This window comes from uncultured Lactobacillus sp., assembly GCF_948948975.1.
Classification (GTDB): Bacteria; Bacillota; Bacilli; order Lactobacillales; family Lactobacillaceae; genus Lactobacillus.
In genome coordinates this window covers 1-42,936 of the sequence record NZ_CARBVX010000017.1, presented here as the reverse complement: position 1 = coordinate 42,936, position 42,936 = coordinate 1, and the positions used below count along the sequence as shown (strand labels likewise).

33 protein-coding genes, 2 tRNA genes and 2 pseudogenes are annotated in these 42,936 nt (G+C 36.0%); 23 read left to right on the top strand and 14 right to left on the bottom strand.

From position 1 onward, the window contains the following. Positions 1 to 307, bottom strand: a pseudogene (locus tag Q9R40_RS07440) (ABC transporter ATP-binding protein); the annotation flags it as partial. Positions 308 to 702: 395 nt separating this feature from the next. Here Q9R40_RS07440 and Q9R40_RS07435 point away from each other — a divergent pair. Next, positions 703 to 2,565: a DNA mismatch repair protein MutS gene (locus Q9R40_RS07435; RefSeq protein WP_304677083.1), complete on the top strand. Its 1,863-nt coding sequence runs from the start codon at positions 703 to 705 to the stop codon at positions 2,563 to 2,565. An 85-nt stretch (positions 2,566 to 2,650) separates the two neighbouring features. Here Q9R40_RS07435 and Q9R40_RS07430 read toward each other — a convergent pair whose 3' ends face one another. The 8 genes from Q9R40_RS07430 to rpmH form a co-directional block, all read right to left on the bottom strand. Further along, positions 2,651 to 4,204: a ClC family H(+)/Cl(-) exchange transporter gene (locus Q9R40_RS07430; RefSeq protein WP_297940065.1), complete on the bottom strand. Its 1,554-nt coding sequence runs from the start codon at positions 4,202 to 4,204 to the stop codon at positions 2,651 to 2,653. Positions 4,205 to 4,303: 99 nt separating this feature from the next. Beyond that, on the bottom strand, positions 4,304 to 5,692 hold the full coding sequence (gndA, locus tag Q9R40_RS07425; protein ID WP_297940068.1) for an NADP-dependent phosphogluconate dehydrogenase: 1,389 nt from the start codon (positions 5,690 to 5,692) through the stop codon (positions 4,304 to 4,306). 145 nt (positions 5,693 to 5,837) lie between these two features. Continuing rightward, a complete protein-coding gene (spxB, locus tag Q9R40_RS07420; RefSeq protein ID WP_304677080.1) occupies positions 5,838 to 7,646 on the bottom strand; it encodes a pyruvate oxidase in 1,809 nt (602 codons plus the stop codon). Between the two features lie 244 nt (positions 7,647 to 7,890). After that, positions 7,891 to 9,789 (bottom strand): tRNA uridine-5-carboxymethylaminomethyl(34) synthesis enzyme MnmG, encoded by a 1,899-nt coding sequence (mnmG, locus tag Q9R40_RS07415; protein WP_297940072.1) that lies wholly within the window; start codon positions 9,787 to 9,789, stop codon positions 7,891 to 7,893. A gap of 7 nt (positions 9,790 to 9,796) precedes the next feature. Next, on the bottom strand, positions 9,797 to 11,182 hold the full coding sequence (gene mnmE, locus Q9R40_RS07410; protein ID WP_304677078.1) for a tRNA uridine-5-carboxymethylaminomethyl(34) synthesis GTPase MnmE: 1,386 nt from the start codon (positions 11,180 to 11,182) through the stop codon (positions 9,797 to 9,799). Between the two features lie 109 nt (positions 11,183 to 11,291). Next, complete coding sequence (locus Q9R40_RS07405; RefSeq protein ID WP_297940077.1) at positions 11,292 to 12,167, bottom strand: membrane protein insertase YidC; 876 nt, start codon at positions 12,165 to 12,167, stop codon at positions 11,292 to 11,294. A 1-nt stretch (position 12,168) separates the two neighbouring features. After that, positions 12,169 to 12,537, bottom strand: a complete 369-nt coding sequence (rnpA, locus tag Q9R40_RS07400; protein ID WP_260317151.1) for a ribonuclease P protein component — start codon at positions 12,535 to 12,537, stop codon at positions 12,169 to 12,171. 48 nt (positions 12,538 to 12,585) lie between these two features. Further along, a complete protein-coding gene (rpmH, locus tag Q9R40_RS07395) occupies positions 12,586 to 12,726 on the bottom strand; it encodes a 50S ribosomal protein L34 (RefSeq protein WP_003648141.1) in 141 nt (46 codons plus the stop codon). Positions 12,727 to 13,210: 484 nt separating this feature from the next. Between rpmH and dnaA the strand changes: the two genes are divergently transcribed. The 14 genes from dnaA (at position 13,211) to Q9R40_RS07325 (ending at position 29,160) form a co-directional block, all read left to right on the top strand. Then, a complete protein-coding gene (gene dnaA / locus Q9R40_RS07390; RefSeq protein ID WP_004898273.1) occupies positions 13,211 to 14,575 on the top strand; it encodes a chromosomal replication initiator protein DnaA in 1,365 nt (454 codons plus the stop codon). Between the two features lie 180 nt (positions 14,576 to 14,755). Further along, positions 14,756 to 15,886, top strand: a complete 1,131-nt coding sequence (gene dnaN, locus Q9R40_RS07385; RefSeq protein ID WP_094497959.1) for a DNA polymerase III subunit beta — start codon at positions 14,756 to 14,758, stop codon at positions 15,884 to 15,886. Positions 15,887 to 16,097: 211 nt separating this feature from the next. Next, on the top strand, positions 16,098 to 16,313 hold the full coding sequence (gene yaaA / locus Q9R40_RS07380) for a S4 domain-containing protein YaaA (RefSeq protein WP_304677085.1): 216 nt from the start codon (positions 16,098 to 16,100) through the stop codon (positions 16,311 to 16,313). A gap of 3 nt (positions 16,314 to 16,316) precedes the next feature. Further along, positions 16,317 to 17,441: a DNA replication/repair protein RecF gene (gene recF, locus Q9R40_RS07375; RefSeq protein ID WP_094497957.1), complete on the top strand. Its 1,125-nt coding sequence runs from the start codon at positions 16,317 to 16,319 to the stop codon at positions 17,439 to 17,441. After that, the gene (gene gyrB, locus Q9R40_RS07370) at positions 17,442 to 19,409 is read left to right on the top strand and encodes a DNA topoisomerase (ATP-hydrolyzing) subunit B (RefSeq protein ID WP_304677069.1); all 1,968 of its coding nucleotides are present in this window, start codon (positions 17,442 to 17,444) and stop codon (positions 19,407 to 19,409) included. A gap of 10 nt (positions 19,410 to 19,419) precedes the next feature. Then, positions 19,420 to 21,903 (top strand): DNA gyrase subunit A, encoded by a 2,484-nt coding sequence (gyrA, locus tag Q9R40_RS07365; protein ID WP_304677067.1) that lies wholly within the window; start codon positions 19,420 to 19,422, stop codon positions 21,901 to 21,903. A gap of 186 nt (positions 21,904 to 22,089) precedes the next feature. Next, positions 22,090 to 22,386, top strand: coding sequence for a 30S ribosomal protein S6 (gene rpsF, locus Q9R40_RS07360; RefSeq protein WP_004896331.1), 297 nt, complete (start codon positions 22,090 to 22,092; stop codon positions 22,384 to 22,386). A gap of 33 nt (positions 22,387 to 22,419) precedes the next feature. Beyond that, entirely contained in the window at positions 22,420 to 22,938 is a 519-nt protein-coding gene (gene ssb / locus Q9R40_RS07355; protein WP_011161251.1) for a single-stranded DNA-binding protein, read from the top strand. A 24-nt stretch (positions 22,939 to 22,962) separates the two neighbouring features. After that, the gene (rpsR, locus tag Q9R40_RS07350) at positions 22,963 to 23,199 is read left to right on the top strand and encodes a 30S ribosomal protein S18 (RefSeq protein ID WP_003649728.1); all 237 of its coding nucleotides are present in this window, start codon (positions 22,963 to 22,965) and stop codon (positions 23,197 to 23,199) included. Positions 23,200 to 23,292: 93 nt separating this feature from the next. After that, positions 23,293 to 24,210, top strand: coding sequence for a magnesium transporter CorA family protein (locus Q9R40_RS07345; protein ID WP_011161252.1), 918 nt, complete (start codon positions 23,293 to 23,295; stop codon positions 24,208 to 24,210). Between the two features lie 107 nt (positions 24,211 to 24,317). Next, a complete protein-coding gene (locus Q9R40_RS07340; protein WP_300722519.1) occupies positions 24,318 to 26,336 on the top strand; it encodes a DHH family phosphoesterase in 2,019 nt (672 codons plus the stop codon). A gap of 11 nt (positions 26,337 to 26,347) precedes the next feature. After that, on the top strand, positions 26,348 to 26,803 hold the full coding sequence (gene rplI, locus Q9R40_RS07335; RefSeq protein ID WP_304677061.1) for a 50S ribosomal protein L9: 456 nt from the start codon (positions 26,348 to 26,350) through the stop codon (positions 26,801 to 26,803). 2 nt (positions 26,804 to 26,805) lie between these two features. Further along, positions 26,806 to 28,179 (top strand): replicative DNA helicase, encoded by a 1,374-nt coding sequence (gene dnaB / locus Q9R40_RS07330; RefSeq protein ID WP_004896324.1) that lies wholly within the window; start codon positions 26,806 to 26,808, stop codon positions 28,177 to 28,179. Between the two features lie 96 nt (positions 28,180 to 28,275). Continuing rightward, positions 28,276 to 29,160 carry an ROK family protein gene (locus tag Q9R40_RS07325; protein WP_297940262.1) on the top strand — a complete coding sequence of 295 codons (885 nt, stop codon included), beginning with the start codon at positions 28,276 to 28,278 and terminating at the stop codon, positions 29,158 to 29,160. 64 nt (positions 29,161 to 29,224) lie between these two features. Here Q9R40_RS07325 and Q9R40_RS07320 read toward each other — a convergent pair whose 3' ends face one another. After that, positions 29,225 to 30,367, bottom strand: a complete 1,143-nt coding sequence (locus tag Q9R40_RS07320) for an Mbeg1-like protein (protein ID WP_304677058.1) — start codon at positions 30,365 to 30,367, stop codon at positions 29,225 to 29,227. Between the two features lie 116 nt (positions 30,368 to 30,483). Continuing rightward, the gene (locus Q9R40_RS07315) at positions 30,484 to 32,502 is read right to left on the bottom strand and encodes a hypothetical protein (protein ID WP_304677056.1); all 2,019 of its coding nucleotides are present in this window, start codon (positions 32,500 to 32,502) and stop codon (positions 30,484 to 30,486) included. Between the two features lie 207 nt (positions 32,503 to 32,709). Here Q9R40_RS07315 and Q9R40_RS07310 point away from each other — a divergent pair. Continuing rightward, positions 32,710 to 32,782 (top strand) — tRNA-Thr (locus tag Q9R40_RS07310). 138 nt (positions 32,783 to 32,920) lie between these two features. On the opposite strand, the gene Q9R40_RS07305 is transcribed toward Q9R40_RS07310, so the two are convergent. Further along, positions 32,921 to 34,198 (bottom strand): ISL3 family transposase, encoded by a 1,278-nt coding sequence (locus Q9R40_RS07305; RefSeq protein WP_304677054.1) that lies wholly within the window; start codon positions 34,196 to 34,198, stop codon positions 32,921 to 32,923. A gap of 172 nt (positions 34,199 to 34,370) precedes the next feature. Between Q9R40_RS07305 and Q9R40_RS07300 the strand changes: the two genes are divergently transcribed. The 4 genes from Q9R40_RS07300 to Q9R40_RS07285 all read left to right on the top strand — a co-directional run bounded on the left by Q9R40_RS07300 (position 34,371) and on the right by Q9R40_RS07285 (position 37,353). Then, complete coding sequence (locus Q9R40_RS07300; protein WP_304677052.1) at positions 34,371 to 35,183, top strand: helix-turn-helix domain-containing protein; 813 nt, start codon at positions 34,371 to 34,373, stop codon at positions 35,181 to 35,183. Positions 35,184 to 35,503: 320 nt separating this feature from the next. Then, positions 35,504 to 36,541: an IS30 family transposase gene (locus Q9R40_RS07295; RefSeq protein ID WP_304677051.1), complete on the top strand. Its 1,038-nt coding sequence runs from the start codon at positions 35,504 to 35,506 to the stop codon at positions 36,539 to 36,541. A 97-nt stretch (positions 36,542 to 36,638) separates the two neighbouring features. Continuing rightward, positions 36,639 to 36,711 (top strand) — tRNA-Thr (locus tag Q9R40_RS07290). A 390-nt stretch (positions 36,712 to 37,101) separates the two neighbouring features. Continuing rightward, positions 37,102 to 37,353 (top strand): hypothetical protein, encoded by a 252-nt coding sequence (locus Q9R40_RS07285; protein WP_304677049.1) that lies wholly within the window; start codon positions 37,102 to 37,104, stop codon positions 37,351 to 37,353. Positions 37,354 to 37,537: 184 nt separating this feature from the next. Here the strand turns inward: Q9R40_RS07285 and Q9R40_RS07280 are convergent, their stop codons facing one another. Then, a complete protein-coding gene (locus tag Q9R40_RS07280) occupies positions 37,538 to 38,398 on the bottom strand; it encodes a 1-acyl-sn-glycerol-3-phosphate acyltransferase (protein ID WP_304677047.1) in 861 nt (286 codons plus the stop codon). A gap of 139 nt (positions 38,399 to 38,537) precedes the next feature. Between Q9R40_RS07280 and Q9R40_RS07275 the strand changes: the two genes are divergently transcribed. Next, on the top strand, positions 38,538 to 39,185 hold the full coding sequence (locus Q9R40_RS07275; RefSeq protein WP_053106947.1) for an NAD(P)-dependent oxidoreductase: 648 nt from the start codon (positions 38,538 to 38,540) through the stop codon (positions 39,183 to 39,185). 194 nt (positions 39,186 to 39,379) lie between these two features. After that, positions 39,380 to 39,493: a type I toxin-antitoxin system Fst family toxin gene (locus tag Q9R40_RS07270; RefSeq protein ID WP_148421549.1), complete on the top strand. Its 114-nt coding sequence runs from the start codon at positions 39,380 to 39,382 to the stop codon at positions 39,491 to 39,493. A gap of 220 nt (positions 39,494 to 39,713) precedes the next feature. Here Q9R40_RS07270 and Q9R40_RS07265 read toward each other — a convergent pair. Continuing rightward, positions 39,714 to 40,226: pseudogene (locus Q9R40_RS07265) on the bottom strand (DUF975 family protein); the annotation flags it as partial. Between the two features lie 661 nt (positions 40,227 to 40,887). On the opposite strand from Q9R40_RS07265, the gene tet(W) reads away from it, so the two are divergent. Beyond that, positions 40,888 to 42,807 carry a tetracycline resistance ribosomal protection protein Tet(W) gene (gene tet(W) / locus Q9R40_RS07260; protein WP_000691721.1) on the top strand — a complete coding sequence of 640 codons (1,920 nt, stop codon included), beginning with the start codon at positions 40,888 to 40,890 and terminating at the stop codon, positions 42,805 to 42,807. The last annotated feature ends 129 nt before the right edge of the window (positions 42,808 to 42,936 follow it).

Sequence of the window (42,936 nt, the reverse complement as noted above, 5' to 3'; positions counted from 1 at the left end):
AACTAAAAAATAAAGTCAAACATCCTATTGTGCTTGACTTTACGTAGAAAAAAGCTCTTCTATAATCAAGTATTTGAACTTTATTTGTAAAAAAGGATAGGATAAGTTTTAAAATTCCTAGAAAAACAAGGAGACATAGTATTTTAAAAAAATTTCCTCTATCTTTACTATAAACTAAAGAATTTAGTAACTGTCCCTCTAAAAAAATATTTCCAATCATTGCTATCGTATTTACCATACTTGCAAGTTGTAGCAATAATATCTTATATTTATTTCTTTTTATAATGCTTTTTACAATTATTTTCATAATTTCTACATTTTCTTTAACTATCCTTACTTTGCTTCCTATTGAAAGAAACTCCTAATTGAGAACTAAGGTAGTCTGATATCTAACCATATGAGACTTTTTTCATTTAAAGTTGAATAAAATTATAATTTATCTTATTATTATTTTCAATATTTTTTAATGTAGTTTTATTTTTAATATAAAAAATACCTCATTACATTTTTAAGTAATTTTAGAAAGTTGAGTGTAATATATCTTTGATTAATCTTAAAAATGTTATATCATTAGAATCAATAATTTAGAAAAGGACATATTGCTATATGATGCTAATTGTATTTTAGTCTCAAGGGACTAATCTACCTTCCCTTGAGAAAAAACAAATTTAAATTCTATTTTCTTAAGGAGAAAAATAAAAATTGAATAATACTGACGAAATCGAATTTTCACGTGTACGTAAACTTGTAGCTGGCTATGCCGTTTCACCAGAAGCTAAGGAGAAAATTTTAGCTCAACCACTTGCAAACAAGTTAGTCAAAGCAAATGCGTTATTAGATGAAACGGAAGAAATGTTCTGGATTTTAGATCACGGTCTACACATCCCTTTTATTAATTCAGATGCTTTTACGCCAATCATAAATAAGGTGAAAAAGGGATATATCTTAAATCCCCGAGAACTAGAACAAGTTGCTGACTTTATTAGGGTTACTCGCTTATTAGTACGCTTTTTTGATAAACAAAGACTTAAGGCTCCAATTGTGGCCAGCTATTGTGATACGTTAACTATTCTAGATAGACTAGAAGAATTAATTTATCAAGATATTGAGCGCGGAGAGGTTTCAGATCGAGCAGATAAAGAGCTGACTAAACTACGCCAAAGAAGTAGTAACTTAAATACAACTATCAAAGAAACTCTACAGAAATACTTGCAGACAAAAAAGTACCAATCAATGTTGCAAGATTTTCAGATTATTCAAAAAGATACTCACTATACGCTTCCTGTTAAGGCAAGCTTTAAGCATAGTTTTGGTGGAAATATTATTGATCAATCTAATAATGGGACCACTGTTTTCATTGAGCCAACCAAGATAGTTCATCTTACTCAAGAAAAAACTACAGTCGAAAATCAGATTTACTTAATTGAATCTCAAATTTTGGGAAATTTAACGGCAAAAATCTATAATGAGCTAGCTCATTTTGAAGCCAATCTTAATGTTATTGTTGATCTAGATTGTATCTTAGCACGTGCAAAATATTCGCATACTACTGATGGCAAACGCCCAATTTTAAATGAACAAAATGAGCTTCAATTGAACGGAATGAAGCATCCCTTGTTAAGTAATCCCGTTCCTCTATCCCTTAAGTTAGATCCAACTAAACATGGCTTAATTATTACTGGACCAAATGCAGGTGGGAAAACTGTTACACTCAAAACTGTTGGTCTAGCCACAGCAATGAGTGAATTTGGTCTCTTCTTACCTAGTACATCACCATGCTCAATTCCGGTTATGACAGAAATCTCTACTTCAATTGGTGATCATCAAGACTTAGATAACTCTCTCTCAACATTTTCTGCTGAAATGAAAAAGATGGCAGAGATTGTTCAAAAGGCCACTCCAAGCAGTCTGATTTTGTTAGATGAACTAGGTAGTGGAACAGATCCCAATGAAGGTGCAGCTCTTGCCATTGCTATCCTGCAAACCCTGCAACTAAAAGGTTGCGTCATCTTAGCAACCACCCACTATAGCGCTATAAAAGATTATTCGACTAAAAATCCTGCTTTTATTACGGCAGCAATGGATTTTGACTTACAAACTCTACATCCCACCTATAAACTACTTTTAAATCAAGTAGGCGCCAGTCGTGCTCTCTGGATTGCAGAAAAAAGTGGTATGCCCGACAACGTACTGTCAGAAGCTAAAGATTTCTTAAATACTGGAAGCTTTCCTTTAAAGCAGGCAAATCTTAAATTTAAAAATAAGCCGAAAAAAGTTAAATCTCTACCTTCTTTTAAAAAAGGTGATCGAATCAAAGTACCAAAATATCACCAAGAGGTCCTCTTTTATGAGAACGCTGATATAGCTAATCAGATTGTAATTTTTGTTAATAAAGCTTTTGAGACTGTCCCTATAAAGGGAGCAAAATTAGTTCGAAAAGCTGAAGAACTTTATCCTACAGGGTATAATCTCGATTTATTATTTATTCAAGATTGGCAAGAATACAAATTCAATAAGGATTTAGATCGCGGTTCCAAAAAGGCCTGGAAGAAGTCGAAAAAGTAACAACACAACTATTTAAATCCTTATAAAAATAAGCTCTCCAGCTTACTTTAAGCTAGAGGGCTTATTTGTGTTTATTCAGCTATCTTTATCCATCAAGTTCTACGCCCTGCAATTCTTTCATTGCATCATATGCCGCTGGACGGTTATTATGGTCAACTCCAAGAATTAATAAGTCTCCTGCTACAATTACGGTATCACCATGAGGAATTATTTCTCGGCTTCCCCTTCTAATCGTTCTAACAAGCACATTATCGGGCCAGTTAATATCCTTGATTTCCTGATCTACTAACTTACTATTTTCATACACAGGGATATCTAATTCATCTTCTTCACCCGATATTGGTTGTAAACGTGTTTTTGGCATCATAGCGGCTGCCAAGCTGTCATAGATTGGCTTGCCACCAAGAATTTGATCGATTAAAAGTGCAATAAATGCCACAACAGCCAGTGGCATTAAGTGAAGAAGCGATCCGACCATTTCAGTAATCAAAATAATTGCTGTAAATGGTGCGCGAATTATCGCCGCAAAATAACCTGCCATTGAAAAAATTATTAAGTTAATAACTAAGTGTGCAGGCATTAAGCCAAGTTGTACCATTAATGTACCATAGGTTGCTCCAATTAGAGCGCCCATAGTTAAAATTGGCAAAAATATACCACTAGGTAAACCTGAATCATAAGAAATAATTGAAAATGCAATTCGCAGCACATAGTAAAATGCTAAAATTCCAACTAATGTCCATCCACCTTGAGTGAGCATTTTCTGTAAAGATAAAATCAAACGATTACCTGGTCCAGTAATTAACGGCCAATAATACATAATTGGAATTAAAATTGTTAATGGAATTAAACCATGTAGCCAACGTGGTAACCAGGTGATTTTTAAATAGACTTTTTTTAATCCAAATAAACCTTTTTTATATAAATGGCCTAATAGTCCCAGGATAATCCCTAAAATCACCAAATGCCAGTACAAATAAATTGGAAATGAATGATCATATGGCATCCCTAAAGCATGGTGTAAGCCAAAAAAGTAGGACACCATAAAATTAGCGGCAATTGCTCCTACCAAGGAATTCATCCAAACTCGCGGAGAGAAATTATGAAAAATTTCTTCTAAAACAAATAGTGCTCCACTCAATGGTGCTCCAAATGCAGCTGATAAACCACTGGCAGCTCCCGTTGCAAGTAATACCCTTTGATTGTATTTACTTTGTTTTAGCTTCTCACCCACTCCCTGGCCAATGGATGAACCAAGTTGAAGGGATGGTCCCTCAGGTCCTAGAAACAAGCCCGTTCCAATTACTAAGATTCCCCCGATGAGCTTTCTCCACAAAATCTGCCACCATTTAAGTTGGAGCTTACCTTGAAGCTGTAATTTAACTTCCGGAATACCGGATCCTCCAACGTGTGGATATTGTTTAACAAAATATCCCGCTATGATCCCTACTGCGGCTAACCCAAGAACAATTGCAACAAACCAAACTGGATTATTATGGGCCTCTTTAAAAAGATAGAGCCAAAAAGCAGACGTCTTTTCAATTCCAAATCTAAATAGTCCAACTACAGCCCCTGCAATTAGTCCTACAATTAATGCCTGCAGCATCAATTTTAGATTATCTTTTTCTTCTTTCCTCATTCTTACTTACCTACATCCCTATTTATTAGATACTGCTTTATTTTAACGCAAAAAGTCACTACATCTGTAGTGACTTTTTTAGTTTCATGTGAAACATTGTTATTTTTCTTCGTACCATTCAGTATGGAAAGTACCTGGACGATCATTTCTTTGGTAAGTGTGTGCGCCAAAGTAATCACGTTGACCTTGAATAATATTTTGAGGTAAGCGTGGGTTAAAAATAGATTCTAAGTAATTTAAAGCCGCACTAAGAGTTGGGGTTGGTACACCAGCATCAGCAGCAATCTTAACCACATCTCTAAGAGCACCAATATTTTCTTTTTTCACCTTATCAAAGAATGGGGCCTTAAATAAGTTAGGTAAGTCTTTATCAGCATTATAAGCAAACTTAATATCATGAAGCATTTGTGAGCGAATAATACATCCAGCTTCCCAGTTTTGGGCAATAGTTGAATAGTGCAAACGCCAGTTGTAAGCTTTTGCGGCCATAGTTAATTGTTCAAATCCTTGACCATATGAAACAGCCATAGCTAAGTAAAGTGCCTTTGCGAGTTGATCAACTAAGTCTTTTGGAGCCTTTTCTGGATCAATCTTTGGTTCAGGATCATTTCTTAAAGTTGCTTTTGACATAAAGCGAGCAAGAACAGCTTCTGCAATTACAGTAATTGGTGCACCTAGACGAATTGCATCTTCAAGCATCCAGTTACCTGTTCCCTTATAAGAAGCTTCATTTAAAATATGATCAATAATATGATCATCAGTCAAATCATCTTTTTGCTTTAAGACTTTTGAAGTGATTTCAATTAGGTAAGCTTGTAAAGCACCCTTATTCCACTCTTTGAAAATTTCACTCATTTCATCATTTGAATAATGACCAACGGTGCGTAAAACATCATATACTTCAGAAATAATCTGCATAATGCCATATTCAATACCATTGTGAACCATCTTCACATAGTGACCACTACCTGCTGGCCCAATATAACCAACACATGGTTGACCAGTTGGAGTCTTGGCTGCCATAGCTTCAAGAATTGGTGCTACTTCTTCATAAGCCTTTTCGTCACCACCTGGCATTAAGGCAGGACCGTTCAAAGCTCCCTCTTCACCGCCAGAAACACCCATACCAATGAAGTGAATACCGTGCTTTTCCATTTCCTTGTAGCGACGATTAGTATCGTGGAAATTAGAATTACCACCGTCAATTAAAATATCGCCCTTATCTAAAAGAGGCAATAATTTTTGTAAAGTTTCATCAACTGGTTTACCAGCCATGATTTGAATCAAGATTTTTCGTGGCTTTTCTAGTGAATTAACAAATTCTTCCCAAGTATAAGTTGGCTTTAAATTTTCATCTTCATATTTTGCTAAAGCGTCAACCTCTGGCTTATCAATTGAAAATCCAGAGACAGAGTAGCCATGATTTTTAACGTTTAAGGCAAGGTTTTTCCCCATAACGGACAAGCCAATAACCCCAAATTGTTGCATATTTTTGCCTCCACATATTTAATAAAATTCGTTCATCTACTAGTATACTTTTTTATTATGAATTTCGCACAACTTTGCTTACTTTTTATTAAAAAAATAAAGAGTTCAGCTATGCGAACTCTTTATTTACTTATTTCCTAGGAAATTAATGGCGTGATGCGCCTGATGAAGCATCTTCTTTAGCTTCAACTGGCTCTGCTTCAGTATGTTCAGATGCACCAGATGCAGCATCTGCCTCAACTCCATACTTACCAGCGAAGTAACTAAATGGCTTCAAAGCTTGAGCATCATATTTAGCAACGAAAGCTGGATCATCTAAAGTATTTAATTCAGTTGAATATGGCATATCGTGAGTAATCTTACAGTCGATTAAAACTGGTCCTTCCATTTGTTGAGCAGCAGCTACTGCATCTTCAAATTCTCTCTTGGTACGAACAGTAAAGCCTTTTACATTCATACCTTCAGCAGTCATAGCCCAATCATTGTCAGGAAGCTTTACACCAGATAATGGTTGGTGAGATTCATCAACCTGTTCAGCTTCAATATAGCCCAAAGTTTCATTAGTGAAGACCACATTAATGACATGCATATTGTAGCGAGCTTGGGTTAAAAGTTCTTGATTCATCATGGCAAAACCACCATCACCAGCTAGATTCCATACTTCACGGTCTGGATAAATAGTTGCGGCAGCCAAAGCAGCTGGAGCACCATAGCCCATAGTTGCATATAACCCTGATGTAGTCCACTTTTGATCATCATGTAAATGCATCAAACGATCAAAATTAATATTTACATTACCTACATCTACTGCAAATACTGCATCGTTGGCAGCCCTCTTATTGATTATATCAAAAATTGGCTCCACTCTCATTGGCATTTCATTAGAATCATTAAAACTTTCAAGCCAAGCTTCCCAGTTTTCACGATCAGCAAGAGCAGCCTTGTATAATGGGGATTCTGTGCGACTTTCACCAGTTTCAATTAAAGCACGTAAAGTTTTCTTAGAATCAGCTAACATTGGAACAGTTACAGCATGACGCTTACCCAGTCTTTCTGAATTAATATCAATTTGGATTACTTTTGCCTTAGGATTGAAGAAGAAGACAGAGAATGGTGAATTGTTACCAACCCAAACTACTAAATCGGCATGAGTTTGAATATCATTACTTGGCTTAGCACCAACACGACCAATTGAGCCCATGTATGCTGGAAACTCATCCTCAACAATTCCTTTTCCTAAAACTGATGAAACTAGTGGCATCTTAAATTTATCAGAAAATTCCTTTAATTCTGCACTAGCATCTTGAGCACCATGACCAAAGTAAACAATTGGATTTTTAGCTTCTTTAATTAATTCAAGAGCTTTATCAATTTGCTCCTTACGAGGTGCCGGGAAATTAGGAACAACTTTATGTGCTGCTGCGTTATTACGGAAGTTATCTTCGATCTTATTCCAACCAAAGTCCTTTGGTAAAATCAAAACAGCTGGGCCCTTCTTTTGATAAGCTTGACGAATTGCCTCATCCATTAAAACCGGGATAGATTCAGCAGTTTTTGCTTGATGATTCCAGACTGCAACTGGATCAAACCATGGCTTTTCATCAAAAGCTTGGAAGAAATCAATATCTTGACGACTGGTTGGAACATTAGCAACAATTGCAACCATTGGTGTCTTATCATATTTTGCATCATATAGTCCGTTCATTAAGTGAACGGCACCCGGACCAGCAGAACCAAAACAAACTCCTACTTTCCCACTAATTTTATATTCAGCAGAAGCTGCTAAGGCACCAGCTTCTTCATGTCTTACTTCAATAAACTTTATCTTATCTTTCCAGTTATGAATTGCATTCATTGTTGAGTCAAATGATCCACCTGGAAAACCGTATATATGATCAATACCCCAATCATACAAGACTTGGAACATTGCATCTGAGCCGCTAATCTTTGTCATAGTCTACAAGCATCTCCTTAATGTTTTTTTCTTACACTTTGATTAAAACACATTTGTAACATAATTGAAAGCGGTTCCTAACATTGATAGACCAGTATTTTATCATTATCAAAAATAATTAATTCACAAACTATTTACTCTTTTACGAAATTTCTCGTTAGGTAGCAACTTTAAACTGTGATTAAGTGATCATACTCAACAAAAAAAGGCAAAAAATTTTTTTATTTTTTTGCCTTAAAAATAGTTATTTATTTTTTATCTTTGCAATTCTTCCTTGTTGAATATATGCGGTTAAAATTGCTAAATCAGCTGGATTTACACCAGAAATTCTCTCAGCTTGAGCAATCGACTCAGGACGAATTTTTTCAAATTTTTGACGCGCTTCAGTTGCTAAACTTGGAATTGCATTGTAGTCAATATCGACTGGAATTTTCTTCGACTCAAGTCGATGCAAACGATCAACCAAAGTCTTTTCTTTCTTGATATAACCCTCATATTTCAATGCAATTTCAACTTGTTCTTTCACGTAGCGATCAGTAGCTAAAGTTTCACCACTTAATTTTTCAACTGCATCAAAAGTTACACGTGGTCGCTTCAAAAAGTCTGCACCGCTAACCCCTGCATTTAAGCGATCTTGCTTAACACTAGCTAAATATTCTTGAACCTCATCAGTAGGGTGAATAGTAACTTTCTTAATAGCTTCCATTGCCTGGGAAATAGCTCGCTTTTTATCTTGGAATTCCTTATAACGATCTTCTGAAATTAATCCTAATTCATGACCTTTTTCAGTTAGACGTAAATCTGCATTGTCGTGACGAAGAAGAAGACGATATTCTGCACGACTAGTAAGTAAACGATATGGTTCATTTGTTCCTTTAGTTACTAGGTCATCAATTAAGACCCCAATATATGCTTCATCACGTTGTAAAGTAAATCCAGGCTTATTTTGAGCGCTTAAGGCTGCATTAATACCAGCAATTAATCCTTGACCTGCTGCTTCTTCATAACCAGATGTTCCGTTCATTTGACCAGCAGTGAAAAGATGCTTAATATTTTTTGTCTCTAAAGTATGCTTTAATTGCCAAGGTTCAATTACGTCATATTCAATTGCGTATCCTGGGCGCATCAATTCTGCTTTTTCTAGACCAGCAACACTATGAAGCATCTTCAATTGTACTTCTTCGGGCATTGAAGTAGAAAAGTCACCTACGTAAATTTCCTTGGTATGGCGTCCCTCTGGCTCTAAGAAAATTTGGTGACGATCTTTATCTGCAAAACGAACTACCTTATCTTCAATTGAAGGGCAGTAACGTGGGCCCACACCCTTGATAACCCCAGAAAACATTGGGGCACGATCAAGATTTGCACGAATAATATCATGCGTTACGGTATTAGTATAAGTCATGTAACAAGACATTTGATCTTCTAGGTAGTCACTATCTTTACTAGTGTAAGAAAAATGTCTTGGTTCTTTGTCTCCAGGCTCCTCTTCAGTTTTTGAATAATCAATGGTATTACCATCAACTCGAGGAGGAGTACCAGTCTTAAAACGACGTAATTTAAAGCCTAACTTTTCAAGATTTTCAGGTAATTTAATAGACGGAAGTGAGTTATTAGGACCTGAAGAATAAGCCAATTCTCCAATAATAATTTTTCCTCTAGCTGCTGTTCCCGTGGTCAAGACTACGCTTTTAGCATAATACTTTGCACCAGTATTAGTAATCAAGCCTTTACATACTCCATCTTCAACGATCAGCTCATCTGCGACAGCTTGACGTAAAGTTAAATTAGGCTCATTTTCAATTGTATCTTTCATACGCTCATGATATTGCCATTTGTCGGCTTGTGCTCGCAATGCTCTAACTGCAGGACCTTTTCCCGTATTAAGCATTCTCATTTGAATATAAGTGGCATCAATGTTTTTACCCATTTCTCCGCCAAGAGCATCGATTTCACGTACCACAGTACCCTTTGCTGGTCCACCAACTGATGGGTTACATGGCATAAAAGCTACCATATCTAAATTGATCGTTAAAAGAAGTGTCTTTTCTCCCATTCGAGCTGCTGCTAAGGCTGCCTCTACTCCCGCATGACCTGCTCCAACAACAATTACATCATATTCATTTGATTCGTAAGTCTTCATTTTCATCCTACTTTCCAAGACAGAATTGACTAAATAGTTGGGTAATTAATTCATCAGGTGCACTTTCACCAGTAATTTCACCCAAAGTATCCCAAGCATTTTTGAGATCAATTTGAACCAAATCTAAAGGCATTGCATCATCAATTCCCCTAACAACGTCTTCTAAAGATTGCTTCGCTTTCGTTAATAAACCAGCTTGTCTTTGATTTGTTACCAAGATTTGATTTTGTGAATTTTCTATTCCGCTAAAGAATAATTGCTCAATTGCATTCTCAAGAGCATCCATATTTTTTTGCTTTAAGATCGAAGTTACAATAATTGGATTATCAGTAATTTCTCTTATCATTTCCTGGGAAATTTTTGTGCCTAAATCTTGTTTATTTAAAATAATAATTCGTTTTTTATTAGCAGTTAAATTTAATAGATTTTTATCTTCGTCTGTTAAATCTTGACTTGCATCCAGAAGTAAAACTACCAAATCAGCTTCACCGATAGCTTTCTTTGAACGTTCAACTCCAATTTTCTCGACCTTGTCTTCTGTATAATGAATCCCAGCAGTATCAATTAATTTCAGTGGCACTCCTTTAACAGAAACATATTCTTCAAGCGTATCTCTAGTTGTTCCTGCAATATCCGTAACAATAGCTTTATCATCTTGAGTTAAATAATTCAAAAGAGAGGATTTACCGACATTGGGTCTCCCCACAATAGCAGTTGCTAAACCATTACGGATAATTTTTCCTTCTTGAGCTGTTTTAAGTAATTGATCAATTTGCTTTGAAACTTCTTCTGCTTTCTTTTTCATTTCTTGAGAAGTTAAGTCGTCCATATCATATTCTGGATAATCAATATTAACTTCCTCCTGCGCCATTGTATCTAAAAGTTCTTGGCGCATTGTTCTAATTTTCTCTAACAGTCCACCAGCTAATTGTGTCATAGCAACTTGGCGAGACTTATCAGTCTTAGCTCGAACAATATCCATTACAGATTCAGCTTGAGTTAAATCAATACGTCCATTCATAAAAGCACGCTTCGTAAATTCACCAGGATCAGCCATTCGAGCACCGTTTGCCAAAAGTAGCTGCAAGATATCATTAGTTACAATCATTCCACCATGACAATTGATTTCAACCATATCTTCTCGAGTGAAAGTTTTTGGTGCGCGTAAAACACTAACCATTGTCTCATCTATAACATCCTTAGTTTTAGGATTAACGATATGACCATAGTGGATTGTATGTGAGGGAACCTTAGTTAAATCTGCCCCTTTAAAAAATTTATTAGCAATCGCTACTGCATCTTCACCAGATAAACGAATAATTGATATACCTCCTTCGCCAATAGGAGTAGAAATTGCAGCGATTGTATCAAATTGCGTTAATACTTGTGCCATTTTTTCACCTACATAAAATATCTCAATAAAAAAAGTGCCCACTCCACCACTACAAAAAATAATGATGGATAAAGCACTTTGACTACTTTATCTTCAAATTAAAGATAATTTATTTTTGTTGTTTACGTCCTAAACGTTTGTACGCGCGACGAACTTTGCGCTGACGTTCACGTTCTTCCTTCTTTTGTTCCTCAAGTTCACGTTGATACTTGAATGGATTTTGCAAAATAAAGGTTTGAACTACTTGGAATAAGTTGGAAATCACCCAGTAAAGTGAAATTGCAGATTGGATACCAATTGCTGAAACCCCAATAATAAGAGGCATCAAGTATGTCATTCCCTTAGTCATTCCATTTTGTGAGGATTGGGGCGTTGACATCTGACTGATATATGTACTCATAAAAGTAAATACAGCGGCCAAGATAGGCATGATGTAATATGGATCGGGACGTCCCAAATCCATCCACAAAAACCGACCATTTTGCAACTGTGGAGTCCGCCAGATTGCTTGATACAAAGCATACATAACTGGTAGTTGAATTAACATTGGTAAACATCCAGTATATGGATTAATACCAGCTTCTTTATATAACTTACTAGTTTCTTCTTGTAACTTTTGACGTGACTCGACATCCTTACCTGGATACTTTTTACGCAATGCATCCATCTGTGGTTGCACTTTTTGTTGCTTAGCCATGCTTCTAATAGAAATGGCATTCAATGGTAATAAAATTATTCTTACTATAATAGTAAAGATAATGATTGCCCAACCATAGGAATCATGAACTAAACTTGCAATCCAAAGAATAAATTGGGAAATATAGTAAACAATATACCGATCCCACCAATTGCCACTAGTATGAGAAATAGGAGCAACACTTGTTCCATTAGTTGATGCACAACCTGTAACTACTAACGTTAAGGCAAACATTCCTAGAGCTAATAGAATTAGTTTCCAATTTTTCTTAGACAAATGACTTCTCACTCTACTTTTCCTCAATTTCCCTCTCTTCGCTTGATAAGACCTTAGCTAACCTTAAAACATGAATAAGATTCTTTTTGGTTCGTCCCATATCAAAATCTCGTGCATAAGGTCGAGCTATTACTAAAAAGTCTAAATCAGACCTTATCTCTGGCTTAAGTTCTGTCAGTGTAGCACGAATGAACCGTTTGAGGCGATTACGTGCTACCGCCGTATGACCCACTTTTTTCCCAACAGAAATTCCAACGCGAAAATGCTTTTGATTTTCTTTGGGTAAGGTATAGACAACAAAGCCGCGATTAGCCATTGACTGTCCTTCTTTAAAAACTTTTTGAAAGTCTCTCTCAGTTTTTACACGGTAGCTTTTTCTCAATTTGGTTCATCCTTACTTAAATTAAAAAAACCACTGAGCTTCAGTGGCTTAAGCAGATAAGACTTTTCTACCCTTTTTACGGCGTCTTGCTAAAACCTTGCGGCCGTTTGCTGTAGCCATACGTTTCATAAAACCATGAACGCGTGAACGGTGACGCTTCTTAGGTTGGTAAGTTCTCTTAGTTGACATTTAATGTTGCACCTCCGTTTTTCAATGCTTAATAAGCACAATTTCTAAGATAGAATAGCATATTTACGCGAAAAAACCAAGTCCTTATCAAAATTTTCCTAAAAAGAAAAGTGATTTTTATAGCATTTTTTAATTATTTTTTGTGGATATCTTTTTTTAAATTTTTTATTTGTTTTTTATCAACAAGATCATTCTCAGAGTTATACACAATTCACACCCTGTTTAGAATATAATAAACACCCTGTGGAAAATATAAATTATCTAGTTAAAATTGCCGATTTATAGCGTATAATAAACCCACAAACCTTTGTGGAAAACTCAAACCTGAAATTTTATTTCATGCTTCGGTGGATTTTTATTTTTTTATTTTCCACAGTACTGTGAATTTGTTAATTCTTTTTATCACTTGTGGAAAACCTCTTCAATTCATGCTAAACTTATTTTGACTTATTCTGTGGATAATACAGTATTTGGAGGAATTTTTTTGTTTGATCTAGATAAATTTTGGCAATTTTTTAATGCTGAAATGAAAAAAAGCTACAGCACAGTTGCCTATAATGCTTGGTTTAAAAATACTAAACCTATTTCCTTTAATAAAAAGACAAAAGAAATGATAATCGCTGTTGAATCACCCGTTGCAAAGGGATACTGGGAAAAGAACTTAGCTTCTCAGCTCATTCAGGAAGCATATGCTTATGCAGATATGGAAATTCAACCTAAGTTTGAAGTTGCCGGTAAAGAAGGACCTGAACGTTTAGTTACACCACAACCACGAATTAAAACTAATCAAGAAATATTAGAAAATCGTAGAGATGAATTTGCTCAAGATCTTCAACTAAATAGTAAGTACACTTTTGACACCTTTGTTCAAGGTGAAGGAAATAAGCTGGCAGCCGGTGCCGCCTTAGCCGTTGCTGATAATCCAGGAAGTTTTTACAATCCTTTATTTATTTTTGGTGGGGTGGGGTTAGGTAAAACCCACTTAATGCAGGCAATTGGACATCAAATGTTAGCTGAAAAGCCACATGCAAAAGTAGTTTATATTCAGAGTGAAACTTTCGTAAATGATTTTATTAACTCAATAAAAAACAAAACTCAGGCTGAATTTCGTAATAAGTATCGGAACTGTGATCTCCTATTAGTAGACGATATTCAATTCTTTTCTAAAAAAGAAGGAATCCAGGAGGAATTCTTCCATACCTTTGAAACCCTTTATAATGATCAAAAGCAGATTGTTATGACTAGTGATCGTTTACCAACCGAAATTCCTGAATTATCAGAACGTTTAGTTTCACGCTTTGCGTGGGGCCTACAAGTTGAAATTACGCCTCCAGATTTAGAGACTAGAATTGCTATTTTACGAAAAAAAGCTGAAACCGATGGTCTAGCAATCGACGACAGCACCCTCGACTATATTGCTTCACAAGTTGATACCAATATTCGTGAACTTGAGGGAGCTTTAGTTAAGGTTCAGGCGCATGCAACAATTGAACGTGAGGATATTAATGTTGACTTAGCCAAAGAGGCCCTCGCTGACCTAAAATTAGTACAAAAAAATAGAGGACTTCAAATTTCTAAGATTCAAGAAGTTGTAGCTAACTATTTCCAAACTTCAACTACTGAATTAAAAGGTAAGAAACGAGTAAAACAAATTGTTGTTCCTCGACAAATTGCAATGTATTTGTCACGTGAATTGACAGATTCTAGTTTGCCTAAAATTGGACAAGAATTTGGTGGTAAGGATCACACAACGGTAATGCATGCCTGCGATAAAATTTCTCGTGCCTTAAAAACTGATGCCGAAATTAAAGCAGCTGTGTATGATTTAAAAGCTATGCTCGAGCACTAAAAGTTAATAACATGTGTATAACTTTTAACTTTGTCCACATTTATTAAACATGCAAAAGTGCGCTTTATTCAGGTGTTTGCCTACTTTCCCACAGATTCCACTGGCCCTACTACTACTTCTAAGTATTTAAATATATAATTAAATAAAACAACGTACATATAACTTCACAGGAGGTAAACGATGCAGTTTACAATTAATCGTAATTTATTCCTCGAAAACCTAAATAATGCTATGCGTGCAATTTCTTCACGTGCTACTATTCCAATCTTAAGCGGCATAAAACTTACCCTTACAGATGAGATGCTTACTTTAACCGGTAGTGATACTGACATTTCTATTGAAATTCAAATCCCTGTAAACGATGATCTAATTGTTCAATCTACGGGATCGATCGTTTTACCAGCACGATTTTTCAGTGAAATTGTAAAAAAATTACCTGGTAAAGATTTTTCATTTGAGGTAAAAGAGAGTTTCCAAACAAAAATTGTTTCTGAAAATACCGAATTTATGATTAACGGTTTAGATGCAAATAATTATCCACATTTACCAGAAATTTCTACTGATGCTTCATTTAAAATTTCTGGTAAAACATTTAGAGAAATTATTAACGAAACTGTTTTTGCAGTTGCTACTCAAGAAAGTCGTCCAACCTTAACTGGTGTTAACTTTATCTTCAGCAATTCATCAATCAAAGCAGTTGCTACCGATAGTCACCGACTATCTCAACGTCAAATTTCTCTAGAAAATGGTCCGCAAACAAGTACTGACTTAATTATTCCAGGGAAGAGCTTAGTTGAACTATCTCGAATTATCGGAGAAAGTGATCCGGAAATTACAGTAAATCCTGGGGAAAACCAAGTTCTATTTGAAGTAGGAAATATTGCATTCTATTCACGTCTACTTGATGGACAATATCCAGACACTGATCGTTTAATTCCAACTGAATCTACAACTTCAGTTGAATTTGAATTACCAGTTTTAGCTCGGTCTCTAGAACGTGCCAGTCTTCTTACTCACGAAAGCCGAAACAATGTGGTTAAAATGACTCTCGATGTTCAAAATCAATTAGTTAAACTCCAAGGTGATTCACCTGAAATAGGGAACGTGGAAGAAGAAATTGGTTTTAAGAATCTTGAAGGAGAGGGATTAACTATTTCCTTCAACCCTGATTATCTAAGAGAAGCTTTACGTGCTTCTATTACTGATTCCATTGTTATGAACTTTACTCAGCCGCTAAGACCATTTACGGTGATACCGGCAAAACAAGATGTCAACTTTACTCAATTAATTACACCAGTTAGAACATTTTAGTTTATAAAAAGAGCTACTTTTGTAGCTCTTTTTTTCGTGCATTATATTTAAAAGCTAAATTTAGGCTGATTAAGCGAATTTTCATCCAGTTAAGTATAGTCATATTAAATTGGAATAAAGCGGCTTAAAAAAGGCTACAATACGTCATAAAATTGAATTTCACATAAAAAAACGGTATAATGACTAGGTATGACAAGGCAAATGGGGTGATATTATCAAAAAATTCACAATTAAGGGAGAATATATTACGCTGGCTCAGTTTTTAAAAGAAGAGAGTGTGATAGCTTCTGGTGGTCAAGCTAAATGGTATCTAAAAGAAAATCCTGTTAAGTTGAACGGTGAAGTAGAAGATCGCCGTGGAAAGAAAATACATCCTGGAGATGTACTAAACTTGGCTGGAGAAGAGTATGAATTTATTTCAGAGTAGCCGATGTATCTTGCAAACTTTGAATTAAAAGATTTTAGAAATTTTGAAGAACTAAAGATAAATTTTGACCCTCATGTAAATATTTTTATTGGTCCAAACGCCCAAGGAAAAACTAATTTACTTGAGGCGATTTATTTTTTGGCCCTAACTCGATCTCATCGAACAAATAGCGATAAAGAATTAATTCGTTTTGGAAGTAAATTTGCGGGCTTACAAGGAAAAGTTCATAAAAGTCAATTAGAAGTAGAGTTAAAATTGCGTTTAACACCAAACGGAAAAAAAGCCTGGGTAAATAGACTAGAGCAAAAGAAGCTTTCCGCTTATGTAGGACAAATGAATGCAATTTTGTTTTCTCCCGAAGACCTAGCACTGGTTAAAGGAGCTCCATCAATTAGAAGACGTTTTATGGATTTAGAGTTTGGGCAAATTAATTCAGAATATCTATATTTTCTAAGTCAGTATCGGCAGGTACTGCAACAAAGAAATAATTACTTGAAGCAATTGAGCATAAAAAAGGCAAATGATCTAGTTTTTTTAGATGTCTTGTCAGATCAGTTGGCAGGAATTGCAGCAGAGATAATTTCGAGAAGAATTAAATACATTAAAAAACTTAATTCATATGCTCAAATTGCGCATAGTGAGATTAGTGGTCAAGCTGAAAAATTAAAGATTTTTTATCGTCCATCAGTTAAGGAAATTACCCCAGAGGATGATGTAGAAACTATTTATCAAAAAGTTATTACTAGTTATAAAAAAAATCGTCCTAATGAAATTCGAAAGGGAACTACATTAAGTGGCCCCCATCGAGATGACTTGGATTTTTTAATTAACGATAAAAATGCCCATGATTTTGCATCTCAGGGACAGCAACGGACGATTTCTTTAAGTGTAAAGTTGGCTGAAATTCAATTAGTACATGAATTGACACAAGAGTATCCAATTTTACTTTTAGATGATGTAATGAGCGAATTAGATCATCGAAGACAGAGCAGTTTACTGAATTATATTCATGGAAAAACGCAAACTTTTATCACAACAACAGATTTAGAAGGTATTTCTTGGGAAATCGTGAAAGAACCTAAGGTCTATCACATTTCTGCTGGAACGATCAGTACAAAGGAGAGTTAAATGGCAGAAGATAAGAGCAAGGCAGCATTAAATAAAGCTAAAGATTTTGAAAAGCGTGCAGATACTTATAACGCAAGTCAAATTCAAGTTTTAGGTGGACTTGAAGCAGTTAGAAAACGCCCAGGTATGTACATTGGCTCAACCAGTAGCCAAGGCTTACACCACCTTGTTTGGGAAATTATTGATAATAGTATTGACGAACGACTAGCAGGTTTTGCAACTAAGATTGAAGTCACTGTTAATGAAGATGGTAGTGTTACAGTCCAAGATGATGGACGTGGTATTCCCGTTGATATTCAAGCTAAAACAGGTCGTCCAGCTCTAGAAACTGTATTTACTGTTTTGCACGCTGGTGGTAAATTCGGCGGTGGCGGATATAAAGTATCTGGTGGTCTTCACGGTGTTGGTGCATCTGTAGTAAACGCCCTCTCAACTAAACTTGATGTTACTGTTATGAGGGATGGAAAGAAATATGCAATTTCTTTTGATCATGGCCGTGTAGTAGACGAAATGAAACAAGTAGGAACTGTGCCTCTTGAAGAACACGGAACGACTGTTCGGTTCTATCCTGATCCAGATATTTTTACCGAAACCACAACTTTCGATGATAAAATTTTAAAGAACAGAATTCGTGAACTTGCTTTCTTAAACAAGGGCCTAAAATTAACCTTTACCGATAAGCGTAAAGAAAGTGCTGAGACCGATGTTTACCACTTTGAAGGCGGGATCAAAGAATACGTTGCCTTTTTAAACAAAGGTCAAGAAGTATTATTTGATGAACCAATCTATGTTGAAGGTAATTATGAAGGTATTGATGTTGAAGTTGCGTTGCAATACACCAACGGCTATAAAACAACTTTAATGACATTCGCAAACAATATTCACACTTATGAAGGTGGGATGCACGAAGCCGGCTTTAAGACTGCTCTAACTCGTGTAGTTAACGATTATGCTCATAAGGCTAAAATCTTGAAGGATAAAGATGATAACTTATCTGGTGAAGATATTCGTGAAGGAATTACAGCTGTTGTATCTGTTAAGCACCCTAGTCCCCAGTTTGAAGGTCAGACTAAGACTAAGCTTGGAAACTCAGATGCTAGAACTGCAGTCGATCGAGCATTTTCAGAAACGTTTAGTCGTTTCTTAATGGAAAATCCTTCTGTTGGTCGTAAGATTGTTGAAAAAGGACAACTTGCTGAAAGAGCTAGAACTGCTGCTAAGCGTGCACGTGAAGTTACACGTAAGAAGTCAGGACTTGAAATTGCTAACTTGCCAGGAAAACTAGCTGACAATACCAGTAATGATCCAAGTATTTCAGAGTTATTTATCGTTGAGGGTAACTCTGCCGGTGGATCTGCAAAGCAAGGACGTTCTCGTTTAACGCAGGCAATTTTGCCAATTAGAGGTAAGATTCTGAACGTTGAAAAAGCTTCAATGGATAGAATACTTGCTAACCAAGAAATTAGATCCCTCTTTACCGCTTTAGGTACAGGATTTGGTGCTGATTTTGACGTTTCAAAGGCAAGATATCATAAATTGATCATCATGACAGATGCCGATGTCGATGGTGCTCACATTAGAACTCTGCTTTTGACTCTCTTCTATAACTACATGCGTCCAATGATTGAAAAGGGATATGTTTATATAGCTCGTCCACCTCTATACCAAGTTCGCCAAGGTAAGGTAGAGAAATATCTCGATACTGACGAAGAATTGCATGATTACTTAGGTACCTTGCAACCAAGTCCTAAACCAATTGTTCAACGTTATAAGGGACTAGGAGAAATGGATCCAGAGCAACTATGGGAAACTACAATGAATCCAGAAAATCGTCGGTTAGATCGAGTAAGTCCTGAATATGCGGAAGATGCTGACAAGATATTTGACCTCTTGATGGGTAATGAAGTAGGTCCAAGACGAGAATTTATTGAAAAGAACGCTAAATACGTTGAGAATTTAGATGCTTAGGAGGCTTTAGATGGCTAACGAAAATCAACCTCAAGATCACAGAATACGTAATGTTGATTTAACCCATACCATGCGTACATCCTTCTTAGACTACGCTATGTCAGTTATTGTGGCTCGTGCCTTACCAGATGTTCGAGATGGTTTAAAGCCTGTACAACGTCGTATTCTTTACGGAATGCATGAATTAGGAGTTACACCAGATAAGCAATATAAGAAGAGTGCCAGAATTGTTGGGGAAGTTATGGGTAAGTTTCACCCGCATGGTGACTCTTCAATCTATCTAGCTATGGCCCACATGGCTCAAGACTTTTCCTATCGTTACATGCTAGTTGATGGACACGGAAATTTTGGTTCTGTCGATGGGGATGAACCAGCCGCAATGCGTTATACCGAAGCAAAAATGAGCAAAATTGCGGTTGAAATGCTTCGTGATATCAATAAAGAAACTATTGATTGGCAACGTAACTATGATGATACAGAAAATGAACCCGCAGTATTGCCAGCAAGAATTCCTAACTTACTTGTCAATGGTGCCAGTGGTATTGCAGTTGGTATGACAACAAATATTCCGCCACATAATTTGGCAGAGGTAATTCGCGGCATTCACATGTTGATGGATAATCCCGATGTTACTACTAAAGATTTAATGAAAGTAATTCCTGGTCCTGATTTCCCAACTGGTGGAATTGTGATGGGACGTGGAGGTATTTACCGTGCCTATGAAACCGGAAAAGGAAATATCGTTGTTCGGGCAAAGACCGATATTGAAACTGAAAAAAATGGTCGCGAGCGAATTGTAGTTACGGAACTTCCTTACTTAGTAAATAAAGCTGAATTAGTTAAAAAGATAGCTGATTTAGCTCGTGAAAAAACAATCGATGGTATTACTGGTGTACGGGATGAATCAGACCAGACTGGTATGAGAATTACCATTGATATTCGCCGTGATGCAAGTGCTAGTGTGGTTTTAAATAATTTATTTAAAGAGACCCAAATGCAAGCAAACTTCGGAATGAATATGGTTGCCATTGTCAATGGTGCGCCTCATTTCTTAACTTTGAAGCAAATGCTTGAGTACTATCTTCACCACCAAGAAGATGTTATTACTCGCAGAACTAAGTTTGAGTTAAAGAAGGCCGAAGCTAGAGCACATATTTTAGCTGGATTAAGAATTGCCCTCGATCATATTGATGAAATCATTAAGATTATTCGCGGTTCACAAAATAGTGATATTGCTAAGGCCCAATTAATTCAAAACTTTGGTTTAGACGATCGTCAATCTCAAGCTATTTTAGATATGAGATTGGTTCGTTTAACAGGTTTAGAGCGCGATAAAATTGAAGCTGAATATCAAGATTTGCAAGCAAAAATAGCAGATTACAAGGATATCTTAGCTAAACCAGAACGAATTGATGAAATTATTTACAATGAGTTACTTGATATTCAAAAGCGTTTTGGGGATGATCGTCGCACTAAGATTGCTGAAGGTGAAGCCGTTTCAATTGAAGATGAAGATTTAATTGAACAAAAAGATGTTCTTTTAACTCTAACTCACAATGGCTACATTAAGCGTATGCCAGCAGATGAATTCAAGGTACAAAACCGTGGTGGACGTGGAATAAAGGGAATGGGAGTTCAAGATGATGATTTCATCAACCATTTAATCTTCTCAAGTACCCATGACTTTTTACTATTCTTCACCAACTTAGGTAAAGTTTACTCAAAGAAAGCCTATGAAATTCCAGAATTTGGAAGAAATGCTAAAGGCTTGCCAATAGTTAATCTCTTAGAACTTGATAAAGGCGAAAAGATTCAAGCTGTAATCAATGTGCCTGAAGGAGCGGATGATAATTATCTGTTCTTTGTTACTAAGATGGGAACAGTTAAAAGAACAAAAGTCAGCGAATTCCAGAATATTCGTCGCAGTGGTTTGATTGCTTTAACATTGCGAGATGGGGATGAACTGAATAATGTTTTAACTACCGATGGAAAACAAAATATTCTTATCGGCACTCATCTCGGTTATGCAGTTACCTTTAATGAAAAAGATGTTCGTTCGATGGGAAGAACAGCAGCTGGTGTTCGCGGAATCAATTTAAGAGATAACGATTATGTCGTTGGATCTGATATTCTAGAACCTGATTCAGAAGTATTAGTAATTTCTGAAAAAGGATATGGAAAACGTACTGCAGCTTCTGAATACCCAGTTAAGGGACGTGGAGGTAAAGGAATTAAGACTGCGAACATTACTGAAAAGAATGGTCCTTTAGCTGGTGTAACAGTAGTCAATGGCGATGAAGATATTATGCTAATTACCAGTGCGGGAGTCATGATCCGCTTTGATGTGGACGATGTTTCTCAAACTGGAAGAGCTACATTGGGTGTACGTTTAATCAAGGTTGACGATGGTGCACAAGTCGCAAGTATTACTGCCGTTCCTAAAGCTAGTGATGAAGAAAGCACTACTGAAGAAGAACCAGTAGAAGAAAATTAATAAATAAAAAATTACCAAATTTTTTGCGTAATAATAATTGAGTAATAAAACTCAGGATCACGTGAAAAAATATTTGGTAATTTTTTGTTTATGTGATAGAATCAAGCATTGTGAGTAATATTATTCATTACTCCTTGTTCTTGATTTTAGCAAGAACCATTTAGTCCAAGAGGAGGTGCAATTATTATGGCAAAAACTAAGTACGAAGTTACTTACATCATCAAGCCTGATATTGACGAAGATTCAAAGAAAGCATTGATCGATCGTTTCGATAAAGTTGTTACTGACAACGGTGCTGAAGAACTTGAATCTAAAGATTGGGGTAAGAGACGTTTCGCATACGAAATTGAAAAATACCGTGAAGGTACTTATCACATTATGACTTTCGTTGCAGAAAACTCTGAACCAGTTGATGAATTTGGTCGTCTTTCTCGTATTGATAACCAAATTTTACGTTCAATGACTGTAAAATTAGACAAGTAATTTGTTTTCGTGAATTAGGAAGGGGACAAAAGTATGATTAATAATGTTGTACTTGTTGGCCGTTTAACACGTGATCCTGATTTACGTACAACCGGGAGTGGAATCTCAGTTGCTACGTTTACTCTAGCTGTTGACCGTCAATATACCAATAGTCAAGGTGAGCGTGGTGCTGATTTCATCAGCTGTGTAATTTGGCGTAAAGCAGCAGAAAATTTTGCTAACTTTACTTCAAAAGGTTCATTAGTTGGTATTCAAGGTCGGATTCAAACTAGAACGTACGATGATAAAGATGGTAAGAGAGTATACGTGACTGAAGTCATTGTTGATAATTTCTCTTTACTAGAATCACGTCGTGATCGTGAAAATCGTCAGACTAATGGTGGTAATTTTGCTCCGCAAGGAGGAAATGCTCCAAGTACCAATAATTTTGGTGGATCAAGTGCACCAAGCATGAATAATGCTCCTGCTAGTGGAGAAAGCAATAAACCGCAAGATCCATTTGCAGATTCAGGTAGCACAATTGACATCTCAGATGATGATCTCCCATTTTAATTTTAATTAGAAAGGATCTTTGATATGGCTCAACAAAGAAGAGGTGGCCGTCGTCGTCGCAAGGTTGACTTTATTGCAGCTAACCACATTGACTACATCGACTACAAAGATGTTGATTTGTTGAAACGTTTTATCTCTGAAAGAGGTAAGATCTTACCACGTCGTGTCACTGGCACTAGCGCAAAGAATCAACGTAAGTTGACTGTTGCTATTAAGAGAGCTCGTGTTATGGGCTTATTGCCATTCGTCGCAGAAGACTAATAACAGATCACAATTAATAAAAAGAGTAGCTTATGCTACTCTTTTTATTTTGTTTTTTGCGGTATTATAAAAGAAGTAAATGGAGGGATTGTCATGATTATTAAGCAAAAACTAGCCGGAAACATTGATTTTGACTACAAATGGTACGATATTTATAACTGTGACGATCATGATATTAGATTATTAAAAGATGATTTTGATTTGACGTCAGAGATTATCTCTTATATTACCGACCTTCACGAACGTCCTCACTTTGATCATGATTATATTACTAACAGTGATTTGTTGGTTTACGATGTTCCAGTTTGGCCAACAGCTGATGCAGATCATTTTACGACTTTACCAATTAAGTTTTTAATGGTCGATCATACACTTTTTACTGTTCATTCTCCTGATACAACTTATATGATTGAAGAATTTAGGCAACGCCCCGATGAGCATATTCATAGTGAAAAAGAATTGATTTTTGCTATTCTTTTTGCCGTTACGAAATACTTTCAAAGGGCACTTAGCCAGCTAAACAGTCAGCGATTAGTTTTAGATAATAACTTAAGTGAGCGAATTCATAATAAAGACTTACAAGAATTATCACAGGTTGAAAAAAGTTTGGTTTATTTATCTAGTTCAATTAGAACTAATCTAATGATGCTTGAAAGTCTAAAAAATAAAAAATCAGGACTTCATATGAATGCTTCTGAAGAGGAAATGTGTGACGATATTATCATTGAAGTTCAGCAATCTTCACAGATGATCAAAATTTATAGTGAAGTTACTGAGGAAATCTCTAAGACGTCCAACAACATTCTGAATAATAACTTAAACAATACCATGCAATTTTTGACTGTGTGGTCACTTCTTTTAACAATTCCAACTATTGTAACAGGATTCTTTGGGATGAATGTTGATTTGCCTATTTTTCATAATCCATTTGACTGGGTGATAATTACTGTAGGTTCGATTATTGTAATGGCAATTTTGCTTTGGTATTTACGTCGACATAACATGCTCTGATGCTTGCTTAGCTTAGATGATAAGCAAGCATTTTTTGATGTATAATATAAAATGATGCAGTAGATTATTTTTGATGATATTAATGCTATAAACAGGAAGGAACTTCAATGAAAGGCTTTTTACGCAAATTAGAATTGCCTGAATTTGTTAAAGATACACGTTTAACAGCATCGCTGATTATTGTCCTTGTTTTATCCTTATTAGGAGCAATTATTGGGACATTAATTAGTCCACTTTTTGGACTTGCTATGGTGCTGTTGTTCATCTTAACAATTATTTTTGTAATATATGGAATTTATGTTCTAGCTGGGAATACTAATAATTACGCTGCTAATCTTTCATACCGCATAAAGCGTGGGGAACAAGAGGCTATGATTAAAATGCCTCTCGGAATTATGCTTTATGATAAAGATCGACAAATTCAATGGATTAATCCTTATCTGCAAATGTATTTGCATGGTAAAGATATTATCGGCTCTTCTATCTCGTCAGTAGATAAAGAGTTAGCTAAATATGTTGATGATGCTATTAAGTCAAATAGCAATCAAAATAAAATTATTAAATGGGGCGACCGAAAGTTTGAAATGGTTGTCCAAGATGACTTGGGTGTTGTTTATTTACTTGATATTACGCGCTATGCCAATATTGAGGAGAAGTATAAACAAGAGAGATTAGCAATTGGCTTAATATTTATTGATAATTATGATGAATTAAGCCAGTCTATGAGTGATCAGAACCTAACAAATATGAGTTCATATGTCCAAAATGCCCTTAGTAATTATGCTGGACAATTTAATTCATATCTTAAACGTATTGATGAAGATCACTTTATTTTGTTGACGCATATGCATGATTTAGCCAAGATGGAAGAAGATAAGTTCTCTATTTTGGATAAAGTTAGAACTGAATCAAGTCGAAAGAATATGCCATTGACGTTATCTATTGGGATTGCATTTGGCTCAGAAAGCTTAAATGAAATTGCTGATCAAGCTCAATCTAACTTAGATTTAGCTTTAGGACGTGGTGGAGACCAAGTTGTTGTAAAACAATCGGGTCACGAAGCACATTTTTATGGTGGAAAATCTAATCCAATGGAGAAACGAACTAGGGTAAGAGCTCGAATGGTTTCTCAGGCTTTGGTAGAATTATTTAAGGGCGTTGACCATGTTTTTGTTCAAGGACATCGAAATCCTGACCTAGATGCAATTGGATCTGCAATCGGAATTGTAAAAATTGCTCGAATTCATGGTGTAAAAGCTAGTGTTGTTTTAGATGTTGATCATGTTAATTATGACGTAGGACGTTTAATTGCTAAAATGCAAGCTGCAGGGATCGATAAAGATATATTTATTTCGCCTAAAGATGCTTTAGAAGAAGCAACCGATGAGTCCCTACTAGTTTTAACCGATCATTCTAAGTATAGTATTACTTATGATCCGGAACTTTACGATCGATTGAAGAATCGATTAATTATTATCGATCACCACCGTCGTGGAGAAGAATTTCCTGAAAATCCAATGCTGGTATACATTGAGCCTTATGCATCTTCAACTTGTGAGCTTGTAACTGAAATGATTGAGTACCAACCTCAAGGTGGAGAAGGTGTCTTGACTGATTTAGAAGCATCAGCTATGCTAGCTGGTATTACGGTCGACTCAAAGGAATTCTCCTTGAGAACTGGAACTAGAACTTTTGATGCAGCAAGTTATTTACGGTCAATTGGAGCAGATACGCAAGTTGTATCTGAACTTTTGAAGGAAAATATCGATAATTACTTGCAAAGAAGTCACTTAGTTTCTACGATTGACATGATTGAACCAGATATGGCTCTCTTAGTAGGTGAAGAAAATAAGATCTATGACCCTATTATTACTGCTCAAGCAGCCGATACAGCTTTATCTCTTGAACATGTAGATGCCAGTTTTGCATTAACTAGACGGAGTAAAGATGCAGTCGGTATCTCAGCTCGTTCAATGGGTAATGTTAACGTTCAAGTAATTATGGAAAAACTAGGCGGAGGCGGTCACTTATCTAATGCCGCAACTCAGCTCAAGGGGATAACAATCGAAGAAGCTAAAGTTAAGCTCTTGGGAGCAATTAATGACTACCTCAAAGAAAATGAATAGGAGTGAAACTTATGAAAGTTATTTTTATTAAAGATATGAAGGGTAAAGGTAAACGCGGAGAAGTTAAGAACGTACCTGATGGCTATGCTCAAAACTTCTTGATTAAAAATGGATACGCTAAAGAAGCTACTAGTTCTAACTTAAATACCTTAAGACGTGTTCAAAAAGCTGAAAAAGATGCTTATGAAGCAGAGAAGGCTGCTGCTGAAGATATTAAGAAAAAACTTGAAGATGATAAAACTATTGTTAACTTTAAGTCTAAGGCTGGTACTGATTCTCGCTTATTTGGTTCTATTTCAAGTAAGAAGATTGTTGAAGGACTTGAAAAGCAATACGGAATCAAGGTTGATAAGCGTAAATTAGAGCTTCCAGAACCAATTAAATCATTAGGGTATACAAATGTACCTGTTAAATTATTTAAAGGCGTAGAAGCAGTAATTCGCGTTCACATTACGGAGCAAGACTAATAATGGATAATGTTGTTTCTCAACAAATTCCCCATGATAGTGAAGCAGAAAAGGCGGTCCTAGGGGCCGTCTTTTTAGATCCCGAAGCAATTATTGATGCTTCAGATGTATTACAGCCTGATGATTTTTATGAACATGCAAATAGAATTGTTTTTCAGGCAATGCTTAATATCTCAGATCGTGAGGAAGTAATTGACCCAGTTACTTTACAAGATGAGTTAAAGAAAAATAATCAAGTGGATGATATTGGGGGGATCGCCTACGTTACAGAACTATCAATGGCAACTCCAACAGCAGCCCATGTTACTTACTACGCAAAAATTGTAAAGCGAAAAGCTATTCTTAGAAATCTAATTTCTACTAGTCAAAGGATTATTCAAAATGCAATTGAAGGCTCTGATGATGTAACTGATATCTTAGATGATGCTGAAAGCCAAATAATGGGTGTCTCCCAGGATAATGCAAGTGGTGGGTTCAAATCTATTCATGATGTACTAAACACGGCTATGGAAGAAATTAACTCAATTCCTGATGATGGAAATATGGTGACTGGTTTACCATCTGGATTTTCTGAATTAGATAAGATGACAACTGGTTTTCACGATGATGAATTAATTATATTGGCCGCTCGTCCTGGGGTTGGTAAAACTGCTTTTGCTCTTAATGTGGCACAATTTGTTGGACTAAAAACTGATAAAACTGTTGCTATGTTCTCTCTTGAAATGGGAGCTGAGCAATTAGTTCAAAGAATGCTAGCTTCAGAGGGACTAATTGATTCACAGCATCTTAGAACAGGTCAGCTGACTGATGAGGAGTGGCGTAAATTAGTTGTAGCGGCAGGTTCCCTAGATAATACCAGTATCTATATTGATGATACGCCGGGAATTAAAATGAGTGAGATTCGAGCTAAAGCACGTAGATTAGCTAAAGAAAAAGGAAATTTAGGCTTAATTGTAATTGACTACTTGCAGCTAATTGAAGGACCACGTAGTGAATCTCGACAACAGGAAGTTTCTGCAATTTCACGTCAATTAAAGAAATTAGCTAAAGAATTACATATTCCTGTTATTGCTCTATCACAACTTTCTCGTTCGGTTGAACAACGTCAAGATAAGCGGCCAGTTTTATCTGATATTCGTGAATCTGGGTCTATTGAACAAGATGCCGATATTGTTGCCTTCCTTTATCGTGATGATTATTATCGTGATGAGCGCGATGAAGATGATGAAGGCGAAGTAGAAGCAGAAGAAGATAACGGCGAGGTAGAAGTAATTATTGAGAAAAACCGTTCTGGTACACGTGGAACAGTAAAATTAATGTTTTCTAAACCATATAACCGTTTTTCAAATCTTGACTATACTCATAGCGAAGCTTAAAAAAAGATTTGTAAGCGTTTCATTAATTAGCTATACTATAATAGTTAAAAGTATATCTTTCTAGTAAAGTTAAGTGAATGAGAAGGTGTAAGTTGAATGGTAGAAAATAAATATGTGGGCAGTATTGAAGCTGGTGGAACTAAATTTATCTTGGCAGTTCAAGATACTGAAAGTGGTAAAGTTGTAGCTAAGAAGAGAATTCCAACAACAGATGCAAAAGAAACTTTAGCAAAAAGTATTGAATTCTTTAAAGAGCATCCAGTGGCTGCTTTAGGAATTGGTACTTTTGGTCCAATTGACATCAATCCAAATTCTAGAACATTTGGTTATATCCTAGATACACCTAAGCGTGGTTGGTCAGGAACCAACGTTAAAGGGACTTTTGAAAAAGAACTAGGCATTCCCGTAGTAATGACTACTGACGTTAATGCTTCTTGCTACGGGGAATATATTGCACGTGGAAAAGACGATTCTAAGACCTATTTCTATGTAACAATTGGAACAGGAGTTGGTGCCGGTGCGGTACAAGCTGGTAAATTCATTGGTTTAAATAATCACCCAGAAATGGGGCACATGCTAGTTACCCCTTATCCTGGCGACAACTATACTGGAAGATGTCCATTTCACGGTAATAAATGTGTTGAAGGAATGGCAGCGGGACCTTCTCTAGAGGGAAGAACCGGTATTCCAGGTGAAAAATTACCTAGAGACCACAAGGTGTTTACCTATGTTTCATACTATGTAGCTCAATTATTATTTAATGCTTACATGACTATGCGCCCAGATGTTATGGTTGTTGGTGGATCTGTACTCAATGATCAAGATTTGGTCCAAGTTCGTGGATTCTTTAGAGAATTTAACAATAATTATGTTGCAACGCCAGACGTCAACGAATTAATTGTACGTCCAGCAGTTGAAGACAATGGTTCTGCAACTTTAGGTGACTTTGAGCTAGCTAAGGAAGCTTTGAAAAATCAATAAAAATATATAATAAAAAGGCAACTTCAAGTAAAGTTGCCTTTTTTGTGTTTCACATGAAACAAAATTAACTTCCATCATATGAATCATCAACAATTGGACCTTTACTTGAATCGTTACCAAGAGGTTTTAGATGTTCAGTATGGTTAAGAAATGGGAAATTAATATATTGGCGTGCGGTCGTGGTAATATCAGATATTATTTCGTTAGCAATTAAGCGTGTTTTTGGATCTAATGAAAGATAAGCATGACTAAATTGAATTGCACCGCGAATTTTATTAGTTGTTAGCTGACTCGTATCGGTAATTTTTTGTGATTCAAGAGCAGTAAAGAAAGCAAGCCATAATTCCTCACGTTTTTCACGTGGAATTTTTGTATTCCAAGAAATAAATGTACTCCTAATAATTCTGCTAGCATTACTGAGACCAGGAGCCATAACAAAGCTATTTCGAGCAACTTCCCAATGCATGGGATTATGCTGCTGCATTAAATGTTTCATCTTACTTTTAACTACGATGACACGTTCAGGATGATCGAGCATCATTCCAAAAATTGATCCTTCGGGAACATAAGTGATCATCTTAGGGATAGCTCGTTGAAATTCCAATTGATTATAGGTTTCTTTCATAAAGCCAGGTCCGTCAAAACTATATGCTTTTATTATTCGATCTTGAATTTTAGGTGAAACAGCAGATACAGCATAAGCAGCAAAGTTTCCACCTTTTGAATGTCCTGTAGTATAAATTCGTTTATCAGGATAAGTCTGGGCAATTTTATCTAAATATTCTGCTGCTACATTTTGTCCAAAAACTTCTGGCTGATAACTCATATCTACATCTTCATTAAGTCCGACCATGGATCCATCAGTTCCCCGATAGGCCACCAGAATAGTTTGAGGATCTAGTTCAATCGTCATAGCAGTGAACTGGACTGGTGGCTTTTTCTGGGAAAGATGAGACCAGTCTAAAAAGCGCATATTTTTATATCGATCACTAAGGTTGATTAATTGAGCTTCTATTTTATCTGAATGAATTAATGTCTTCTTTTGTATTAAACGTTTTGTAGCTGCTTCGAGAGTATGCCCTTTAACACTAGAATCAAAAGGAAGATAAGCAAATGCAGCAAAAAGTCCAGCATCTAAACTATTGAATGGTTCTCGATCCAGTGTTAGGTCCCCTCGCCAGCGAACATAATCAAGTATTTTACCCAAGATAAAAGTCCTCTCATTAAGGGTTGTATTATTTTTATTTTAATGCTTTTTAGCTTAAATATAAAAGCAGAAGACATTTATCTATAAAAAAGAAGAGCTAACGCCCTTCTTTATTACTAAAATATCAGTTGAATAGTTTCAAGAGGTGAAAGGGAAGCTTTAATTATAGCCAGATTATTTCTTACATCAATTTTAACTGCTTCCTTTTCAATACTACTACCATACTTTCTAATTAAGGTAGCTGTAGTAGATGGTAAAGGCTCACTGATGTGCCATTTAATTTCTGTATAACTATCTAAGTTGAAATTAGCTAGCCAGACTACTTTGCCATTTTCTTGAATGTTTAATTTAACGTGAGGCATATTGATTAAGTAGTCAGTAGGTTCAACGCTAGCCATAATTTGTTGCATCAACCCTTGTTTATATGAAGAAAATTGTGATTCCCAACCGTGTTTTGGATCTTGATCCATGGGAAGGACAATTATATGGTCATCAATAACTGCCATGAAATTTCCAAGTTTTTGATCGATAGAATTATAAGCCGAGCTCCAAATTTTGATATTGCTATTTGGCTGATAAGCAAGCTGTAAATAATTACCAGTGTGTTGAAGCATGGTAATACGTGGATTTTTAACGCCTTGAACAGTAACACCATCGGCTTGTTCAAATGATTGATATCCACTTTTAGCTGGATGCCATTTAGCAGATTGAATATGGAGCAAGTTACCTAAATCTCGATCAAGTAACACTTGGATACTTTCACCATCAAGTAGAACTGTATTTTGTGTGATTAGTTTAGTGATTTGACTGTCTGTAAGATTGCGCAGCAGTTGACCAGCAATTGCAATTGTTTGATTTTTGATTTCAAAATTATCTTGAATAGGCAAAATAGTTGTTGCAAAGCTAAAACTGGCTAAAAGACTAGCCCAGTTTTTTTCATGGGGGAGCAATTCTTCTGGATCTTTGCCTAAAGTGGTATGAGCAGTATAAGCAGAATCTTGATCTACTAGAACTTTAATACCTCTTAATTCTTTCATATTGAGACGGTGGTTGGCTAAAGCAGAAACAAATGGTTTAATATCTGCAAGCATCTTGCCATAGCCCCAATCTTCATTTATTCCGTTGCCCATCATATCAAAAATATTCAGCATAATGCCCTTTGCACCAAGAAGGGCAGTCGTGATAATTTGAAAGGCGATAAAGGTATTAGATTTTACTTGTGGAGTCCACATTGAATTTTCTAGTTCTGGATATAATTCAGCATGGGGGCCTAAAAAAGCAGCAGTAGTACGGCTATATTCTTCGAATTTGCGCCCATAAATCAAAGGAGCTACTTCATTATAAGCAGGTAGGTGCGGCCGTGCTACACGTGGGCGTCCAGGACCAGCTTGAGCATCAAATAGCTTAGCCCAGTCTCTGCCTTCAATTGCATGCCAGTCTGGAAATGAAGTCATTTGTCCCAGATCAGTCTCTGGGCTTACCTTATGAACTGCTTGTTCAATCAAGTGCTCGTTTTCAATCATTTCCTTGCGAGCTTGATCAAGATAAATTTTTCGTTCAATGGTAGGCTCGCCAGGCTTTAACATGTTTTTGACAAATTCTTCTCGACTTTCAGCCCTACCTATTTTTTCTTGGTATAGCTTCATATGATAGCCGCAAAAGCACATCAATTTTAGAGGAGTATGGTTATAGTGTCTAAAGTCATCTTCCATCCATAAACGACGAGGATGAATTGAAGCATATTGTGCATATCTCTGAGCTAAATATTTACGCCAAGTCGGATCTGCAGGACAAGCCATATCTTTAGCCCGATTGCCATTAATATCTACAAAAGTATTAAAGCCAATCTTAGGATTAACACTAAAGCCACGATCAGAGTGCATAATAGTTGTCCATGGATTTAAACTAGTCGTAATACCAAGTTTAGCTAGTTGCTTTTGTAGGAGAATAATGGTATCCAACCAAACTTGAGTCTCTTCTTTTGTTAAATGGCTATGGTTTAATTCTTCACCGTTAATAATGAAAGCTACGTCATCAATTTTTGCTTTTTGTACAAAATTTAAAAGTTTTTCATCCTTTTCAGGTGTGTTGGTACGTGGATCAAAAACGTAACGTAATGTATAAGTGTAGCTCATGGTATATCCTCAATATTCATACTCAATTAATATTAGTAATGTTTTTCAGTGTAACTTATTATATTAAGTTACACGGATATAGTAGCATTATTTGAAAACGTTTTCCAGAATAACAAAATAAAATATTACTAACCTCACTAAAAAATCAAAAAAACTCTTGTGTATTAATAAAATATATGATTAAATACATAATTGTCATATAAATAGGCTGACTTAGCTCAGTTGGCAGAGCACGTCACTAGTAATGATGAGGTCGAAGGTTCGAATCCTTTAGTCAGCATAAATAAGAATATAGAAGCCTGTAATACGAGCGATTATCGTGAGCATTATAGGCTTTTTTTGTGTGTTTAGATTATAATGTTTGTAATTAAATGTGGCTCTTTTGCAAATCCTGTTGATGGATAATTTTAAGAAGGAATTAAGCAGCTAAGAAATAGCTGTTTGATTCCTTTTCTTTTATAATATTTTCTTCGAGTCTAATTCTAATTAATAAATGTTTGAAATTTCTATAGCCATAAGCAGTACGCTCAATTTGTTTAATTTTACGGTTAACTCCTTCAAGACAGCCATTAGAATAAGTTGAGGCAATACCATTTAGGACACCAGAATAATTACGTTTAAAAGTTAATAGAGTTTGATGCATTTGTTTACCAACCGCTTGTTTTGAATGAAGTAAATGAATAACTTTCTTTTCATCTTTATTTTGAATAGCAGTCATAAAGTCCTGCATAATCCAATATGTATTTTCAAGATCTTTATTGCACTCTAAGCCGTCTAAGACAACATGTTCCTGAGTGAGATAGTCTTTAAAGTGCCAATCGTAGTATGGAGTAGTCTTGTTAAGTTTGTCATATTTCATGAGATAAAGCTTCCAAGGAGACTTTAAAAGTTTATATTCACGGCTTTGTTTATTGAATTGTTTCATGATCTGAACTCTGAAAATGTTAAAAGATCGAGTAAGCATTTGAACCATATGGAAACGATCAATAACTATCTGAGCATTTGGAAATAATTCTCTAGCAACTAGTGGATAATAGCAGTTAAGATCCATGGTCACTGTCTTAACCATTGAGCGAGCCTTAGGAGTAAACTTGTAAAAATATCGCAAAATATCAGGCTTAAAACGAGTTCTAAGAATTTGAATAACTTTGTGAGTATCACCATCTAGACAAATAAAGTGAAGCTTTTTGTCTACACCTTTGAATTCATCAAAAGCTAAGTGTTCAAGTAAACTATCAAAATCATCGTAAAACTTAGAAGAGCAGGATTCTAATACTCTTTGAACAGTATTAACTGATAAGTTATGTTCTCTAGCAATGCTGGTCATTGAGCGATCTTCAGTAAGAGCAGAAAGGACTTTAAGTTTTGAGACATTAGAGATATGACAATATTTATTAACCAGATTAGATTGAGCCATAGATCTTTTTAAACAGTCATTGCAAAGAACACGTTGTTTTCTTAATCTGATAGTAACGGGCTTACTAGCATCAGCAGTAATGAAACGAACGTTAGAAACGTAATGACCGTTATGCTTAAGATTAGTAGAACGACAATAAGGAGAAGCAGGTTGAATAAGCTCAGCTAAATATATTTTGCAAATCTTACCGTTAATATTTTCATTTGAATAATCAGAAAAAATAATGTTTTGATCTTCAATATCAAGAGTAAATTTAATATAATCATTTAAAGAGGACATAGTTTAAATCTCCATACACTTAATTGAATTGGTCGAAGAAGGATTTTAAGTAAGAGAGGACTATGGCCTCTTTTTTACGTAAAAAAATCCTGTCGATAGAATATCATAGATATTCATCAACAGGAAAAAGTATACAGCCTTAAATGTTTAAGTCTACTTATGGGTGATCAAGATGGAAAATACAGGTTTAATTGGAAGTGCATTGAAAAATAAAAGAAAGGAATTGGGCCTATCACAAAAAGAAATGGTTGGATCTATTCTCTCTGTTTCGTATTATTCAAAAGTTGAACGAAATTTATTTGATATAAACGTAAATGATTTAACAAAGATTTTAGCTCTTCATGGAATTGATATTATAAGATTTTTTCAGGAAATAAAAACAAATAAAATTTCAAAACAGGAGATATTAACCAAAAAATTACAACAGGCTTTTTATGAGCACAATCTCGATAAAATAAATGATGTAATAGTGCAACTTAATGAATTAAAATATAATGATCATTTGATTTTATTAGCTAAATTAATGAAATGTTCTATACAAAATAACTTAAAGCTTATTAGTTCTGAAGAAAAAAGAAAAATCAAAAGTGAGATATTTAATACCGATAATTGGGATACTTTTTCATTACAACTATTTAGCACTTCAATGCTTATTTTTAATTTTGAAGAATTAACTGCAATGGTAAATTCTATTTTTAATCATTTTAAAATGATCAAATCTAGTAATAAATATGTCCAAGAATTAATTGCCTCTATAGCTATAAACTATCTTCAAAATTGTTATAACAATAATAATACTAAAAATATTAACCAAGCTTTAAAACAAATAGAATTATTACCGGAAGATCCTTTATTTATAGGATATAAAGAATTAGCTCTATACTATAAAGCAGTTTTTAATAAAGACAATTTATCTAAGATAGCAATTAGAAAAATTTTGTCGGAAAGTGGCTACAATAATTTTTTTGAATTATTGCCAAAATAATTATCAAATTTGACAATTATAATAAAAATATCTTAAATTATTTATAATAATTTTATATTAATTTAAGGAGGGAATATAAATTGTTATTATTCCAGAGCCCTATGGTTTAACGCCAGAAATTAAACTGTATAACTAAGTAATGTAATAGCACTTATCAAATTTGACAATATAAGGACTATATTAAAGCATGATAATACAATTAAAAATACAAAGCGGCCGATTGTAAAATTAAGTTGAACACTTTTGAAAAATAAAAAAGTCATCTGGACCTGTTTGATAGAATGTAATTACCAACACAACATTCAGAAACGAGGTCACAAATGGACTCTTTACATTCTATCATGCCTAAGCACAAAAAGGGAAAGCATTTATCACTAGAAGAGCGAGTTATTATCCAAACGCGCTTAAAAGATAATTGCTCTATCAGAGCTATTGCTCGTGAACTAGCTTGTTCTCCCTCAACAATCAGTTATGAGATTAGACGTGGCACAGTTTCTCTTTATCATGGCAAGCAAAAGCGGTATAAGGCAGATCATGGTCAAAGTGTTTATCAATCTAATCGTAATCACTGCGGTCGTAAATCAGATTTTTTAAAGAAAGCTGATTTCATCAAGTATGTCAATAAACATTTCTTTGAAGATGGCTGGTCGCTTGACGTATGTGCTAATCGTAGTTTAGCCATAGGAGAATTTTCTCATCATCAAACAGTTTGCACTAGAACTTTATATAACTATGTAGACCAGGGCTTATTAGCTATCAGAAACTCTGATTTGCCTGAAAAGCTAAAGCGTAATACTAAAATTCATCGTATTCATAAAAATAAGAAGAAATTAGGTCGAAGTATTGAGGAACGTCCCAAAGAGGTTAATGATCGCAAAGAATTCGGTCATTGGGAATGCGACCTAGTCTTAGGACATAAGACTAAAGACGATCAAGTATTGTTAACTTTGTCTGAACGAATGAGTCGAAAGTTCTTGATTATGCGTATTCCTGATAAAACAGCAGACAGTGTAATGGCAGCACGCAAACAATACAGTGAGCACTGGAATGAAATCTTCAAGACAATTACTACTGAGAATGGTTCAGAGTTTGCGGAACTTTCCAACTTAGAGAAAGTATCTAACACATTAGTCTATTATGCTCATCCATATACTTCTTGTGATAAAGGCACGGTTGAAAGGCATAATGAACTTATTCGCAGATTTATTCCTAAAGGCAACTACATCAATAAATATTCTCTTCAAGATATTATTAATATTGAGACCTGGTGTTATTCACTGCCAAGAAAGATATTGGCATATCATACACCAGATGAAATCTTTGAAAGAGAATTAGATCATATCTATCAAGCAGCATAAGTGTTCAATTTATTATTGCAATTTACGTTAATTTTATTGTAAAAAAGTTTTGCTTTTTCCAAAATCATCTGCTATACTAATTAACGTTGTGAGAAACGCTGACTTAGCTCAGTTGGCAGAGCACGTCACTAGTAATGATGAGGTCGAAGGTTCGAATCCTTTAGTCAGCACAATTTAAAAGTCCTAACCATTAGGTTAGGACTTTTTTGTTGCGCTTTTATCTTAGTATAATGAAAATATAGACATATATTATCTGGTAAATTGATATTTCAAAAAAGGTAAAAGCAGATGAAACTAAATAACAATTTCCTGGCTCGGTATAACCATAGTATGGATTTTGGCGAATATAAAGATGGAAAATTAGCTAGCTATGTCATGGTCAATGAATTTGAAAGTAGAATTTTTGCTAAAAAAGTGAAAATGAGGGGGAGTTGGTTACGTAGCTTCATATCCAGAAAATTGCGGTCAAGGTGATATTAATCACTTGATAAAGGAAATTATTTTAGAATTGTACAAGCAGAACTACACTATTTTCTGAAAGTTTTATCGACGTTATGGCTATGAAAATGTCAGAATCCAGCTTACTAGGCGAATTTTTCCCAGAGCAGGAAGGTTTAAAGGTTCAGATTTTACCTTATATGATGACTCGAATAATTAATATTGAACAAGTATTAGACGCTTTACACTTAATTAATGCTGGCAAAATTAATATCGAAATAACTGATAATGAAATAGTTGCTGAAAATAATGGGACTTGGGAGATTGATCAGATAAACAAAGAAATCAAAGTGAGAAAAACTAAAAGATCCTGATTATAGCGGCTCTTTAACTAATTGGACAAAAGTTTTATTAGGTCATTTAACCTTGAAACAAGCTGTTCTATTAAGATTTATTAAGGAGCATCATCCAGTAGATAATGATTTTATAGAAGGTGAAGTTTCGTTTTATGATTACTTTTAATCAAAAATAGATTTTCTGCTTCTAATAACAGAAAATCTATTTTTTCTTATAGCCGGCAATATCCCAATCTGTAAAAGTATAATCTAACTTCTTACCATAATATTTTTCATACGCTGCTTTCTTTTGGAGGTAGTCAATTTTACGCATTTTTTCTATCTTTTGAGCAAGGGGTAGTTTGGGATCAGGATAGATAGTAGGGAGAACATGAAGAATCCAACGTGTTTTGTTAAATTCAGGATGCAGTTTTTCTTGCTTGTTAGTGTCCTTGATTTCTACAAAGCATGAAATAATTGGAACATTCATTTTAGCTGCATAATAATAGGCGCCTTTTTGCAGAGGACGAGGTTTTCGATAATTAAGCCATAGCTCTTGTTCTGGATATACAACAACCCAGCGATTTTTCTTAGAAAAAATCTTGTTTAGGTGTTTTGGCAGTTCACGTCCTAAATAGCGAAAACTAGCAGTTACGGGAATGCTATCAATATTCCTCATTAAAAAGCCAATCCAGTTTGGTAGTTTTAAATTAGTATCTTCGATAACAAAATATAATCGCTTGTGATACTTCATAGCAAGCCGTTTAAGGGGAAGACAATCAAATTGATTATAGTGATTACAAGTTACAATAGCTGAAGAAAGCTTGCTAAGAGATTTAGGATTATCAATTTTGGTATTTAAGGTTAAAAGGGGCGTTCCGACATTAAGGATTCCGCGTGCAAGTAGATTAATAGTTTTAGAAAAGAATCTGTTATGCTTAGTCCAAAATTTTTCTACTAATTTTAGCCGATCTTCTTTACTTAAAACTGGATCATTCGGTTCAACTTTTGCATTAAATTTTTTCTCCTTAACGCGTCTTTTAATATTTAAAATAACTTGATGTCGATTTTTACCAATAATCATAACTAGTTCTCCAAATTTTTCGGATAGATTCCAAGCTCTATTTTATTTATTTTGTTTTTTAAAACCAAATATTATCCCACTTATCTTCATTCATGCTAAGCTAAGGTGAAAGAATAAAATATAAAAGGAGGAATTCCTAATGAAAGTAGGTATTATTGGTGCTTCTGGAATGGCTGGAAGTGCTATTTACAAATTAGCTAGTGAAAATAAGGATCTAGAAGTTACAGGTATTGTTAGAGATAAAGAAAAGGCTGAGAGAGTTCTTGGTAAAGATGCTCACCTTTTAATTGGCGATGTTTTAACAATGGATGATAGCTTACTAGAAAACTTTGATGTGATTGTTGATGCCTTTGGTACAACTCCTGAAAAGGCAAAGGATCAAGTAAAGCTTGCAACTAAACTATGTGAGTTAGCTAAGAATAAAGACATTAGAATCATCTTTATCTTAGGCGCAGGTAGTCTTAGAACTGGAATTGATAACCACTTGGTAGTGGAAGATATTAAGAAGTTGACTGGTTCAGAAAACTGGATTAATACTCCTCAAGAGCAATTAAACGAATTAAACTACTTGAAGCAAGTTGAAGATGTAGATTGGCTTGGAATTTCACCAGCATTGACTTTTGAAGCTGGTCCAGAGGCTGCAGGTTATATGTTAGGTAACAATACTCTTCTCTTTAATAACAACAATGAATCTAAGGTAACTTCTGGAACAATGGCTCGCTTGGTTGTAAATGAAATTGTTCATCCAAAGCACCATAAAGAAAGAATTACTTTAGTTGATGAATAAAAAATAACCGTTATAACGTATTATGTAATTAAGTTAATACATTCAAAATTAAAAATAATTTTTTAGAACCGAGTCGTTAAGATTGGGTTCTTTTTGTGTCAAACAAAGGAAAAATATATTTTATGTAACATGAAATATATTTGATTTTGCTATAATTGTTTAAGCGACTATTATCTCCTCTCCTGTGAAAGGAGGTGAGTCTATTGAAGGATTTTTTGACTTTGGTTGTAGCTCCAATGCTTGTGGAAATAGTGAAATCACTATTCGATCATTGGTTGGATGATCGGCATGACAACAAAAAGCATTAATAGTCGCTTTTACTCAACCCTCAACGTTTGATAGGTTGCGTCAAACGATAAAAAAGCATTACCTTTTGTAGCGATTAGGTAATGCTTTTTGAGTCTATTAAATTTTAGATTTTTTGACTTGTTGCATGTTAAGTATAACACGAAGTAGTGATAATACAAAAGTATAGTAAAAATAAGCCCTTATAACGTATTACGCTATAACGGTTTTATTGTGCAATTTTTAATTATTAGCAACTAATGAACGGTAGAAGTTAGCCTTAGTTTGACGGTAGTAAGGAGTAATCCAGATGAATCCAATACCAAAAGTAATAATACCAAGTAAGCCCCAGCCAATGAAACTTAAGTCTAAAACGAATAGGTCCATCTTGTGGCCGTCCATTAAATGACGACTTTCAGTAATCGCTTCGGTTGCTCCTATATCAGTTTGTCCAGCAGCAAATTTATCTTTTAAAATGTATGGTGTCATGGCATAAGAATATCCCTTGATGAAGGCAGGAATAATAAATGCGAATAACCATAAAGTAATAAAAAGATTGGTCATAAAAAGAGTAAATAAACTGTTCTTGAAACGTCCATTGCTGTAGGCACTAAAAATACCAGTGTACCAAGTTTCCATATTTCCTGTTTCAACGAAATCTAGGATAGTATAAGCAACTCCCCATAAGACTAAACCAGTAATTAAGCCGACAATAAATTTCGAGAGATCATAACCAGGCTTATAACCCTGAATTAATGCTCATGTACGGTAAAGAAGCAAGCAACCGAAAACAATAGATAGACCGCCAGCACTACACTATTCCGAACCAAAGACCAAAAGATAAGCATTTTGAGAAAATCTAAACTTTTGGATTTTCCTACAATGCCGACTACGGCGGAATCCCTCCCACTCCTTATATATTTCTTTCTGTATACATTGAATTTGTATTTAGTAAAATGCAGACAACACCACGGATCGGCTTTTGGCTGGACAATTCCAACCAAACACCGCAGCAGACAGTAGAAACCATTCTGAACGTTAGGAAGCCGGTATGATTGTTACATATAAGGGGAAGAAAAATTTCTTTTAGATACTTGTTTTCCTAAAACTGATGTGATATAATAATTCAATTCCAGAAAAGGAGTAAAAAATATGCGGCAAGGTATTATTAAATAAAACTATAATCAAATAGTGGGAACAAAGGATTATGATAGTCCCTTTTGTAGGGGCTTAGTTTTTTGTACCCAATTTAAGAATACTTTTGCCTTATCAATTTTGACATATCCCCAAAAACAGCACTCACAAACAGGTGTATGCTGTATATGTGTATGTCCGCAAATTATCATCCCCAGTGGTAAAAGTATTTTACTGCTGGGGATTTTTATGCCCTTCGGGGCAGTAAAGGGAGGACAATCACATGAAAATAATCAATATTGGAATTCTTGCCCATGTAGACGCTGGAAAGACGACCTTGACGGAGAGCCTGCTATATGCCAGCGGAGCCATTTCAGAACCGGGGAGCGTCGAAAAAGGGACAACGAGGACGGACACCATGTTTTTGGAGCGGCAGCGTGGGATTACCATTCAAGCGGCAGTCACTTCCTTCCAGTGGCACAGATGTAAAGTCAACATTGTGGATACGCCCGGCCACATGGATTTTTTGGCGGAGGTGTACCGCTCTTTGGCTGTTTTAGATGGGGCCATCTTGGTGATCTCCGCTAAAGATGGCGTGCAGGCCCAGACCCGTATTCTGTTCCATGCCCTGCGGAAAATGAACATTCCCACCGTTATCTTTATCAACAAGATCGACCAGGCTGGCGTTGATTTGCAGAGCGTGGTTCAGTCTGTTCGGGATAAGCTCTCCGCCGATATTATCATCAAGCAGACGGTGTCGCTGTCCCCGGAAATAGTCCTGGAGGAAAATACCGACATAGAAGCATGGGATGCGGTCATCGAAAATAACGATAAATTATTGGAAAAGTATATCGCAGGAGAACCAATCAGCCGGGAAAAACTTGTGCGGGAGGAACAGCGGCGGGTTCAAGACGCCTCCCTGTTCCCGGTCTATTATGGCAGCGCCAAAAAGGGCCTTGGCATTCAACCGTTGATGGATGCGGTGACAGGGCTGTTCCAACCGATTGGGGAACAGGGGAGCGCCGCCCTATGCGGCAGCGTTTTCAAGGTGGAGTATACAGATTGCGGCCAGCGGCGTGTCTATCTACGGCTATACAGCGGAACGCTGCGCCTGCGGGATACGGTGGCCCTGGCCGGGAGAGAAAAGCTGAAAATCACAGAGATGCGTATTCCATCCAAAGGGGAAATTGTTCGGACAGACACCGCTTATCCGGGTGAAATTGTTATCCTTCCCAGCGACAGCGTGAGGTTAAACGATGTATTAGGGGACCCAACCCGGCTCCCTCGTAAAAGGTGGCGTGAGGACCCCCTCCCCATGCTGCGGACGTCGATTGCGCCGAAAACGGCAGCGCAAAGAGAACGGCTGCTGGACGCTCTTACGCAACTTGCGGATACTGACCCGCTTTTGCGCTGCGAGGTGGATTCCATCACCCATGAGATCATTCTTTCTTTTTTGGGCCGGGTGCAGTTGGAGGTTGTTTCCGCTTTGCTGTCGGAAAAATACAAGCTTGAAACAGTGGTAAAGGAACCCACCGTCATTTATATGGAGCGGCCGCTCAAAGCAGCCAGCCACACCATCCATATCGAGGTGCCGCCCAACCCGTTTTGGGCATCCATCGGACTGTCTGTTACACCACTCCCGCTTGGCTCCGGTGTACAATACGAGAGCCGGGTTTCGCTGGGATACTTGAACCAGAGTTTTCAAAACGCTGTCAGGGATGGTATCCGTTACGGGCTGGAGCAGGGCTTGTTCGGCTGGAACGTAACGGACTGTAAGATTTGCTTTGAATACGGGCTTTATTACAGTCCGGTCAGCACGCCGGCGGACTTCCGCTCATTGGCCCCGATTGTATTGGAACAGGCATTGAAGGAATCAGGGACGCAACTGCTGGAACCTTATCTCTCCTTCACCCTCTATGCGCCCCGGGAATATCTTTCCAGGGCTTATCATGATGCACCGAAATACTGTGCCACCATCGAAACGGTCCAGGTAAAAAAGGATGAAGTTGTCTTTACTGGCGAGATTCCCGCCCGCTGTATACAGGCATACCGTACTGATCTGGCCTTTTACACCAACGGGCAGAGCGTATGCCTTACAGAACTGAAAGGGTATCAGGCCGCTGTCGGCAAGCCAGTCATCCAGCCCCGCCGTCCAAACAGCCGCCTGGACAAGGTGCGCTATATGTTTCAGAAGATAATGTAACGTCTTGCGCAATGCAAGCGTTCATTGCTGGCTATTGCGAAATATCATTGATAAAATCAGTATCAGAGAGGAGAAACTATTTTGAACCAGGAACAGACGAATATTACAACAGGAAAGCAAATACGTCAT

Bases quoted from the DNA above. Each gene is read 5' to 3' on its own strand.
- Q9R40_RS07430 (WP_297940065.1), bottom strand. From the start codon at position 4,204: ATGAGGAAAGAAGAAAAAGATAATCTAAAATTGATGCTGCAGGCATTA.
- gndA (WP_297940068.1), bottom strand. From the start codon at position 5,692: ATGCAACAATTTGGGGTTATTGGCTTGTCCGTTATGGGGAAAAACCTT.
- spxB (WP_304677080.1), bottom strand. From the start codon at position 7,646: ATGACAAAGATTAGCGGCTCAGATGCAATGTTCCAAGTCTTGTATGAT.
- mnmG (WP_297940072.1), bottom strand. From the start codon at position 9,789: ATGAAGACTTACGAATCAAATGAATATGATGTAATTGTTGTTGGAGCA.
- mnmE (WP_304677078.1), bottom strand. From the start codon at position 11,182: ATGGCACAAGTATTAACGCAATTTGATACAATCGCTGCAATTTCTACT.
- rpmH (WP_003648141.1), bottom strand. From the start codon at position 12,726: ATGTCAACTAAGAGAACTTACCAACCTAAGAAGCGTCACCGTTCACGC.
- dnaN (WP_094497959.1), top strand. From the start codon at position 14,756: ATGCAGTTTACAATTAATCGTAATTTATTCCTCGAAAACCTAAATAAT.
- recF (WP_094497957.1), top strand. From the start codon at position 16,317: ATGTATCTTGCAAACTTTGAATTAAAAGATTTTAGAAATTTTGAAGAA.
- gyrB (WP_304677069.1), top strand. From the start codon at position 17,442: ATGGCAGAAGATAAGAGCAAGGCAGCATTAAATAAAGCTAAAGATTTT.
- gyrA (WP_304677067.1), top strand. From the start codon at position 19,420: ATGGCTAACGAAAATCAACCTCAAGATCACAGAATACGTAATGTTGAT.
- rpsF (WP_004896331.1), top strand. From the start codon at position 22,090: ATGGCAAAAACTAAGTACGAAGTTACTTACATCATCAAGCCTGATATT.
- ssb (WP_011161251.1), top strand. From the start codon at position 22,420: ATGATTAATAATGTTGTACTTGTTGGCCGTTTAACACGTGATCCTGAT.
- rpsR (WP_003649728.1), top strand. From the start codon at position 22,963: ATGGCTCAACAAAGAAGAGGTGGCCGTCGTCGTCGCAAGGTTGACTTT.
- Q9R40_RS07345 (WP_011161252.1), top strand. From the start codon at position 23,293: ATGATTATTAAGCAAAAACTAGCCGGAAACATTGATTTTGACTACAAA.
- Q9R40_RS07340 (WP_300722519.1), top strand. From the start codon at position 24,318: ATGAAAGGCTTTTTACGCAAATTAGAATTGCCTGAATTTGTTAAAGAT.
- rplI (WP_304677061.1), top strand. From the start codon at position 26,348: ATGAAAGTTATTTTTATTAAAGATATGAAGGGTAAAGGTAAACGCGGA.
- dnaB (WP_004896324.1), top strand. From the start codon at position 26,806: ATGGATAATGTTGTTTCTCAACAAATTCCCCATGATAGTGAAGCAGAA.
- Q9R40_RS07325 (WP_297940262.1), top strand. From the start codon at position 28,276: ATGGTAGAAAATAAATATGTGGGCAGTATTGAAGCTGGTGGAACTAAA.
- Q9R40_RS07315 (WP_304677056.1), bottom strand. From the start codon at position 32,502: ATGAGCTACACTTATACATTACGTTACGTTTTTGATCCACGTACCAAC.
- Q9R40_RS07305 (WP_304677054.1), bottom strand. From the start codon at position 34,198: ATGTCCTCTTTAAATGATTATATTAAATTTACTCTTGATATTGAAGAT.
- Q9R40_RS07300 (WP_304677052.1), top strand. From the start codon at position 34,371: ATGGAAAATACAGGTTTAATTGGAAGTGCATTGAAAAATAAAAGAAAG.
- Q9R40_RS07295 (WP_304677051.1), top strand. From the start codon at position 35,504: ATGGACTCTTTACATTCTATCATGCCTAAGCACAAAAAGGGAAAGCAT.
- Q9R40_RS07285 (WP_304677049.1), top strand. From the start codon at position 37,102: ATGAAAATGTCAGAATCCAGCTTACTAGGCGAATTTTTCCCAGAGCAG.
- Q9R40_RS07280 (WP_304677047.1), bottom strand. From the start codon at position 38,398: ATGATTATTGGTAAAAATCGACATCAAGTTATTTTAAATATTAAAAGA.
- Q9R40_RS07275 (WP_053106947.1), top strand. From the start codon at position 38,538: ATGAAAGTAGGTATTATTGGTGCTTCTGGAATGGCTGGAAGTGCTATT.